This is a genomic window from Paenibacillus sp. cl123, from assembly GCF_900101595.1.
In the GTDB taxonomy this organism is placed as follows: domain Bacteria; phylum Bacillota; class Bacilli; order Paenibacillales; family NBRC-103111; genus Paenibacillus_G.
On the sequence record NZ_FMYY01000032.1, the window covers coordinates 1 to 57,671 of the forward strand.

Sequence of the window (57,671 nt, forward strand, 5' to 3'; positions counted from 1 at the left end):
TCCCTATCTGTCGCGGGCGCAGGAAATTTGAGAGGAGCTGTCCTTAGTACGAGAGGACCGGGATGGACGTACCGCTGGTGTACCAGTTGTCTCGCCAGAGGCACGGCTGGATAGCCAAGTACGGCAGGGATAAGCGCTGAAAGCATCTAAGCGTGAAGCCCCCCTCAAGATGAGATTTCCCAGTAAGTAAGACCCCTTGTAGACGACGAGGTAGATAGGTTCGGGGTGGAAGCGCGGCAACGTGTGGAGCTGACGAATACTAATCGGTCGAGGGCTTATCCTACAGGTTTACGGAGTAAACCACTTCGTAAGCATGGGCTATACCCCACAAAGTGAAGAGTAGGCTGACGAAGCGTATTCCTGGTACTTTGCGGGGGCCCCAAAAGCTAAAATGACAAATTCAGCAGAGCAATGTTTCGTATCCAGTTTTCAGGGAATACGATACCCTTGAGCCAACATCATGTTGATTCAAGGGTATTTGATTTATCGGGAGATAATTTCCCGATAAATCACGAGGAAGAGCGAAACCCTTCCCGCTTATTGGGCATAGCAGGAAGAATCTCGCTCGTTGATTTTCAGAAGGCCGGTTGCTTTATGTTTACGGAGCAGCAGCAAGATAGTGAAGCGGGGAAGCAAGAGCCAGATATGCAAAAATGCAGCGAATAGCAGCGTGTACAGCTCGATCCAAGGATAAAGGCAGGCAAGTATAAGCAGCCCCACACCGAGCAGTTGGTTATGCATGCGGCCTACCTTGGAGAGGGAGATATAGCCGGCGGGAGCGTAGCCGAACCATGGCATCCGAAAGGACCAGTGCCAGGAACGGGGGGTATAGCCTTCCTTGGTCTGGAGAAGCAGCCGCAGGAAGATCATATGCAGAATAGGAATTCCGAACAGGACAAGGCCGAATGGCAACGGATCGAGCAGCAGCAGGGCGCAGATCCAGGCCAATACGGTCAGCAGCCAATACGCATAATGATGCAGCGGCTTGTGATGGATCCGTCTTAACAGGCGGTAGTTGTAAATGGTTGAATTTTTGGATAAAGTTCGTTCAGCGGGGGGCATGGTCATGTCTCGTTCACCTAATGTTCATTAATTGGACTACACCTCTATATCGGCTGTCCACTCGGAAATATGAAGATATTGTGCACCGGATTAGCTTTCCCGACATAAAAATAGTTTAAAGATGTTTATTCTTTGAGAGAATCGGACATACTGATAGAAAAGAAGATTCGAGGTGACGCTGCATGGGCGAAGCGCTGCAGAATGAATGGACTCCTTCTTGTATGATTTGCGGACAGCAGAAAGAAAATGGCATCATGATCATATCCGAATTTATCTGCGAGGATTGTGAGAAGGAAATGGTGAGGACGGATGTCAGCGACAGCAAGTATCCTTTTTTTATACATCAGATGAAGAAAATCTTATATAAGAAAAATGCCTAGTCCAAAACTTCGACTTAAACTCCTCTTTATCCCCGGAAGGGATGGAAGAGGGGTTTTTAGTTTGGTACAATACTGCTAGCCGAACATAGCTATGATTCAAAATAAGAAATGAGGACATTGGGATGCGACCATGGTCGGAACGCGCGCCTTTATTCGAAGCGATCGCAGCCTATCAGAGTCAGACGGTAGGACGCTTCCATGTGCCTGGACATAAAGCACGGCCCGAGGCTTTCGGCCCGGGCGCTTCCTATTACCAGGGCCTGCTGCCGCTGGATGTTACGGAGCTACGCGGGCTGGATGATCTGCACCATCCCGAGGAGGCGATCCATGAAGCTCAGCAGCTCGCAGCAGACTGCTTCGGGGCGGAGGAGACCTTCTTCCTGGTCAATGGAAGCACGGTGGGCAATCAGGCGATGATCGCGGCCGTCTGCCGGCCGGGCGATTTGCTCCTCGTACAGCGAGATGCGCATAAATCCGTCATTCATGGCCTGATGCTGGCAGGGGCTCATGCGGTGTTTGTACATCCGCGGATAGATGAGAGGACCGGACTACGGGGAGGAATAGCCCTAGAAGACGTTGAGGAGGCGCTGAGGCTCTATCCGCAGGCCAAAGGTCTCCTGCTCACCTGTCCAAGCTATTACGGGATAGGACCGGATCTTGAGTCGATCGCGGAGCTGCTGCATGCCCGGCATAAATGTTTGCTGGTGGACGAAGCGCATGGGGCCCATTACGGCTTCCATCCTGAGCTTCCGGGCTCGGCTTTGTCTTGCGGAGCTGATGCTGTCGTGCAGTCGACGCATAAGATGCTGACGGCGCTCACGATGGGCTCGATGCTGCACGTACAAGGGCAGCGTGTCTCTCGTGAGATTTTACGCCGCATATTAGGGATGCTGCAAAGCTCCAGCCCCTCTTATCCGATTATGGCCAGCCTGGACCTCAGCCGCCGCTATTTGCAGGAGCAGGGGACTGGAGCGATAACGTCCGCGCTGGCGGTTCTTGAATCCTGGCGCTCCGGTATAGCACGTCGGCCCCGCTGGAGCCTCGCCCGGATTTCGGGTCCATACCGGAGCGATCCATTCAAGCAACTGCTCTACGATGCGGCAGGCAAGCTGAACGGTTATGAGCTGCAAGCCAAGCTCGAGGAATCCGGCTGTTATGCGGAGATGGCCGATGCCGGATATGTCGTGCTGGCTTTCAGTCTGGTCAGCCGGCTGGAGGAGGTTCATCATTTGCTGGAAGCGCTGGATCGGATAGCCCAACAAGAGCAGCCGGATGACGCGTCGCGGCCGAGTAGCGGTTATGCTGCGGAAGCAACCGGCATAAGACAGGGGGCTTCGTTTCGGGAACGGATATCCCAGCCGGTTCCTTTCTCTATCGCTTCTATTCACGGGCAGACGGCGTCGAGGCTCGTCCCGCTGGATTCCTGCGAGGGGCATATGGCGGCCGAGATGATCGTGCCCTACCCACCGGGAATACCGCTGCTGTACCCGGGAGAGAGGATCACCCCGCAGATCGCGGCAGACCTTCGGCTGCTGGCCGGGTCCGGGGCCAGATTTCAAGGACATAATGTAACGGAGCTGGGAACGATACCGGTCCGATCAAGTCAATTGGCAGAACAGGAGACATTCGAGTGAACAGAGGCATTTTTATTAGTGTGGAGGGCGGAGAGGGAGCTGGCAAAACGACTGCGATCTCTTCTATTATAACGGCATTGGCCGAGCTGGGGTATGAGGCGGTTTCCACCCGGGAACCCGGAGGAATTGCAATAGCGGAGCAGATCCGCGCGATAGTGCTGGACAACGCCAACACGGAGATGGATAGCCGCACGGAGGCGCTTCTGTATGCGGCCGCCCGCAGGCAGCATTTGAGCCAGAAGGTGATCCCTCTACTGGAGTCCGGGAGGTCGGTCGTATGCGATCGGTTCATCGACAGCAGTCTGGCTTATCAAGGGTATGCGCGGGGGCTCGGAATAGACGAGGTATTTGCCATCAATCGGTTTGCCATCGCGGATTGGATGCCGGATCTCACCTTGTTCCTGGATGTGAGCCCGGAGGTCGGGCTGGCTCGTATCCGCTCGGACGACAGCCGCGAGCTGAATCGTCTGGATCTGGAGAAGCTGCAGTTTCATCAGATGGTGCGGGAAGGCTACGAAGAGGTAATCCGCAGGTTTCCGGAGCGTGTGCAGCGTGTGAACGCGGAGCAGACGCCTGAGCAGGTAGCCGCTGAAATTAGGCGAATGATGAACCAGAAACTTCCGAAACGAATATGATATAAGGAAGTTCCGTAATTCTGCACAGGAATCTATTATTAATGAAGGAATTTTTCATACGCTTGTCAAATTATATAAGAGTAACCGGAATACGTATCCTTGACAGAGGGGGCTGGGTCTATGAAATTGGTAATTGCAGTCGTCCAGGATAAAGACAGCAACAGGCTGTCCAACGCATTGATTAAGGAAGGGTTTCGCGCGACGAAGCTTGCGAGTACAGGCGGATTCCTGCGCGCAGGCAATACGACGTTTATGATCGGCACGGAAAACGAGCGGGTCAGCGAAGCGCTCCAGGTAATCAAAGCGAATTGCAAGATTCGCGAGCAGATGGTGACGCCTGTGTCGCCGATGGGAGGCACGACGGATTCTTATATTCCGTTTCCCGTCGAGGTGCAAGTGGGGGGCGCAGCGGTGTTTGTGCTTCCGGTCGAACGGTTCGAACATTTTTAGAGAAGAGGTCGAGGCCGCGTGAAAATAAACCCGGGTTGGCGTCCAATCGGCAATGAATTGATACGCAGCGAGAATTCATCATCCCAACAGCTTCAACAAAAATCATTTCATGATATGATGCAGCATCAGGACCAGCGGGCCACCCGGGAACAGCTTCAGCGCATGCTTGACCAAATCGATCAGCAGGGGCAGCGGCTGGCCAAATCCATGACCGTGCGGGAGCTGCGACAATACAAGCTGATGATCAAGAGCTTTCTCGAAGAAACCGCCCGACGGGGCGTACAGCTCAGAGAAACGCGCGGCTGGGACCGCAGAGGCCGCTCCAAGCGCTATAAGCTGCTGGAAGAGCTGGACGCGGAACTCCTGGGGCTGGCCGATGGCTTGCTGGAGAGCGAGCAGGGGCGGATCGATCTGCTGCAGAAAATTGGCGAAATACGCGGAATGCTGATCAACCTGTTTTTCTAGAACGGGGTGGATGAAATCAGGGCCCCTCTGCACGAAGGACAGGCAACCCGGCAGCCGCTTGGGATAAAGGAAAGGAACTTGAAGCAATCATGTCTATCCAATCCGTAGTCGGACAAGAACGCGTCAAGCAAATGCTGCAAACGAGCATTCGTACGGATAAAGTATCGCATGCTTATATATTCTCGGGTCCAAGCGGGTCAGGCCGCCGGGCTATGGCCAAAGCCTTCGCGATGGCCTTGTACTGCAAGGTGCTGCCGGACGACGCATGCGGGGAATGCCTGGACTGCCGCAAGGTCGAGCATGGCAACCACCCGGACCTGTATTGGCTGGCGCCGGAGGGAGCCTCGATCAAAATCGAACAGATCCGGGAGCTGCAAAAGCAGTTCGCCTATCGTTCGACCGCTTCCGGCATGAAGATGTATGTGCTGGAGTCGGCTGACCGCATGACCGTTCAAGCCGCCAACAGCTTATTGAAGTTTCTTGAGGAACCGGCTTCTCAGGTCGTTGCCGTGCTTATCACCGACAATGGACAAGCCCTGCTGCCGACGATCCGCTCCAGGGCCCAGTGGGTGCCATTCCTGCCTATGGCGCGCGGAAGAATGAAGGACATGCTGCTTGCGGAGGGGCAGGCTCCTCTGCTTGTGCAGGCGGCGGTTCATCTGGCGGCAGGACCTGAGGCGGCCCGCGAGATGATTCAAGGAAATGGGTTTGCAGAAGTTCGAAATCTAGTGATACAATTAGCAAAGGAGAGCTTGTCTCGTCTGCCTTCCGCTCTGCTGCTCTCGCAGCAGAAGCTGATGAAGGGCGAGCACAGCGACAAGATCGGGCTTTGGCTGGATATGCTGATCCTATGGCTGAAGGATATGGTTCAGTTAGGCACGGGCCGCCGTGACGAGCTTGTATTCTCCGATCAAACCGATTGGATGGCCCGGGAGGCGCTCGGCCGTCCCCCCGAGCATTGGATTGCCTGCATGGAGCAGGCGATCGAGACGCAGAAGAAATTGCGCTTTAACGCCAATCCCCAGCTCGCGCTGGAACACATATTGATACAGCTTAAGGGGGTGTAGGATTGTTCTCCGTTGTAGGGGTCCGCTTCAAGAAAGCGGGCAAAGTGTATTATTTCGATCCCAGCGACCTGCCGGTCGATCAGGATAGCTCGGTTATTGTCGAGACGGCACGGGGGGTCGAATACGGTAAGGTTGTCATAGGACGCAGAACCGTGGGAGAGAGCGATGTAGTGCTGCCGCTGAAGAAGGTAATTCGGATAGCGGACCAACAGGATGCGCAACTGGTTGAGGATAACAAGCAGGCGGCGAAAAATGCCTTTGCCGTATGTCAAGAGAAGATTAAGGATCACCAGCTCCGGATGAAGCTGGTTGACGTTGAATATACATTTGACCGCAATAAAATTATTTTTTATTTTACGGCCGAAGGTAGGGTCGACTTTAGGGAGCTGGTGAAGGATCTGGCCAGTGTGTTCCGCACACGGATCGAGCTTCGTCAGATCGGTGTCAGGGACGAGGCGAAGATGCTCGGCGGCATCGGGCCATGCGGGCGGATATTGTGCTGCTCTTCCTTCCTGGGAGACTTCGAGCCGGTATCGATCAAGATGGCCAAGGATCAGAACCTATCGCTGAACCCGACCAAAATATCGGGACTTTGCGGCCGATTAATGTGCTGCTTGAAATATGAGCATGATAATTATGAAAGCGCTAAGGACGATCTTCCTCGTGTCGGCAGTGAAGTGGTCACCTCATTCGGCAACGGACGTCTGGTTTCACTCAATGTCGGGGAACGTATGGCTAAGGTGCAAATCTTTGATTTGAAAAAAGTGATGGATCTTCCGCTCGACGATGTGGTAGAGCATCATTAAGCAAGCGCCCGGAAGTAAGGGAACGGCTCCAGTGGAGTAGAGGTGATGGCTATCGTGGTGAAGCGGGATATATTCGTGCAAATCGATCAAATGGAAGAGCAGGTGGGCTCGTTCTACTCGGAGCTCGGACAGCTGAAGCAGCAGATCATCGAACTGCTGGAAGAGAATAAGAGGCTTAGCATAGAGAATAACCAGCTGCGCAAGCTGCTGAAGAAAGACGCCGCTCCGGCTGCTTCCGTTGTCTCCTCCACTCATCAAGAGCAGGCGGCGCCCAAGGAGACCGCGGGCGAAGGCTTGGACAACCTGGCACGGATTTATCATGAAGGCTTTCATATCTGCAATGTGAATTACGGACATCTGCGGATGGAGGGCGACTGTTTGTTCTGCATGTCATTTTTGAATAAATAAGAAAACGAGCCGTAGGGAGGAGCCACTTCTCTACGGTTTTTTTGGAAGCAAAGAGGAGTTGTCGAAAGTGAATGCCGTACCTATCCATGAACGTGAACGCCTGGACGATTTGCTGACCCAGGATTTGAAAATCATACAAAGCGACGATGTATTCAGCTTCTCGCTAGATGCGGTGCTGCTGGCGCGCTTCTGCTCGCTTCCGCAGCGCGGACGAATTATGGATCTGTGCACGGGCAACGGGGTTATCCCTTTGCTTATGACGACGCGGACGCGTGCGCATATTACAGCCGTGGAGATTCAGGAGAAGCTGGCCGATATGGCGCAGCGCAATGTGCGTCTGAACGGGCTGGAGGAGCAGATCGATATTCGTCACGGGGATCTGCGGCTCGCGGTAGAGGGGGTAGGGCATGGGCTGTTTGACGCGTTAACGGTCAATCCTCCTTATTTGCCGGTTCCCAATGGAGACCAGAACGTCAATGCACATTTCGCGGCAGCCCGTCACGAGCTGTTCTGTACGCTGGAGGATGTGATCCGGATCAGCAGCCGGCTCGTCCGCACCGGGGGCAAGGTGGCGATGGTGCACCGGCCAAGCCGCCTTGTCGAAATCTGCACCCTGATGCGGCAGTACAAGCTTGAGCCGAAGCGGGTCCGGTTCGTCCATCCCCGGGCAGATCAGGAAGCGAATATGATCTTAATAGAAGGAATGAGGGACGGCAAGCCTGAGCTGAGAACATTGCCGCCGCTTATTGTTTATAAAAATAAGACCGAATACACCGATGAACTGGCGGATGTGTACTTCGGCCGCCGGTTGACTCTGGACCATGACCCGGATACCTACTAAGCAAAGGAAACGATAAGCGTGAACATTCAAAAAAGTTATAGCTCTGAACAAAAATCGGGTAAGTTATATTTAGTTGGAACGCCCATCGGCAATCTGGAGGATATGACTTACCGGGCCGTGCGGATTTTGCGCGAGGTGCAGTGGATTGCGGCAGAGGATACGAGGCAGACGCGCAAGCTGCTGGCGCACTTTGAGATTCCGACCCGGCTTGTTTCTTACCATGAACACAATAAACATGCCAGCGGCCCCGAGCTGATCCGCATCCTGCAGAGCGGGGACGATATCGCCTTAGTCAGCGATGCCGGTTTGCCGGCCATCTGCGACCCTGGCGCCGATCTGGTCCGGCTGGCGATTGAGGCGGATATAGCGGTCATTCCGATTCCGGGGGCCAATGCCGCCTTATCCGCTCTCATCATCTCGGGTCTGCCGACAGACCGCTTCACGTTTGTTGGTTTCCCTCCGCGCGATGCAAAGCCTATGCAGCAGGAGATGTCCGGCTGGGGCAGGGAGAGCGGCACGATCATCGGCTATGAATCCCCGCATCGGATCGTCAAGACATTGACTCGGATGGCCGAGTATCTGGGCGAAGATTGCGAGCTGTGCCTGGTACGGGAGCTGACGAAGCGCTATGAGGAAGCGATACGCGGGACGATCCGGGAATGTCTGGACCATGTGCAGGAGCATCCTCCGCAAGGAGAATATTGCTTTATCCTGCGGGTGGAACATTCCGAGAAGGAGAAGCAGGCGGAAACCTGGTGGAGCGAGCTGACGCCGCAGGCTCATGTAGACAAGTATGAAGCGGACGGGCATGACCGCAAGGAAGCGTTGAAGCTTGCCGCCCAGGATCGGGGAATTCCGAAGCGGGAGCTGTACAACGAATTGCACCGGGAGAAGTGACCGGCTAGATCTCCAAAAAAAGTCCCTGAATCGGAAGTCCGACTCAGGGATTCAAGAGGAGATATGAAAAAGGTTAGAATTACCATAGTTAAAATTGCTATCTCTATTATAACCTATTTTTTTTATTTTGTCACAGGTATTGGCATTTCGGATAAACATTCGTGACAAACAATTTTTCCTTTAAAATAGGATACATTTTCAGCGTTGCTGCAGAAAATACAGGCCGGCTCATATTTTTTCAACATGATGCGTTCGCCGTCCACGTAAATTTCCAGCGCGTCCTTCTCGCCAATACCAAGCGTTCTGCGCAATTCAATGGGAATGACAACACGACCCAATTCGTCGACTTTTCTAACGATACCTGTGGATTTCATCATAAAAAAATTCCCCTCTCCCAGAAGTCCATCTAAACGATTCGTATAGTGGAATGTAGAATGTAAAATTATCGTCATGTTTCGACATATTTCTTTAAACCTATGATACCAACCATTCCCAAAATAGTCAACCTAAAATTATAGGGCTACATGACAGATTATAGCTGTATTTGCTAGATTAGGGAAGTGCAAAGATTGATGTAATGCGCTTGCTGCTTGATTGCAACGTCATTTGCATCATAGTGAAAAAATAATTGCTTAGTATTGCAAGCTGCTGGGTTGTCGAATCGATCAAACATTTTTGGAAGAATTACACAGGCATTATTCGACAATTATTCATAAAAACTCGGACTTTTTGTCGAAAACAATTGCGAAGGAGGCATGGCTATGACTTACCCCTTGCTGGAAGAAAAAGTGTTCAAAGATCCGGTCCATAAATATATCTACGTTCAGGACCGGACGATCTGGGATCTTATCAATACCCGTGAGTTTCAGCGGCTGCGCCGGATCAGACAGCTCGGCACTTGCTTCCTGACTTTTCATGGAGCCGAGCATAGCCGCTTCTCCCATTCCCTGGGCGTATACGAAGTGACGCGGAAGATCATCTCGCAATTCGAACGCAATCAGTATGATGACTGGCCCAAGGAAGAACGGCTGCTCTGCTTATGCGCGGCGCTGCTGCATGATGTCGGGCACGGTCCGTTCTCGCATTCCATCGAGAAAACGTTCGGCACGCATCATGAGGACTGGTCCTGCCGCATCGTGCTCGGCGACACCGAAGTGAACGAGGTGCTGCGCCGCGTATCGCCGACATTCCCTCAGGAGGTGGCTGGCGTTATCGCCAAGACTTATCGGCGCGAGATCGTTGTCAGCCTCGTCTCCAGCCAGCTTGATGCCGATCGGATGGACTATTTGCTGCGGGATGCGTATTTTACCGGCGTTAATTACGGAACCTTTGATCTCGAGCGCATTCTGCGGGTCATGCGGCCTTATCAAGGGCATATTGTCGTCAAGGACAGCGGGATGCATGCTGTCGAAGACTATCTTATGTCACGTTATCAGATGTATTGGCAGGTTTATTTCCATCCGGTCACACGAAGCGCCGAAGCGGTTTTGCATAAAATTTTTCAAAGAGCCAGACATTTGTACGATGAAGGCTTCAGCTTCCGCTCGCTGCTCGCCCCTCTGCCTGCATTGTTCGAGCGCAAGCTGACTTGCGATGATTACTATTTGCTGGACGAGGCGTTCATGCAGACGGCGCTGATGCAATGGACGATGGAAAGCGATCCGATCTTGTCGGATTTATGCTGTCGCTTCCTGCAGAGACGGCTGTTCAAGTACATAACGCTGGAAGTATTGGATGTAGGCTTGCTGGAACGGCTGCGCGAACGGATGACCGAGGCAGGGATCGATCCTGTGTATTACCTGGAAGTGGACTTTCCGTCCGATCAATCGTATGACGTTTACCGCCCGGGAGAACAGGATGAGAAGCTGCCCATTCTGCTGCTGGACGGAAGAGAGCAGCTGACGGAAATATCCCGCAAATCTGAAATTGTCAGATCGATAAGCGGCATCCAGATGGGAAAATACCACCTGTATTACCCGCGCGACTTGATGTTGAAACAGACGTTGGAGCTGGATGCCGAGCTGCGCAAGCTGCTGTCGCTGCCGTAAGTTTGTCTCAGGCTTCTTAAATAAAGTAAAATTTTTTTAAGATTAAAGGAGAATTTTTATGTTGATCGATACGCATGCGCATCTTAATGCCCCTCAATTCGATGAAGACCGACACGAAGTGATCGCCCGCGCGTGGGAAAGTGGAATTCGTCGAATCGTGAACGTAGGCTTCAACCGCGAGACGATTCCGACTTCGCTTGCTTTGGCGGAGCAGTACGAATACATCTATTCGACGGTAGGCTGGCATCCGACAGACGCCAAGGATATGACCGAAGAAGACCTGGCCTGGATTGAGTCGCTGTGCTCTCATGACAAGGTGGTGGCTATCGGCGAGATCGGGCTTGATTATTATTGGGATACGTCTCCCAAAGAGACGCAGGACCGGGTGTTCCGGGAACAAATCCGGCTGGCCCGGCGGGTAGGTCTCCCTATTGCGATCCACAACCGGGACGCTCATCACGATGTCGTGCAGACGCTGCGCCAGGAGCGGGCCTCTGAGGTCGGCGGAGTGATGCACTGCTATTCGGGGAGCTGGGAGACGGCGAAGCAATGCCTCGACATGAACTTCTATATATCGTTCGGCGGACCCGTCACATTTAAGAAAGCGAGGCAGCCCAAGGAGGTGCTGGAGAAGGTGCCGCTGGATCGGCTGCTGATCGAAACTGATGCTCCTTACCTGGCTCCTCACCCTTACCGGGGCAAGCGCAATGAGTCCTCTTACGTGCGTCTTGTGGCGGAGACGGCGGCCGAAATCAAGGGCATATCCATCGAACAATTGGCGGAAATTACGACCCGAAATGCGATGGAGCTTTTTCGAATATCCTAGCTCTGTCCGAGCCCGGAAAGCGTATCCAAAATTAAAGTTCCCAATAACGAATCAAGAAAATCGAAGAAAAAGACATGAAAAACTGCGTCCCCTTGAGAAATAGATAGGTTTTGTTCCGGTAAAAGCGCCAAAACTGGCAGAATCGAATCAAATTCGCTCTTTTTTTCTCGGTTTGTATACTTTACAACCAAAGCCTCGCCGTCGTACACTCAATAATAACTTCATACGATCACAACATTTCCAACATCGCTGAGTTTCCGCAAGGGAAACGGGGGAACCACATCACGGCAGATCGGCTTGGTCGATTCCGGGATGTTTTTTTAGGGGTGAATCCTTGGTGTGCATGATATTTAATGTGCGCGCTGGGGTAGGGCGACTCTCAAGTCCGAATCCGTCAGCTAACCTCGTAAGCGTCCAGAGAGAGGTAACGATTGTCGTGTGCTTACATTTTCATTTGGGCCAAATGAAAAAAGTCACGGGAAGGTTCCTCTTCTCCGCTGACTTTTTTGTGTTTTCCCGTAAATGAGATAAATGTCCAAGCACCTTCACAAATGCGCGAAGGGGGGGCGGGAGCAAGCAAGTGGCGGCTCTGATGTCAGCGGAACGAACGTTGGTAATGGCAGTCAAACAACTAACCATAGTCGCGTCAGACTCTAGTCATGCATAACACTCAAAATGGCGAGGCTTATAAGGAGGACCGAACAAGTGGGAGCTGTATCACCTGAGCAAACCCATGAAAGACGATCATCCAGCATGACCTTCGCATTGCGATGGAAGCATGGAAACTTGCGCATGATAACGATTGTGCTGCTTCTTTCATTCGCTATGATTTTCATGTTCTTACTGATGTTGCACGGTACGGCCGTCAAGCGCGTATCGCTCGTTGTGGACGGACAGGAACGCACGTTCCAGACCCGGGAGGGTGTCCTGCAGCGAATTCTGGATGAGCAAGGCATTGCGGTTAACGACCATGACAGACTGTCCCATGAGCTGGACGCCAAGGTCAAGTCAGGCGACCGCATCACGATTACCCATACGACCCCAGTCGAACTGACGGCGGATGGCGAGACGAAAACCGTATATACGGTTGGCAAGACGGTGGCAAGCGCTCTGCAGGAGTCGAACCTGACACTGGGCGAGCTGGATAAAGTTGTGCCTCCGCTGGATAGCGAGCTTGCTCCGGGCGGGGCGATCAAGGTTATTCGCGTGAAGAAGGAAGCGGGCGAACTGCAGGAGACCATTGCGTTCGAGACCGTTAAGAAAGAAGAGCCTCAGCTGCTGAAAGGCAAAGAGCAAGTGGTTCAGGAAGGCCAGGAAGGTCTTCTGGTGAAGAAAACGGAGAAGCTGTATGAGGACGGCGTGCTCGTATCCGAGCAGGTTGTCGAAGAAGCCGTACAAACGGAGAGCAAGCAGCGGATCGTCGCTGTAGGTACAAAAAGCCCGGTAGTCGCCCTGTCGGCCTCTTCCCCTAACGTGGAGGAAGTGACCAAAAACGGCGTCAACTTCGGCTATAAGCAAGTGATTAAGAATGTTACGCTGACAGCCTATACGGCTGGGCCCGAATCGACGGGCAAGGATGAAAGCCATCCGCAATACGGCGTAACGTCTTCGGGTGCGAAGGTAACGGAAGGTCGCACGATTGCAGTGGATCCTAAAGTCATCCCAATGGGCTGGTGGGTGTATATCGAAGGGATCGGCTTCCGCCGGGCCGAGGATACGGGCAGCGCCATAAAGGGCAACAAGATAGACGTCTTCTTCCAAAGTGACAGCTATGCCGACCGGTTTGGCACCAAACGCGGATATACGGTATATATCATAGGGCCCAAGAAGCCGTCTGCCGATTAGGAGCATGCAATTCGGGAAGACTGATGAATATAGATCAAGGACTTAAGAAGAGGCGCGATCCGCTCTCTTCTTTTTCCATGTTGGCGAACGAGCGAAGGAAGGAAGAACGAACGTGATCAAGGAAATCATCGTGGTAGAGGGCAAGGACGATACGGTTGCGATCAAGCGCGCAGTGGAAGCTGAGACCATAGAAACCGGTGGCTCAGCCATCAATGCGGATATTATACGCCGCATTCGTCTGGCTCAGGAGCGCCGAGGAGTCATTGTCTTCACGGACCCCGATCATGCAGGCGAGCGGATACGCAAAATGATTGCCCGACAAGTCCCGGGGGCGAAGCACGCATTTCTGACGCAAGCCGCGGCTACGAGCAAGGGGGACATCGGAGTCGAGAACGCGACTCCGGAAGCGATCCGCGAAGCGCTGGCGAATGTCCGGACGGACTGTCCGGAGAATGAATCCCTCATATCGATGGACGATCTGCTGGAGACCGGCCTGATCGTCCATCCGCAAGCGGCCGCAAGGCGGCTGGCGATGGGCAACCTGCTCGGGATCGGTTATTGCAACGGCAAGCAGTTTTACAACCGCTGCCGGGTGTTTCAAATCTCCCGTGAGGAATTCGAGTCGGCCCGGCGAGAGCTGGGATGGGATGCAGACAAGGAGGCGCAAGCATGAGCCGGGAGAAAATGCCCGTGACGGGCGTACAAGCGGCAGGCGATATCGCCTCGCCCAAGCGAACGAAAGAATTGATGCAGAAGTACGGATTCACGCTTAAGAAAAGCTTGGGTCAAAATTTTCTGATCGATCAGAATGTGCTGAACCGGATCGTCTCAGCCGCCGAGATGGGGTCCTCCAAAGGTGCGCTGGAAATCGGTCCCGGCATCGGCGCTTTAACCCAGCAGCTCGCCAAGATCGCCTCCAAGGTCGTAGCTGTCGAGATCGATCAGCGTCTGCTGCCTATGCTGGCAGAAACATTGGCTCCCTACCCCCATGCGGAGGTCGTGCACGCCGATGTGCTTAAGGTTGATCTGCAGGCGCTGTTCGCCGAACACTTCCAGGGAGTGGACAAGGTAAGCGTGGTTGCCAATCTTCCTTATTATGTGACGACGCCCATCCTGATGAAGCTGCTGGAGGAGCGTCTGCCGCTGGAAAACATCGTGGTCATGATTCAGAAGGAAGTCGCCGAGCGGATGGCGGCGAAGCCCGGAGGCAAGGAATACGGGTCGCTGAGCATCGCCGTGCAGTATTACTGTGAGCCTGAGCTGGTAGCGATCGTCCCGCAGACGGTGTTCATCCCTCAGCCGAATGTCGACTCTGCCGTGATCAAGCTGAAGGTCAGAGAGACGCCCGCTGTCGTCGTCGAGGACGAAGCCTTTTTCTTCGAGGTCGTGCAGGCGAGCTTCACACAGCGCCGCAAAACCATCTATAACAATCTGGCGGCCAAATATTTCACCAAGGAAACGAAGCAGGAGCTGGAGCGTCTGCTGCATGAAGCGGGTATCGAGCCGTCCCGTCGCGGCGAGACGCTGTCGATGGCCGAATATGCAACGTTATCCCGGACGCTGTCGGCTTACTTGGCTGCGGCCGCCCGGGCCGCCCGGGAATAGGCGAATCGCCCTGCACCAATTGCCCATAGCCGCCATACGATAGACGAGGAGGCGATGAAGCCTATGAAACAGGGAGACCTGGTCACTCGAAAATCGTACGGCGGCGACATTGTGTTCAAAATTACGGAACTCAGCAGACAGTCCGCCATACTTCGCGGTGTCGAGCTGCGGCTGCTGGCTGACGCCCCTCTGCCCGATCTGAACGTCATGCCGCAGCTCGATCCTTACCTGGATACGACTCTGACAAGACCGAAATGGATGGAAGCGATGCGGCGCAGTCATCTGGCCGCTGCGATAGCACCCGAGCACCAGACGTGGAGCGCTCCTGCAGGCCCGGCTGCGACAGGCCAAAATGCCGGTCCCCGGCCGGTCTTCTTCGATATGCCGGGCAAGGTGCTTCACCTCGACGGAGACCCGAACTATTTGCGCAAATGCATGAATCTATACGGCGAGCTGCGGGTACCGGCGGAGGGATACTTCGTCGCGGAGTCCAATATGGCGGAAGCCTTGCGCCGGCTGCTGCCTCAAGTGCGCCCCGATATCGTCGTCATCACCGGTCATGACGGACTGCTCAAGAACCGGGTCCAAGGCGATATCACGCAGCTGAGCAGCTACAAAAATTCCCATAACTTCGTTCATGCGGTCCAGATAGCCAGACAATTCGAGAAAAATCGGGATGCGTTGACCGTGATCGCCGGCGCTTGCCAATCTCACTTCGAAGCGCTGCTTCAAGCCGGAGCCAACTTCGCCAGCTCCCCGTCCCGCGTGTTGATTCATGCGCTGGACCCTCTGTGCATTGCAGCCAAGGTGGCTTACACCCCTATTAAGGAAACCGTGGATATTCTCGATGTGATCCAATTGACTCACAGCGGTCTGGAAGGAATGGGCGGTATCGAATCGCGCGGCAATTATCGCCGGGGCGTGCCCAAAATTCAATACGTGACGCCATCCTAAGCGAATGGCCCCTAGCATGACCCCACCTGGTGGGGTTTATTTCGTTTATACATTTGCCAATCGCCAGGTTGCGGTTAACCGACAAGGAACGACTTCAGCACGCATAAAATGTGGTAAAATATTTATTGACAATTAATCGGGGTCGTTGATATAATATTTTGCTTAAATTGACATACTACCTTTATTGCGATATACTTAACAGGAAAGAGGTGGTAGCAGTCAATGGCTAAAAATTCGCTGTTGGAGATCAAACGTTGTTTGGAACCTCATGTCGGACAAAAGATCATGTTGCGGGCGAACGGTGGTCGTCGGAAAACCGTTGAACGTTCGGGTGTCTTGGAGGAAACCTACCCTTCGGTATTTATTGTGAAGCTCGATCAAGAGCAGCAGTCGTTTAAACGCGTGTCTTACAGCTATGCAGACATTTTGACGGAGTCCGTAGAAGTTACCGTTTGTCAGGAAGACGGCGAATTGCGGATTGCGATACACCAATAGCTCCACCGTACATAAGAACGGTCAGCTGCCTAACAAGCGGCTGGCCGTTTTCGTATTGGCCGATTGTGCCGCGTTGCGGTAACGAAGATGCGATTGTCCTGACACAGACGCGAGAAGGCGATTTGCTTGCCCGTACTACCCAACTGACGCAGGGAGAAGCTCAAAGGTTGCACCGCCAAGTATGGGGGCAGCGGACAGGTGGCATACTAAGTGCACTTATCTAATTTTTCAACCTGTGAAAGGAGATTGAAACGCATGGGCCGCAGAAATCGAAGAGGCGTGATGTCCGAGCAGTTCAAGTATGAGCTTGCCAAGGATTTGGGGTTCTATGAGACGGTCGAACGGGAAGGCTGGGGAGGCATTAAAACCAAGGATGCGGGCAACATGGTGAAGCGGGCGATCCAGATCGCAGAACAGACGCTGGCGAACCAGACGGCAGCTTCGATGCCGAGAACGCAGCAGCCGGCGAACCGGATGTCAGCCCAAATGATGGAAACGCAGCCCTACAATGGCTCCGTCCCGAGGGCCATGTACCCGGCTCAAGGAGAGCTTCGTACGCCGCCGTCCTACCAACAGTCGTCTTATGCGCAGGTGAGGGAGCAAGCCGCGCCTATTGCGTCTCAGGAGGCGGGACGGCAGTCCGTGGGCGCCTTCGTTCCTCCAGGGTTTCCTTACTTCGCGGCTGGGCAGCAGACGGGTCAGCAAACGTCCGCTTATTTGCCTTAATCCGTTCCTTGCGTGCCGGCAAGTCGGGCAACCACCTTGCCAAGACGGTTTTTGCGTCAGGAGCAGCACGATCCGGGTCCGCATTGCCGAACTGCCTTCCGGGGGTTCGGCTTTTTTTTGTCCGGCTTTTGGTATAGTATAAAGCTACATGGCAATCGGGCCGACAAGTTACAAGACAGACAGGTGCAAAGAAGGTGTCGTTATGAAGGTATTCGAGAAAGCGCCGGCCAAAATTAATTTGTCGCTGGACGTGCTGTATAAACGCGAAGACGGGTTTCATGAAGTCGAGATGGTGATGACGATGGTGGATCTGGCCGACAGGATCGAGATGCAGGAGCTTCCCCGCGACACGATCATTATCTCCAGCCAAGCCGGTTATATCCCGCTGGATGAGAAGAACCTCGCCTTCCAGGCGGCCCGCTTGATTAAAGAGCGGTATGAGGTGAAGCAGGGCGTCTATATCCATCTGGATAAAAAGATTCCCGTCGCCGCCGGGCTGGCCGGTGGCAGCAGCGATGCCGCCGCAACGCTTCGCGGCTTGAACAAGCTGTGGAAGCTGGGCATCGGTGACGAAGAGCTGCAGCAGCTCGGCTCCGAGCTCGGCTCTGACGTGCCGTTCTGCGTGACGGGCGGAACCGCCGTGGCGCGCGGGCGCGGCGAGGTGCTGGAGCCGATCGAAGCGCCTCCGCAATGCTGGGTCGTGCTGGCCAAGCCGCCGATCAACGTTTCGACCGCGGAGATTTACGGCAAGCTGAGAGCGTCCGAGATTAAGCGCCATCCTTCCACTCGCCTTATCGTAGAGGCTATCCGGGAGAAACGGTTCGACGCCTTGTGCGGCGAGCTGGGCAACGTGCTGGAGGAGGTCACGCTGGACCTGTACCCGGAGGTGCGTCAGCTCAAGGAGGTCATGATACGTCTCGGAGCGGAAGGCGTGCTGATGTCAGGAAGCGGGCCGACAGTCTTCGGCCTGGTGTCCAAGGAGGCTAAGGTTGCGCGCATCTACAATGGACTGCGCGGATTTTGCAAGGATGTATACGCCGTCCGGCTGCTTACCTAGCTGCGCGTCCGGCTTTTTTAAGGGGCCGGGGGTTGGCGTTCCTCAGGTTCTGACATGAAAATATCATTAGTGATTTCCTTGTGTCACATAATCTTACATGTACATAACAAAAAATTTCGTGTTCCTTCTTGATCCTAACCGTATAAAAATGTTATATTCTCAATATAATATTCGGTTTTTCCTGACTTTGCGTCAGGTTGAAGGGGGATCACTCTTGAAAAAATTAAAAAGAAGCGCAAGATTGGTGGAAATGACCCAATACTTGCTGATCCGCCCCCATTCGTTAATTCCTTTGACGACGTTCGCAGACCGTTATAATTCGGCTAAATCTTCGATCAGCGAGGATCTGGCCATCATCAAGGAAGTTTTCGAGGAAGAAGGCCTCGGCGAACTGCAGACGCTCGCAGGAGCAGCCGGGGGCGTCCGTTACATACCGAAGGTAACGCCGGAGAATGCGCTGCTCTTCATCCATCAGCTGTGCCGCCAACTGGAGCAGCCGGAGCGCATCCTGCCTGGAGGCTACCTGTATATGTCCGATATCCTGGGCCAGCCGATGATTCTTAACGAGGTCGGCAAGCTGTTTGCTTCCGTCTTCGCCAAGAAGGATATCGATCTGGTCATGACGGTAGAAACGAAAGGGATTCCGCTTGCCTACGCCACCGCCACTTATCTGAACCTGCCCGTCGTTATCGTCAGGCGCGACAGCAAGGTGACGGAGGGCTCGGTCGTCAGCATCAATTATGTGTCCGGCTCGAACAAGCGGATTCAGACGATGTCGCTGGCGCGGCGCGCGCTGAAGGAGCAGTCGAAGGTGCTTATTATCGACGACTTCATGCGTGTCGGGGGGACCATTCAAGGCATGATGGATCTGCTGCAGGAGTTCAAAGCGACGGTCGAAGGCGTGGGGGTATTCGTAGAATCCGGGGAAGTGGACGAGCATCTGGTCGAGGATTACATCTCGCTGGCCAAGCTGTCCACGGTGGATCACAAGGCGCGGCAGATCAAGGTGGTGCCGGGCACTTATTTCCAGGAAATCGATAAGTATGGGAGTGAAGTCAAGGTATGACGATCAAGACGGTGTCTACGGATCAAGCGCCCGCAGCGATCGGGCCGTATTCCCAGGCTGTTCAATTCGGCAATCTGCTGTTCACCTCCGGTCAGATCCCGCTTGGCGCGGATGGGCAGCTGGTGGAGGGCGGAGTGGCGGAGCAGACGCATCAGGTTTTCCGCAATCTTCAGGCCGTGCTGCAGGAGGCGGGCTCTTCGCTGAATCAGGTGGTCAAGGCGACGGTGTATTTGAAGGATATGAACCAGTTCGCCAGTGTGAATGAAATTTACGCATCTTACTTCGGCGACCATAAGCCGGCTCGTTCAACCGTTGAAGTAGCCAGGCTTCCGAAGGATGTTCTTGTCGAAATAGATCTGATCGCTACGCTAAATGTCGAATAATTTGTATTTTATAAAGTATTTATAAAATTGCACAAAAAGTTCAATGTTTGAGCAGGAATTTGCCCTAAAATGTGGAATTACTACCTCAAGTCTTCTAGATGGAAAAAGGTGGTGAACCGAAGGTGCAAATTACAGACGTCAGACTTCGCCGAGTGAATTCCGAAGGTAGAATGAAAGCGATCGCTTCCATTACCATCGATAATGAATTCGTCGTACATGACATTCGCGTGATTGACGGAAATAACGGGATGTTTGTCGCGATGCCGAGCAAGCGGACTCCGGATGGAGAGTTCAGAGACATCGCACACCCGATTTCTTCTACGACGCGCGAGAAGATTCAAGCCGCCGTACTCACAGAATACGACCGTGCCGCTACGGAAGAAGAAGTGATCGAAGAAGGAGCTTAATCGACATTCTAAGGGAGCCTAGCAGGCTCTCTTTTCTTTTGCGGATGAGTAGGCTATATTGAATTTATGTAGAAAAGCGGCTGAAGGCTGCATAATATGGGATAGGATTCTTGAAAGAGTAGGGGATGAACCGAGTGAAAATTATAGGAATCGTACTGGCAGCCGGTCAAGGCAAACGAATGAAGTCGAAGCTGTACAAGGTGCTGCATCCGGTATGCGGCAAGCCGATGGTCGGACATGTCGTCTCCTCGCTGGCGAGCCTGAACACGTCGCGGACAGTCGTCGTCGTAGGTCACGGCGCGGAAGCCGTCCAAGCGTATCTCGGAGACAAGGCGGAATACGCTCTGCAGGAGCAGCAGCTCGGTACGGGACATGCGGTGCTGCAAGCCAAGGAGCTGGTCGGCGAGGAAGAAGCACTGACGCTCGTCGTATGCGGCGACACGCCGCTGATCTCCGCAGAAACGCTGCAGGGGATGATCGAGCTGCACCAGAAACGGGGAGCGGCGGCGACGATTCTGACCGGGATCGTCGATGAGCCGAAGGGCTACGGACGCATCATTCGCGACCAGGATGGGTTCGTCACGAAGATCGTCGAGGAGAAGGATTGTACCCCCGAGGAGCGTCAGGTAAAGGAGATCAATACCGGCACCTACTGCTTCGACAACCGGAAGCTGTTCGCAGCCTTGGCCCAGGTCAAAAATGACAATGCGCAAAATGAATATTATATAACCGATGTCATCGGAATTCTGAATGCCGGAGGAGAGCGGATCGACGGCTATGTGCTCGAAGACGCGGCGGAGTCGATCGGCGTCAACGACCGGGTCGCATTGTCAGAAGCCGAGCAGGCGATGCGCAGGCGCATCAATCGGCAGCATATGCTGGCCGGCGTCTCGATCGTCGATCCGGAGAACACCTACATCGAAGCCGACGTGCGCATCGGAGCGGATACGGTGCTCCGTCCGGGCACCGTACTGCGCGGCCGCACGACGATCGGCGAGGATGCGGTGATCGGACCGCAGGCGGATATTTTGGATTCGTCGATCGGCTCCGGCGTCGAGGTCAAATATTCGGTGCTGCAGGATGCCGTGGTGGGCGACGGCTCTTCGGTCGGGCCATTCGCTTATTTGCGCCCGGGCGCCGATCTGGGGCAAAATGTGAAGATCGGCGACTTCGTCGAGATCAAAAATGCGAAGCTTGGCGACGATACGAAGGTGTCCCATCTGAGCTATATCGGAGACGCGCAGATCGGCCGGAATGTAAACTTCGGCTGCGGCGCGATTACAGTGAATTACGACGGCTTCAACAAGCAGCTGACCGAGGTGGAGGACGATGCCTTCGTCGGCAGCAATGTGAATCTGATCGCGCCGGTTAAGGTAGGCAAGGGCGCTTATATCGTGGCAGGCTCGACCATTACGCATAATGTGGAGCCCGGCGATCTGGCCATCGCCCGGGAGCGGCAGGTCAACAAGCCGGGTTATGCCGACAAGCTGCGCAGCAAGTTTGCCGCGAAGAAGGCGGCATCCAAGCCGCAGGCGTAGACATTTCGAAATATTGTGCGGCAGGGTTTTAGACCTTCATCAATTGGGTAAAGTAAGTAGAAGCGTGAAGCTTGTCCCAATTGAAGGAGGTAGTGTTATGTCTGCTACATTGAAAGCTGAAGCTCGCCATATCGGTACGAAGGGAGAGCGCAAGCGTCTTCGTGCTGAGGGCAAAGTACCCGGTGTCGTGTACGGGAAGAAAGTATCGCAAACTCCCATCGTGCTCGACCAGAAGGAGCTCACCGCTTTATTGAAGGTGAATCCCCATGCGGTTATTGAGCTGGATGTGCCGGAGTACGGCAAGCAGCCGGTAATGATTAACGAAATTCAACGGGAAGGGCTCAGCCGTCAGCTGCTGCATGTCGATTTCCATCAAATTAATATGGATGAGCCGGTCAATACGACGGTACGGCTGGATTACATAGGCGAGCCGGCCGGCGTGCAGGCCGGAGGCATTTTGCAAATTCAGCGCCACGAGCTGGAGGTGCGCTGCCTGCCGACCCAAATCCCCGATTCGATTGAGGTGGACGTTTCGGCTCTGGACATCGGGGAGAATCTGCTCGTCTCCAGCTTGAAGCTGGCCGACAGCATCGAGATCAAGACGGATGAGCATGATGTGCTCGCCACCATCCTGACGCCGCAGAAGGCCGAGGATGTGGAAGCGGTCGAGGAGTCCGCCGATCAAGCCCAAGCCGAGGCGCCTGCCGCGGAGGAGGACAAGTCGGAGGAGCCGGTCAGCTAAAGCCGGCTTAACCCATGCTCGAAAACGAAAACGCACCGATAGGCGTCGGTGCGTTTTTTCATCATGCCTAGGATGAATGCGGCTTCACCGGCCGGGCTTCGTGAGGCTGTCTTTGCCTCGAAATCAGCCGCTAAGCTCGTCGATGCCTCTGCCGGCGAGTTGGCTTGGCGGTTTTTTTCGGGTATCATAAGAGGTGCACGCACCGCAGGCCAAGAAGAGTGCAGCGCCTGTTCGAGTGAGCGGGGAAGGGAGCAGGGGTTCGGTTGAAATGGTTCGTAGGCCTGGGAAATCCGGGTAAACAATATGAGCAAACCCGTCACAATATCGGGTTTATGGCCCTGGACCGGTTTGCCGCAAGGCATGGCATCAAGATTGCGCAGAGCAAGTGCAAAGCGCTGCTGGGCGAAGGGGTAGTCGGCGGTCAGAAGGTGTATCTGCTGAAGCCGCAGACGTATATGAACTTGTCCGGGGAATCGATCCGGGCTTTTATGGATTTCTACAAGGCGCCGATTGAGGATCTGATCGTCGTATATGATGATCTGGATACGGCTTATGGCCAGATTCGGCTCCGTTATCAGGGAAGCGCAGGCGGGCATAACGGCATCAAGTCAACCATTGCGCATTTGGGGACTCAGTCGTTCAACCGCATCCGGATAGGCATCTCACGGCCCGCCCCCGGACGGGATATCGCCGATTATGTGCTGCATGCGTTTTCCAAGGACGAGCTGGCGCATATGGATACGGTGCTGGACAAGACGAACGATGCGATGGAGCATCTGCTTGCGCTTCCCTTTGAGAAGACCATGGCGAAGTTTAACGTGTAGCCTGTTTCTCCCGGCCGGGCCGGGCTAATCTCTCTCTGTAATGGGCATACTGGATACCAAATGAGCTTTGCGTCAGCAGAGCGCCCAGGGAGGGATTGAAGGTATGGCTGTCACGTATACATGCCGGCATTGTCAAACATTTATCGGGGAAATCCGCGGGGGAGCGGCGAGCGAATTTCAGCTCGGCTTCCATTTCTTGACCCCTGAGGAACGGAGAGATATAATATCGTATAACCCTAATGGGGATATCACCGTCAAGGTGGTATGCGATTACTGCAAGGAAGCGCTGGAGGCCAATCCGGAGCTGTCGCTCCTCGCGAATCCTCTGCAATAGGGGCTTTTCGCATCTCGGCTATCCGGCTTTTCTTAGGTGGACCGCCTATAGCGATTGCGCTCTAGGCTTTTTTTAACGCACATGATGTCGGGGGCCCGCAAAATGCCCGAATGGGCATCGGTGCGACGGCTCCGCTTTTGGGGTTATTTTGGTGTGACGTGGTTGAGAGGGGTGTCCTGGTTGCAGGCGTTAATACAGGCATTCTCGGCCGATACGGATTTCCAGAGCGTTGTCTCCGGCATCCGGTCAGGCATGAGAGAACAATTGGTCGCCGGTCTGACCGGTTCTTCGCGGCAGGTGATGCTGGCATCGCTGTACGAGGAACTGCGCCAGCCGCTTTTTGTCGTGACGCATAATATGTTTGCCGCACAGAAGATGTTCGAGGATCTGGAGGAGCTGATGCCTCCCGGTCAAGTACTGCTGTTCCCGGCTCAGGAGCTGCTGGCGGCGGAGGCTGCCATCGCAAGTCCCGAGATGCTTGCGCAGCGCATCGACGCGCTGTCCCAGCTGGCGGCGGGCTTTCGCGGAATTGTCGTAGTTCCGTACGCAGGCATGCGGAGGCTGCTTCCCCAGCAGGAGGCGATAGCCGCGGCCCGGATGAGCATCGAGGTCGGGCAGACGCTGGAGCTTGAGAACTGGATCGGACGGCTTGTCGAATTCGGCTACGAGCGGGTCGAGCGCGTAGAGAACAAGGGAGAGATGAGCGTCCGCGGCGGAATTGTCGATTTGTTTCCGCTGACGAGCCCGCACCCGTTCCGCATCGAGCTCTTCGATGTGGAGATCGATTCGATCCGTTCCTTTGATCAGGCCGATCAGCGGTCCATGGACAAATATGAGCGGCTTGACATCACGCCGTGCCGTGAAATTATTACAGATCGAAACCGGTTACAATCGGCTGCCCAGCATGCTTATGAGCTGCTGCAGGATCAGCTGGGGAAAATGTCCGATCGCGCGGCGAAGGACAAACTGCTGGAGGGCATCGGCCACGAGATCGAGCTGATGCGGGAGGGGCAGCAGTTCCCCGGCATCTTCAAGTACATGGGCTTATTGTATCCCGACAAGCAGACGCTGCTCGACTATATGCCCAAAGACACGGTGCTGCTCGTCGACGAGCCTGCGAGGCTGCTGGAGACAGCCAAGCAGCTGGAGAAGGACGAGTCGGAGTGGATCACCAATTCGCTCGCGGACGGGAAAGCTTTGCCGCAGCTGACGTTGTCCAAATCCTTTGAGACGCTGCTGTACAAAAGACCTTATCCTACTCTCTTCGTTTCCTTGTTCGTACGCCAAGTGCCGAATACGACGCCGCAAAATATTGTCAATTTCATGAGCCGGGTGATGCAAAACTTTCATGGCCAGATGAATTTGCTCAAAAGCGAGATGGAGCGGTGGAGAAAATCCGGCGCCAAAGTGATCATGATGGCGGGCGGCCCCGAACGGGTCGAGCGGATGAAGCGGGTGCTGGCCGACTATCAGATCGACGAGCCGGCCATTGTGGACGGCAGCCTGCAGACGGGCTTCGAGCTGCCGGGGATACATCTGGTCGTCATCACGGAAGGCGAGATGTTTACCCAGAAGCAGCGCAAAGCCCGCAAGGTCGATAAGAAGATCGAGAATGCCGAGCGGATCAAGAGCTACCAGGAACTGAAGGTGGGCGATTACGTCGTCCACATCAACCATGGGATCGGTAAATTTGTCGGCATCGGCACGCTAGAGGTTGGCGGCATTCATAAAGATTATTTGCATATTATGTACGCCGGAGGCGACAAGCTCTCCGTCCCGATCGATCAGATCGACCATGTTCAGAAATATGTCGGCTCCGAAGAAGGCAAGGAGCCCAAGGTATACAAGCTCGGCGGTTCGGATTGGAACCGGGTCAAAACGAAGGCCCGCGCCGCGGTGCAGGATATTGCCGACGACCTGATCAAGCTGTATGCGGAGCGGCAGGCTACGACCGGCTACGGCTTCAGCCCGGACAGCGCGTATCAGCAGGAGTTCGAAGGCATGTTCCCCTATGACGAGACGACCGACCAGCTGCGCGCCATCGAGGAGATCAAGAAGGATATGGAACGGAACCGGCCGATGGACCGGCTGCTCTGCGGCGATGTCGGCTACGGCAAAACCGAGGTGGCTATCCGGGCAGCATTCAAGTCGGCGATCGACGGCAAGCAGGTAGCCGTGCTGGTCCCGACGACGATTCTGGCTCAGCAGCATTACGAGACGTTCCGCGAGCGCTTCTCCGGTTATCCGTTCAATATCCAGGTATTGAGCCGCTTCCGCTCGAAGAAAGAGCAGACCGATACGATGAAGGGGATCAAGGCGGGCACTGTCGATGTCGTCATCGGCACGCACCGTCTCCTCTCCAAGGACGTGCAGTTTAAAGATCTGGGCCTCCTAATCGTGGACGAGGAGCAGCGCTTCGGCGTCTCGCACAAGGAAAAGCTGAAGCGTCTCAAAACGAACGTCGACGTGCTGACCTTGACCGCTACGCCGATCCCGCGCACCCTGCATATGTCGATGCTGGGCGTTCGCGATCTGTCGGTCATCGAGACGCCGCCGGAGAACCGCTTCCCGGTGCAGACCTATGTCGTGGAATACAGCGCCTCGCTGGTTCGCGAAGCGATCGAACGGGAGCTTGCCCGCGAAGGCCAGGTATATTACCTGTTCAACCGGGTGCAGGGCATTACCCAGATGGCGGAGCAAATCTCGATGCTGGTCCCCGACGCCCGGGTCACCGTCGCGCACGGACAGATGTCCGAGCAGGAGCTGGAGAAAACGATTCTCGACTTCCTGGACGGGGAATTCGATGTGCTGGTCAGCACGAGCATTATCGAGACCGGCGTGGACATCCCGAACGTCAATACGCTTATCGTGCACGATGCCGATAAGATGGGCTTATCCCAGCTGTACCAGCTGCGCGGACGCGTCGGGCGCTCCAACCGGATCGCCTATGCTTACTTCACTTATCAGCGGGATAAAGTGCTGACCGAGGTGGCCGAGAAACGTCTGCAGGCGATCAAGGAGTTTACAGAACTCGGGTCAGGGTTTAAAATTGCCATGAGGGACTTGTCCATCCGCGGCGCGGGCAATCTGCTGGGCGCCGAGCAGCACGGCTTCATCGCTTCCGTCGGTTTTGACCTCTACTCGCAGATGCTGGCGGAGGAAGTGAACAAGCGGAAGAAGGAAATCGGCGGCGAAGTCGCGGAGGAGACGAAGGCCTGGTCGACGCAGCTGGATATTCAATTGGATGCTTATATTCCGGGCGATTATATTTACGACAGTGTGCAGAAGATCGAGATCTACAAGAAGGTGGCAGCCGTGCAGTCGCTGGAGGAAGCTGCGGAGCTGCATGACGAGTTGGTTGACCGGTTCGGCGATCTGCCGGACGCGGTGCATAATCTGCTTCTAGCTGCCAGGCTCAAGGTATACGGAGCGATGTATGGCATCGAGGCGATTGTGCAGAAGGGGCTGGATTATGAACTCCGGATTCATGCGGAGCACAGCAGCAACCTCGATACGGCCGCTTGGGGCAAGCTTGCTCAAGAGTTCGAGAATCGGGTAAGGCTTATGACGGGAACTGGGATGATCATCGAAACGAAGGGCAAGGGACTGACGCCAGAACAATCCATCGAATTGTTGGAGCGGTTTCTGGTACAATACAAGCGTGCGCTCAAATCGAAGGGAGAACTGCAAAATGCAGCAAAATAAAAAGAAATCTTACCGGGTGCTGGCCGCGGCTATGATGTCGCTCGTACTGGTCGCCGGCCTCGCCGCAGGTTGCGGCAAGAAGGAAGAGACGCCACCCGCGACTCCGGCGCCGGGGACGGAAGCTCCGGCAACGACGCCGGCCGCAACGGGCAATCCGGAGGATGTGCTGATCACGTATAAGGACGGCAGCGTCAAGCGCGCCGAGTTCGACAAATTCGTCGACATCAATATGCTGTTTTATCCGCAATACGCCCAGTTCAAAACTGACCCTGCCTTCCAGCAGGATATCATGAACCAGCTGCTGGCGTTTAAAATTCTCGGGGCCCGTGCGGACGCCGCTACGAAGGCCGATGCCGAGAAGCAGGCCAAGGAGCAGATGGAGCAGATCAAGATGTATCTGGGCATGCAGGAAGGCGGTCTGGAGAAGGCTCTGAAGGATAATAACGTCACGGAGCAGGAAATCCAGAATTTCATCGGCAGCAGCCTGACGGCGATCGTCGGAGCCGAGAAGCAGGTGACTGACGATGAAGTGAAAAAAGCTTATGACAGCAAGCTGGCTCAGGATGCGAACATCTACACGGTGGCGACGGTCCGTCATATTTTGGTCGGCACGACCGACGCGGCGACAGGAGCGGAGACGCGTTCGAAGGAAGACGCCCTGAAGCGGGCCAAGGAAGTGCAGGACAAGTTGAAGGCTGGCGGGGACTTCGACGCGCTGGCTAAGGAATATTCGGACGATCCGGGCTCCAAGGAAGCCGGCGGCAAGTATGAAAACGCCGAGGTGTCCCAGTGGGTGCCTGAATTCAAGAAGGCTGCCATCGAACTGCCGCTCAACCAAATCAGTGATCCGGTCGAAACGACGTACGGCTATCACGTGATGAAGGTCGAATCGCGCAGCACCAAGACATTCGACGAAACCAAGGAAGCGCTGCGCTCCGAAGCGGCCCAAGGCAAGATCTACGAGTTCCTGGAGAAGGAGCTGCCCGGCATGATTCAGACCAACAACATGCCGAAGGTGGAGGCTCCTGCCGCGGAAGCGCCGGCGGCGGAAGCTCCGAAGACGGAAGAAAAGAAGTAACAATTACCAGGGTGCCCCTAGCGGGCATCCTGTTTTGTTTTCTTAATTTTGGACATAATGAAAACAGCGGTGGCCATACATAAAGCGAGGCGGAGCGGCCGCCGAGAGGTGTCAGATGCATAACCCTCTGGGAATCGAAGAATACTATGGTCAGTCGAATTCCCTCCATGCGCATATAACAGGGTAATCCAGATTGGTTCACATTCTTCAAGGAAAGCGAGGCATCTAGAATTATGAAAGCAACTGGAATCGTTCGTCGCATCGACGATCTTGGCAGGGTTGTGATTCCGAAAGAGATTCGTCGTACCCTGCGTATCCGGGAAGGGGACCCACTGGAAATTTTCGTGGACCGTGACGGAGAGGTCATTCTCAAGAAATATTCGCCCATCGGAGAGCTTGGTGATTTTGCCAAAGAATATGCCGAGTCGCTCTTCGAAAGCACGAATCATCTTATTATGATTACGGACCGGGATACCATTATCGCTGTGGCCGGGGGATCGAAGAAAGATTACTTGGAGAAATCGATCGGCTCTCTGGTGGAAGCTTGCATGGAGAACCGCAAGGCTTCCATGGAAAGCACGGCAGGTTCCTATGAGATTTGCAAGGACGCTCCCGACACATACGGCTCCTATGTCATAGCTCCAATCGTAGCCGGAGGAGATCCGATCGGATCGGTGATTCTGGTGACCAAGGACGAGAATCTCAAGATGGGGCAGATGGAATTGAAGATGGCTGAGACGGCCGCGGGCTTTCTGGCCAAGCAAATGGAGCAGTAAGCAGCTCGATTATGCTGGACCGCTCCTGGTATATCAAGGTTCGACAGCAAGCCTCCTGACTGCTTCCCGCGAGGAAGAAGACAGAGGCTTTTTTGTCGCGTCCGGACCCGTGTTTTCAGCGAGTGACAGCCGCGCGCCGGCAGCCCGCGTCAGGCAGGCAAAGGAGGACTTTGGAAAATACCGGTGTCCTGCGGTATAATGTAAGGCGTATAGGTACGAACGGTGAGGTACGGGGGGCGCGCAGCGAACATGAAGGAAGGCGAGAATGGACTTGAGCCGCAAGAGAAGCTGCCGCAAGAGTATGGGGAGAAGCGGACCGGGCGGCGGCAGCTGGCCGACCGGGAATCCGTGCGGCCCCTGGCCGGTCGCGAGGAGGAGCGGGAGCGCAAGGAAAGCAAGCTGCCGGCTGAAGGCGCCGGACAACCCGGGGCCTCCGCTTTCCTGCACGGAGCCGCGCTGCTGGGCATCGCGGCCGTCGTCTCGAAGCTGCTCGGCACCCTGCAGAAAATCCCGCTGCAAAATCTGGCTGGCGACACGGTGTTCGGCGTGTACAACGCCGTGTATCCGCTGTATACGTTGATCTTGTTTCTGGCGACGGCCGGATTTCCGCTGGTCGTCTCGAAGTTTGTTTCCGAGTACGCGGTGGACGGGAGACTGGAGGAGGCGCGGCAGGTGCTGCGCGTCTCCGCGCTCGTGCTTATGGCGACGGGAGCCTTCGCCTTCGCCTGCTTGTTTCTGGGCGCAGGGCATATCGCAGTCTGGATGGGCGCCCCGTCGGCGGCGCCGGCCATACGCAGCGTATCCTTCGCCTTGCTCGTCGTCCCCTTCATGTCCGCGCTGCGCGGATATTTCCAAGGCTGCGGCCGGATGGCGCCGACCGCCTGGTCGCAGGTGGTGGAGCAGACGGTGCGGGTAGCGGTGATGCTGGCGCTGCTGTTGCTCCTGCTGAGGCTGGGAAGCTCCGAGGCGGCTATTGCGGCCGGAGCGACGTTTGGGTCCAGCGCGGGAGCCTTGGCCGGACTGGCGGTCATGCTGGCCTACTGGCGCAAGGACCGCTTGGAGAGACAGTCTCTGGCGCAGTCGCCCGGCTACAGGCCAGAAGCGGCCGGCGGCGGTTTGAGCCGATCCGAGGTCCCCGCCGGGGAGAAGCAGACCCGGCTCGGCGACTGGCAGCTGGCCAAGAAGCTGGCGGCTTACGCGCTGCCGGTCTGTCTCGGCTCGCTGGCGGTGCCGATCCTGGGGCTTGTCGACGCCTTTACGCTGCCTCGTCTGCTCGGCGCGGGCGGATTGGACGAGGGTGCGGCGTTATATCAGTACGGCCTGTACAATCACGGACAGCCTCTGGTCCAACTGGTCGCTATGGTGGCGGCCTCGATGACGGCCGCGCTCGTGCCGGCTATCGCGGAAGCGTCCCACCGGGGCGATCTGGAGGCCGTGCGCAGCCGGGCGGCTTATGCGCTGCGCGCGACGCTGCTGATCGGTCTGGCCGCCTCGTTCGGCCTGGCGCTGCTGGCCGAGCCGCTGAATATGATGTTTTTCCGCACGACGGAGGGAACGTACGCGATGCGGGTGCTGTCCTTCACCGCCATGCTGACGGTGGTGAATCTCGTAGCCGGCAGCGTGCTGCAGGGCCTCGGCGCGATGCGCGCGCCGGCCGTTTACCTGCTGGCTGCCGCGCTGGTCAAGCTGGCGGGCAACGCCGTGCTCGTGCCCCGCTACGGCATCGACGGCGCCGCCTGGGCCGCCGTCGGCGCCTTTGCATTGGCGGCTGCGCTCACGCTTGCGCATGCGCTGCGCGCCGCCCGCGTCCCGGCCCCGCGCGGCCGGGCGGTCATGGCCCCGCTGCTGGCTATCGGGGCCATGACCGCCGGCCTGCTGGCCGTGACGCCGCTGCTCGCGCAGCTGCCGCCGGCTCTCCCCCCGCGGGGGGAGGCCGCGGTTACCGCGCTTGGCGGCGTCGCCGCGGGCGCGCTCGTCTACGCGCTCGCGCTGCTCGTGCTGCGCGTCATCACGGAGCGCGACCTGCAGCTCGTGCCGCAGCTGCGGGGCAAGCCGACCGAGCTGCTGCGGCGGCTGAGGCTGCTGCGATAGCGAGGAGCCGGCGGACAAGCTTGCCGGACCGCTATTATTTTGGGGAAGAAGGAGCTGCCTATATGACCGCACAACCGCAAATCACCGTTCTCGGTCTCGGGACCGGGGACGAAAATCAATTGACGCTGGGGGCATGGCGCAAGCTGGAGGCTGCAGGCAACCGCGGAGGCTCGCTGTATCTGCGCACCCAGGAGCATCCGATGGTATCCATGCTGGATCATCACGGGATACGTTACGAGTCGTTCGACGCGGTCTACGAAGCGAACGACCGGTTCGACCGCGTATACGAGACGATCGCGGACGAACTGATGGCCAAGGCTAAGCTTCCGGAGGCCGGAGAGATTTTGTACGCCGTGCCCGGGCATCCGATGGTGGCCGAGCGCACCGTACAGCTGCTGCGGGAGCGATGCTCGTCCGAAGGCATCCTGCTGACGCTGCTGGGCGGAGAGAGCTTCCTGGATCAGGCTTTCCTGCGTCTGGGCTTCGATCCGATCGAAGGTTTCCAGCTGCTTGACGGGACTGCGCTGTCGCCTTACATGCTGAATCCGCAGCTGCACACGGTAATCGGCCAGGTGTACGACACTTTCACGGCTTCCGACGTCAAGCTTACGCTGATGGAGCTGTACCCCGACGATTATCCGGTTACCGTCGGTCATGCGCTCGGCGTCGCCGGCGAGGAACGGGTGCGCGAGGTGCCTTTGTATGAGCTGGACCGGGTGGAGGGCTACGGCAACCTGTCGCTGGTCTGGGTTCCCCGGACCGAAAGCGAGATTGTGCGCAAGCGGACCTTCGCGCGGCTGCATGAAATTGTCGAAATTCTCCGCAGCCCGGAAGGCTGTCCGTGGGACCGGGAGCAAACTCACCAGTCTCTCCGCCGCAATCTGATTGAAGAGGCGTATGAGGTGCTCGAGACGATCGACGAGGACGATCCGGATCACCTGCGCGAGGAGCTGGGCGATCTGCTGCTGCAGGTGATGCTGCATGCCCAGATCGAAGCGGACGAAGGCTCATTCACTGTGTTCGATGTCATAGCCGAGCTCAATGATAAGCTGGTCCGCCGCCATCCGCATGTATTCGGAACGCAGTCGGCTGAGGATGCCGAGGAGGCGCTCGGCAACTGGCAGCAGATCAAGGAAGAAGAGAAGCGCAGCAAGGGCATAGAACCTGAGGCTCAGTCGGTGCTTGCGGGCGTGCCCCGCGAGCTGCCCGGTCTGCTGAAAGCCTACAAGCTGCAGAAGAAGGCTGCCGCCGTCGGCTTCGATTGGAAGACGCTGGACGAGGTGCTGCCGGTGGTGGAGTCCGAGCTGGAGGAAGTGAGGGACGCCATCCGTCGTCTCGGACGAGCCGAGCAGCAGGAGGAGCTGGGCGACCTGCTCTTCGCCGTCGTCAATTTGGCCCGTTTCCTCAAAATCGAGCCCGAGGAAGCGATGGCCGACGCCAACCGCAAATTTTCCCGGCGCTTCGGTTACATCGAAACGAGGCTGCGCGAGCAGGGGAAGAAATGGGAGCATACCGGGCTGCAGGAGATGGAAGAACTGTGGCAGGAGGCAAAAAAAGTTCAGAAAAGCGCGGGCCTCTAGCAGGATTTTCCTGAGGGGCAAAGAATATGTTAGTTCAGTGTCATTATGGAGGAGGAACCTATACCAATGAACAAAACAGATCTGATCAACAGCATCGCTGAAAAAAGCGGATTGACTAAACGGGACGTAGAGTCCGTATTAAATGGATTTCTTGGCGAAGTGACCGACGCGCTTGCAAGCGGGGACAAAGTACAGCTGATCGGTTTCGGCACGTTTGAAACCCGTACGCGTTCCGGCCGCACGGGCCGCAACCCGCAAACGGGCGAAGAAATCTCCATCCCCGAATCGAAGGTGCCGGCGTTCAAAGCGGGCAATAAGCTCAAAGACGCGGTGAAGTAGATGCGCCTCGACAAATTCTTGAAGCTGTCCCGGCTGATTAAGCGGCGGACCGTCGCCAAGGATGTTTCCGAGCAGGGCAGAGTCTGGATCAACGGGCGTGAAGCAAAGCCGAGCAGCGCGGTTAAGGTGGGCGATGAGCTTGCCGTTCAATTCGGGCAGAAGCTGGTGACCGTGCGGGTAGAGCTTTTATCCGAGTCGACCCGCAAGGAAGATGCGGCCAAAATGTTCACGCTGCTGAAGGAAGAGAAGATCGTGCAGGAGACCGAATCCCCTTTCTGAAGCAGCCGGTCGATCCGAAACAGCAGGAAAGCATGCCGTGTGCGCCGATTCCGTAACGCCTTGCGCAATCAGGCGTCCGTCCGGGCTTCAGCAGCCGGGCAGGCTCGCCGGAATCCGCAGGCGATCGAAAACGGCGGCTCACCGGCTGCCGCAGCACGAGGCATCGTCTTCGCTATCACTCCAGAAGAGGGCAGTATGGTCGCATTTGCAGCGGGCCATACTGCCCTTATTCATATTGCTTCCCGGTTTGTCCATCCGGTTCTAAACCTCGTCCTTCCCCCATACGTTGAATAGTAAACAAGCTTGGACTGCAAGGCGGAAGCCGGCGCAGTCAAGCGTTCAGGAGGGGGACGAACCCATGGTGGAACAACCGGGCAAGCTGAAGCGCCAGGAGATCAAGATGCTGAACCGCAAGCTGCTGGAGGTTTCCGGCGTATTGAATGTGGAGAGTTTCGACAGCGAGGAATTTTTGCTTGAGACCGATGCCGGATATTTGATGATCAAGGGACAGAATCTGCACATCAAGAATCTCAGCCTAGACCAGGGCCTGGTGGCGATTGAAGGATTCGTGAATGAGCTGGCATATCTGGACGGCAGCGGCCAGGGGAAATCCAAGGGCTTATGGGGCAAGCTGTTTAAGTGACGCTCCATATCCAATTCGTGACGCTCGGCATGATGTGTGCCGGAGGGCTGTCATTAGGCGGATTATTTGACGTATACCGGGTGCTTGCTGGCCAGCTGAGAGCGCCCGGTTGGGTGAAGTCCATCCTGGATCTTGTTTATTGGTTCACCGGAACTTTGTTAGTGTTCGCCTTGCTTTACGAGAGCAATTGGGGTGAAGTTCGTCCCTTCATTTTTTTGGGACTGGGCATCGGAATTATTTTTTACTTTTTGCTGTTTAGCAGGCCGACGATCTGGGTAATCAGATTTATCATCCGTGTCGTTATCCAAACAGCCCGTTTGCTCAAGCGGCTCGTCATCCTGCTGGTCATCAGGCCGATTGTGGGACTGTACCGGGTCTTCATGATCATTTTGGGATTTTTGCTGGCGACCGCTATGTTCCTGTATAGAATTGTGTTACAATTATGCCATCCTGTGTGGAAACTGCTATTATGGCTGCTTAGACCGCTGGTCAAGCGGCTGCGCTTTCCTGTCCCCGGATGGATGAAGAAAACCGGTCAAAGCGTCGCGAACTTCGTTCGCCGGTTCTTTGGATCGTTCTAGGAGGATTCGCTCAAACATGCAGGCAATCTCTAAAGCAGCCGATCCGCAACCCCATAATAAAGGCTCGATTCGTCGGCGCCGTCTGGTGATGCTGGTCCTTACTTGCTTTTTGAGTTGGGCCGGTGTCACTCTCTGGAACCAGGTCGACAAGATCAACGATCGGAAGGAAAAGGTAAGCTCGCTGGAGCGGAAGCTGGCTGAAGCCCAGCAAGTGCAAGACAAAGCCAAGCGCGAGATCGCAAGACTGGATGATCCCGAGTATATCGAGCAGATCATCCGCAAGGAGCTTCAGTATGTGAAGCCGGGAGAAACGCTTTTTTATTCTCCGCAGTCCGCGAAGAATTAAGGCTGCTCGATCCGTCAGGACAATGGTTGACCGTATAAGGGGCGTGCGTTATAATCGGCGTAGCTTCGTATATTATCGGCTGAGCGGGCTTAATGCCCCAAGGAAGCTCTGGTTTGGTGAAAGTGCTCCGATCCGGAGCTTTTCATACAAGTTTGTCTAACTATTTAAGGGAGGATCAGTTTACTTTATGGCAATTGAAGTGGGCAGCAAGCTGCAAGGAAAGGTGACAGGCATTACTCACTTTGGGGCGTTCGTCGAGCTTTCCGAGGGAGTTACAGGACTCGTTCATATCTCGGAGATTGCAGACAACTATGTGAAGGATGTCAACGATCATCTCAAGCTAGGCGATATCGTCACCGTGAAAGTGATTAATGTCGACAAAGACGGCAAAATCGGGTTATCGATCAAACAATCCGTTGATCGTCCGGTAGATGCCGCTCCGGCAAGGCCCGCTCGTTTTGACAGGCAAGGTGACCGTCCCCCTGGCGGAGGATTTGGCGGTCGCGGTGACCGGCCCGGCGGCGGATTCGGAGGCGGCCGTGGAGACCGTGGTGGCCGTGGCGGTAAACCTCCCGCAGGCAAACCAACGTTCGAAGACAAGATGGCGCGTTTCCTGAAAGACAGCGAGGACCGGATCTCATCCCTCAAGAAGAACACCGAGGGCAAACGAGGCGGTCGCGGCGCGCGCAGGGATTAATAATCGCATCCATATTGATGATAACAAAGTCGTTTGAGCTCCAGGGCTCGGGCGGCTTTTTTTAATAGTAAACCCCAGGCCGATGCGGGCATTTGCTTGACAAGCTCAGGCTATCTGCTATATAATCATGCTTGTTGTGGCGGCGTAGCTCAGCTGGCTAGAGCGTACGGTTCATACCCGTAAGGTCGGGGGTTCGATCCCCTCCGCCGCTATAAGTCAAGACCCCGTGTTCAGCTTAGGCTGGCTGCGGGGTCTTTATATGTTTGCAGCCAAGACAAGTCATCGCCCGCATCCAGGCGCAAGCTACGACAAGCGATCGCTCCGCCTCCCATTTTCCCCGGCCCGGCACTAGTTTTGTCGGAACTTCTTAGCCAAGGCGCAGAATCGACAGGTATCCCGGTAAAGATCGCTTTTCTGAATCGAACAAGCCGCGAACATAAGGTGACAAGCTCAACAAGACAATATTCGGTAAGCGCTTTCATTCTAATTCACAACTTGGATTACCGTATTTTCGCGCGGCTCCCCATTTTGTCGGAAAAAACTTAAGGACGGCCAACTCATTCTGACAAACTTTCCGAAACGCGCCACGTATACTAAGAACCACTAATAGTGTATGGGTGGTGTCAAGAAATTATGCAAAAAAAGCTATTCAATCGCGTAAAGTTGGCCGGTTCGGACACGATGAGCAAAGTAGGCAGCTCTGTGAAAAGCATGTTCGTAGAAAACAGGTTGGTGCAAACCGTCGTAGCCAAGAAATGGTCCATTCTGCTGCTGTTCATGGCTTTCTTGCTCGGACGGGCCATGATCCTGGATGAGCTTGCGCCGTTTGGAGTCGCTTTTTTCGCTGTTATGTATTTCTTGCGGCGGGAGCTGCTGCTATGGACAGCTATTTTCGTGGCGGCCGGCAGCTTGTTCTCCCTGGAGCCGATGCATACCGGTTATCTGGTGGTGGAGATGCTGGTGTTCCTCCTTCTGCAAAAAGGGGTGGAGCGATTCCAGCGCTCCGATATCTCGTATGCGCCTGCGATGGTATTCGCCACAGTGTTTTTCGTTCAGCTGTTCTCGCATCTCGTCTCTACCCAGCTTAACTGGTATACGCTGATGATGACCGGCGTGGAGGCCGTGCTTAGTCTGATTCTGACCCATATCTTCCTGCAGGCTGTGCCGGTGTTCACCTTGACCCGCAAAAATTACAGCCTCAAAAATGAAGAGGTCATCTGTCTGATCATTTTGCTCGCTTCGGTCATGACCGGCACTGTCGGCTGGACGGCCGGTTCCTTGACGCTGGAGCATGTGCTGTCCCGGTATCTGATTTTGCTGTTTGCGCTGGTAGGGGGAGCGCCGCTCGGGGCCTCGGTCGGTGTCGTAACGGGGCTGATTCTGAGCCTGGCGAACTCCAGCGCGATCTATCAGATGAGCCTGCTGGCCTTCGCCGGGATGCTGGCCGGGTTGCTTAAGGAAGGAAACCGGATGGCGGTGGCATTCGGGATGCTGCTTGGCTCGTCCATTCTTTCCGTGTATTTGGGCAACCAGACCGATATTATGAGCTCAACCTGGGAATCGGTCGCCGCGGTCGCGTTATTCCTCCTTACCCCGAGCGCGGTGATTCAAACTTTGGCCAAATATGTGCCGGGCACCCAGGAAAATCTGAAATCGCAGCATGATTATGCACGGCGGGTCCGGGATGTGACGGCTCAGCGGGTCGAGCAGTTCTCGGAGGTATTCCGCCAGCTGTCCCGGAGCTTTAAGCAGATTACCGTCGATACCGAGCCGCTGCGCAAAGACGAGGAGATCGGGCATTTTATGAATGCCGTCGCCGAGAAATCATGCGCCACCTGCTGGAAGAGAACGCAGTGCTGGGATGAGCGCTTCTATCAGACGTATAAATATATGACCGATATGATGACCGAGGTAGAGCTGCGGGAGACGATGACGCGCAAGGATATCCAGCCGGAGTGGAAAAGGCTGTGCGTCAAGCCCGATCAGGTCCTGGAGATCATGCAGCAGCAGTATCATGTGTACAAAAACGATCAGCATTGGAAAAAGCAAATTCTCGACAGCCGGCAGCTGGTAGCCGATCAATTATCCGGCGTATCCCAGGTGATGGAGGACCTGGCCAAGGAGATCAAGCGGGAAGGGCAGGAGCTCTTCATGCAGGAGGAGCAAATCCGCAGCGCGCTGGAGGAGCTGGGACTGTCCATCCACAGCATCGATATTGTCAGCCTGGATGAGGGCAATGTGGAGATCGAGATCATCCATCAATATACGCGGGGCTTCGATGAATGCCGCAAAATTATCGCTCCGCTGCTCTCGGAGATACTGGGTGAGCATATCGCCGTGAAAAACGAGCTGGCCGTTGAGCGCAAGGAAGGCTACAGCACCGTCCTGTTCGGCTCCGCCAAGGAATATGAGGTGGATACGGGCATCGCCGGCGCGGCCAAAGGAGGAGATTTGCTGTCGGGAGACAGCTTCAGCACGGTGGAGCTCGGCAACGGCAAGTTCGCCGTAGCGCTCAGCGACGGCATGGGCAACGGGGAACGCGCCCGGGCGGAGAGCAGTGCGGCTTTGTCCATCCTGCAGCAGCTGCTGCAGTCGGGCATGGATGAGAAGCTGGCGATCAAGTCCGTCAATTCGGTGCTCATGCTGCGCTCGTCCGACGAAGTATTCGCTACGGTAGATGTCGCATTGATCGATCTGTATACTGCCAGCACAACCTTCATGAAGATCGGCTCGACGCCGAGCTTTATCAAGCGGGGCAATGAAGTGTTTCCGGTAACGGCGAACAACCTGCCTGTCGGGATTCTTCATGACATAGACGTAGATCTGGTCACCGTGCCGCTGAAGCATGGCGATCTTCTGATCATGATGACGGATGGCATCTATGACGCGCCGGGTCATGCGGTGAACAAGGAGCTATGGATGAAGCGCATGATTACCGAGATCGATGCCGAGCATCCGCAAGATTTTGCCGATGTGCTGCTGGAGAGAGTGGTGCGCTACCATCATGGGGATATTTATGATGATATGACGGTCCTTGTGGCAAAAATTGACAAGTTTCAGCCGGAATGGGCTACCTTCCGCATGCCGGGCGTCGACCGGATCGAGCGCCCGCGGACGGTGAGCTGAGCTTGCTATAGAGCTGCTCGGCGACGAGCGGCCTTATAACGGAAGAAAAGCGGGATATCCTCAGGGGTAATTCCGCTTTTTGTCATTGTAGAGAATTTTATCCCTATAATGATCAGAATCTCTACCTGTGGCAAATTCAAAAGGCCCCTTATACTAAAAACAGGTGAGACACACACCACACTAATCTTTAGTAGGGGGTACACGGAATGAAGAAAGGTGCAATGAAATTTACGGCGGTCGCCGTCTTGTTGTCTACAGCTCTTGCCGGTTGCGGTGGCGGCAGCGGCGCCACGAATGCGGGGGAAGCGCCCAAGACGGAATCTCCCAAAAACGAGGCCCCAAAAGCCGAAGCTCCCAAAGCGGAAAACTTCGCGATCACGCTCCGTCACATCAATGTTCGGGATACGGCCAAGAATACGCTCGCTCTGCTGGAGAAAGTCGTCGCCAAGACGAAAACCGATGTTCCCGGTCTGGACGTTAAGCTCGACGGCGTGGAAGACACGGTTAACCGCGACGTGAAGCTGAAGGCGGAGATGGCTGCAGGCAAGCCGCCGCAAATTTTCAACCTCTTCGGCGGCGCCGACACGGCCAACTATGCCAAAGCCGGACATCTGCTCCCCCTCAACGATATATTGAAAGAGCTTGGCCTGGAAGACAAGTTTATGGATCTGCGCGAATTTACGGTTGACGGCAAAATTTACGGTCTGCCGGAATCCGGTTACGTGGAGGGCTTCTTCTATAACACCAAGCTGTTCGCAGATGCAGGCATTACGGCAGCTCCGAAAACATGGGAGGAGTTCCTCAAGGCTTGTGAGGCGCTGAAGGCGAAGGGCATCGTGCCGATCGCGCTCGGCGGCGGAGCGGGCGACGGCTGGGCCATCAACATGCTGGGCAATGCTTTGTTCGTAGCATACGCAGGTCCCGAGTCGCAAGAGGGCTTCAGCAAAGGTTCGGCCAAATGGACGGATACGGGCGTAGTCGAAGGCTTCAAGAAGCTGAAGGAATTGAAGGACAAAGGCTACATCGACGCCAACGTGCTCGGCTTGAAATATTCCGAAGGCCAAGCGAAATTCTACACCGGCCAAGCGGGTATGCTGTTCGACGGGACATGGGCGGCTAACGCGATCCTTGACAAGGAGAAATCGAAGGTTCATGAAAACGTAGGCTTCTTCACCGTACCGGCCGTAGGCGGCAAGGGCGACGGCTTTGTCAACGGCGGCTGGTCCAACGGCTATGGCTTCTCCGCTCACCTGAACGATAACGAGAAGAAGGCTGTCAAAGCATTTATCAAAAATTTCTACACGCTGGATAATCAAGCGGAAGCGCTGGGCAGAGACAGACGTATTCCTTCCATGAAAGGCGTACCTACTCCGGCAGATTCCCACGCCCTGATGAAGTCGATCGGCGAAGCTCAGGCGAAAGCCAAGGGCGCCTTCCCTGCCTTCGACGCGCTGGTACAGCCGAAGGTGAAAGTAACGCTCGAGCAATCGGCGCAAGAGCTGCTGGGCGGACAAATTACGCCTGAGAAGCTCGCCGAGAAGATGCAGAAGGTGCAAGAAGAAGCTAACGCAGGCAAATAAGCGTTGCGACCATGGGGCGCCGCCTTCACGCGGCGCCCTGATTTTCGCTCTGGAGGTATGGCACAAGTCGTTCACCGCGCTTGGCTCTCAAGCCGGATAGCAGTCCCTCCCTCCATCCCGGCAACGTCCGGACAGATCGATAAGTGAGATTGCATGCTGGGAGGTTTTGTGATGAATAAGGTGTTAAGAAACCCATACGCGTATCTGGTGTTTGTCGTGCCGGCGCTCGTTTTATATTTGACCTTCTACGTGGTGCCTTTATTCCAGTCGCTGCGTTATTCCTTTACAAGCTGGAACGGGATCAATGAGCCGGTGTTCAACGGGCTTGAAAATTTTCAAAAAGCATTCGACGATCCGAAGTTCTGGATCGGATTTTGGAACAACTTGTACTTTGTCTGCTTCTCGTTGTTTATTCAGGTGCCGATCATCATCTTTGTCGGTATTGTCGTCAGTTATGTAAGACGCATGCTTGACTTCTATAAAGTATCCGTGTTTATGCCCAGCATTCTTTCGACGGCTTCGGTCGGCGTAATCTGGCAATTTATTTATAAGCCTGACGCAGGCTTGCTTAACCAGCTTCTCAAAGCAGTCGGGTTGTCCGAATGGGCCAAGCCCTGGCTGGGCGACCCCAATACGGCGATGACCTCGCTCCTCGTAGCCAACGCCTGGCAATGGACGGGTTTCTATGTGGTGCTTATTTTGGCCGCCATCTTCGCCATCCCGTCCGAAGTACTCGAAGCGGCGGAAATCGATGGAGCCGTCGGCTTTAAGAAAGCATGGATGATTACGGTTCCGCTCATTCGGCCGGTGATCATCGTCATTATGCTGTTGTCGATAACAGGGGCGATGAAGGCTCTGGATATCGTATTGATTATGACAAACGGAGGCCCCTTCGGCAAATCGGAAGTCATGGGGACTTATATGTATAAACAGGCTTATTCGTTCGGCGACTTCGGCTATGCGAATGCCATCTCGATCATTATCTTCCTATTTACCGCCGTGATTACCTTGATTTTCAACCTGCTGACTCGCGATAAAAAAGAAGGGGGGAACTAGCTATGAATAAAGCGCTGGGTAAAGCATTTCCGCATCTGGTTCTGATACCGTATGTGCTGATCGTCATCTTCCCCCTCTACTTTATTCTGATCTCTTCGCTGAAGCCGAACGACCAGATTATTACAAATCCATGGGGGTTGCCGGATGGCTTCGTGCTGACGCATTATACGAGCGCGTTATCCTCCAACAATGTCGGCATTTATTTCTTCAACAGCCTGTATATTTCCACCGTTTCTACGCTCGGTTCGGTTATTTTGGCTACATGCATCGCCTTCGCCGTCACCCGGATGAGATTCCCGGGGCTCAGCAAGATCGTTTACGGCCTGCTGCTCATTTCTCTGCTGATCCCGCCGGCGTCCCTGCTTATTCCGCTGTACATCATGGTCAATGATCTCGGCATCTACAATACGCCGCTGGCGCTGATCATTCCTTATATGTCCTTCGGCATTCCCCTGACGGTGTTTATCGTAGCTGCGTTTCTGAAGTCGGTGCCGGCCGAGCTGGAGGAAGCGGGCATCATGGACGGACTAAGCGTATTCGGCTTGCTGTTCCGCATTTTCATTCCGATCAGTTTGCCTACGCTGGTGACCGTATTCATCATCAACTTCCTCGGGCATTGGAATGAATATATTTTGGCGAATCTGTTCCTCTCTACGCAGACGCTTCGAACATTGCCGGTAGCGGTCGTATCGTTTGCCGACAAATTCAATATGAACTACGGCGCGCTCTGCGCCTCGATCATGATCAGCGTGCTGCCGGTTATTATCATCTTTACTTTCCTGCAGCGCCAGATTATCGAAGGGGTAACGGCCGGCAGCGTGAAAGGCTGAGCTGTGCTCTGCGGTAAGCGGGGGCGGTCGCTCTCGTCTCCGCCGCTGTCTGTAGCTGTGCGGATGTCCACAGCTCCCGCCAGCCGTTCTGCCGCGTCATCCGCAGCTATGTAACCGCCCGGTTTTGTTCGGGCGGTTTATTCGGCTTCCCGGAAGTTTAGAATTCTCCCAATTGGCAAAAATGAGAATAGTATAAAGATTGGGAGGGACGGGTATGAAGCAGATAATACTGATTACCGACGGCTGCTCAAATGTAGGGATGAGTCCGGTCATCGCCGCCGCGCACGCTCAGTCCGAAGGGATTGTCGTACACGTGATCGGCATAACCGACGACGGGGAGCTTGGGGTGCTGGGCGCGGAGGAGATTCAGGAGATTGCGGCCGCAGGCGGAGGCATCAGCCGGATCGTAAAGCCCGCTCAGCTCTCGCAGACGGTGCAGATGCTGACGCGCAAGACGGTGGCGCAGACGGTGCGGCAGGCTGTCGGGCAGGAGCTTCGCAGCATCCTGGGGCATGACCGGATCGAAGCGCTGCCTCCGCAGGAGCGCTCCGAGGTGGTGAGGGTGATCGACGACTGGGCGGAGAAAGCCGAGCTGCGGGTAGCGCTGCTGATCGACGCCAGCGCCAGCATGAAACCCAAGCTTCAGGCCGTGAAGGAGTCGATTCATGATCTGCAGCTCAGTCTGCAGGCCCGTACGGGCGAAAGTTTGCTGTCGGTGTTTCATTTCCCGGGAAACATCAGCGGCGATCTCGAAGTGGAGATGGACTTCGGCTGGACGGACAATCTTGCAAATCTGAACCGGTTGTTCTATAAATTAAACATGAAGGGAACGACTCCGACCGGCCCTGCGCTGATGAAAGTAGTTCAATTTGTCGCCGGAGATGCCGATGATACAAGAGAAGCCAGTAAGCTGCCTGCCGCGTCCGCGCAGGCGGGCAGGGGAAGAACGCGCGAGGAAGGGATATGGAGTGACTACATCGTTTGATCTCTCATTTGCTTCAGGGACGGTTCTGACGGGTAAATGGAACAAAAACTCTTATCTGATCGAGAGGCTGCTGGGAGAAGGCGCCAATGGCAAAGTATATCTTGTCAGGCAAGGCAGGAGGCAGTATGCGCTCAAGCTCGGATTCGATTCCCTGGAGCATCAATCGGAGGTCAATGCGCTAAAGGTGCTGTCGGGCACGTCCACATCCTTTCAGCATGTATGGGTGGAAACGGATGATCTGGAGTGGAACGGCATGATCTACCCGTTCAGCGTGATGAGATATATCAAGGGTCAATCCTTGACCGACTTTCTGCGGGACAAGGGATTCGACTGGACTTATCTGATCGGTCTCAACCTGCTCCGCAAGCTTGCAGAGCTGCATGCCAGCGGATATGCCTTCTGCGATCTGAAGGCGGAGAATATGCGGGTGACCGAATACGGAGAGGTCGAGCTGATCGATTTTGGCGGGGTAACGGCCAAGGGAAGAAGCGTCAAGCAGTTTACCGAGGTGTTCGACCGCGGCTATTGGGGGGCGGGCACACGGGTTGCGAGCGACAGCTATGATCTATTCTCCTTCGCTGCACTGCTGCTCAGCGTGACCGATAAGGAACGCAGGTTCACGCAGGCGGTAAGCATGCTGCCGCAGAACCGCAATGCGGACGTGCTGCTGGACATGCTGGCAACCAACCGGCAGCTGAGCGCCGTGGAGCCGGTGCTGCGCAAGGCGCTGACCGGCCGGTATGAGACATCGAAGCAGGCGGTTGCCGACTGGCGGGCGCGCAGCTTGAAGTCCGGCCGCCCGATGCGCAGGAAAGCCGCCGGCAGCTCCTGGATTACGGTGTGCTTCGCGGCCTCGCTTGTGCTGTTTGCCGCCGCGCTGTATTATTCGTTCGCCTAGAAGTCCGGTGAATAAATGGCCGGTGAGCCGATGGGGGGGAAGCAGCGAGTGGACACCCTGATCGGCCGCAGGCCGCGAGTGATTCACTGGACTTCTGGCGGCGGATTCTCAGGGGCCGTCTAGAGGCGGCAACGAGGGAATGGGGGAAGGAAACCGGGTATGGACGAGGCATGGGCATTACGCAGGAAGGTAGAGCGGTTCATCCGGGAGGAATCGCTGCTGGAACAAGGAGACGGAGTAGTCGTCGCGGTATCGGGGGGGCCCGATTCCGTCGCCCTGCTGCATCTCCTTTTCGCGTTGTCCGAGGCTTGGGGCTGGACCTTGACGGCGGCGCATGTCGATCATGGCTACAGAGGAGCGGAGTCGGCGGAGGAAGCGGACTTCGTCAGGCGTCTGGCAGCGGAGCTCGGGATCGGCTTTCGGATGACGAGGCTGGATATGCCAGGCTACTTGGCGAGCAGCGGCGGCAATTCGCAAGCGGAGGCGAGAGCCCTGCGCTATGAGTTTCTGCACGAAACCGCAAGAGAGCTGGGCGCCCGAAAGCTGGCGCTTGCTCATCACGCCGATGACCAGGCCGAAACGGTGCTGATGCGGATGATGAGAGGAACCGGCCTCTCGGGACTCCGAGGCATCCCGCTAAGAAGGACGGAGCGCGAAACGGAACTTGTCCGTCCTCTGCTCCGTATATATAAGGCGGAGCTCATTAGGTATTGCCAGGCGTTGTCGCTGGATTACCGCACAGACAGCAGCAACCTGGAGACGAAGTATTTCCGCAATCAGATCAGGCTTGAGGTGCTGCCCTATCTGGCGCGCTACCAGGAAGGATTGTCCGAGTCGCTGAACCGGCTGGCGGAGACGGCGAGGGCCGAGGACGATCTGCTCCACACGTTAACCCTGCAGCAATTTGACGAGAACGTGACTGTCGGCAACGGGATTTTCTCCTGGTCCGCCGAATGGTTTGCCGGGCTGCACTTCGCTTTACAAAGGCGGTTGATTAAACTAATATTAAGTTATCTTGCTCCAGATACGGATCACGCCGACTATCAGCGAATCGAGCAAATCCGCAGCGCCGCCGTCCGTCCACAGGCGGCAAACTTTCGTTTGCCGCTCGATTCCTCGTTGACGCTCAGCCGGGAATATGATCGGGTCATGCTTCATACTATGATGTTACCACCCGTCCCGTATGCCTATGAGATCGCCGAAGGACAGACGGAGCTTGCGATAGCCGAGACGGGAGCTCTTCTGCACCTGGGCTGGTTCAAGGGTGAGAACGCTCCGACCGCCGGAGCGGAGAGCGTCTGGCGCGCCGTATTCGATGCAGTGGACATGTCGTTTCCTTTGCGTGTGCGCAGCCGTCTGCCTGGGGACCGCATGTCGGTCTACGGACTAAACGGCTCCAAAAAAGTAAAGGATATATTCATTGATGCGAAGGTGCCCGTACGGCTTAGGGAGCGTATCCCGATCGTGGAGGACGCGCAAGGCCGGATTCTCTGGCTGCCAGGCGTAAGACGCTCCTCGCTGGCCATGGTCCGGGAGGAAAGCGAGCATAAGCTGGTGCTCGAGCTGCAACCCGATTTTAACTTACAGTAGGAGGACTACTCTTGCAAAACGACGTTCAAGAAGTTCTGTACAGCGAGCAGCAAATTCAAGACAAGGTGAAGGAAATGGGCGAGACGATCAGCCGCGATTTCGAGGGTCGCAACCCGCTCGTCATCTGTGTGCTGAAAGGCGCGTTTATCTTTATGTCGGATCTGGTTAAGAATATTACGATCCCGCTGGAGCTTGATTTTATGGCGGTATCCAGCTATGGACATTCGACCAAGTCATCCGGTGTGGTTAAAATTATCAAGGACCTGGACATTCCCGTAGAGGGCCGGCACATCCTCATCGTCGAGGATATAATTGACAGCGGCCTTACGTTAAGCTATTTGATCGATGTGCTGGAGAGAAGGAACGCTCTGTCGATTACCGTCGCCGCTCTTTTCGATAAGCCTGCGCGTAGAACGGCTGATTTGGATGCAGACTATAAGGGCTTCGTCATACCTGACGCATTCGTCGTCGGATATGGGCTGGACTACGCGGAGAAATACCGCAACCTGCCTTATGTCGGCATTTTGAAACCCGAGATTTACACCACTTAGCATTTCTTGAGAAGCCGAGACTTGCTGTGGTACAATATACAAAGTTGCCGTTTGTCGAGAGGAGGTAGGGGATGAATCGCATTATACGTAACACTGGCTTTTATCTGCTGATCTTTTTGGTCACTGTCGGAATCGTCCATTTCATAAGCACCCAGAACGATCAGAAGTCAGACATTAGCTATGGCGAGCTACGGGTGGCCTTACAAAACAAGAATGTAGATTCCATTATCGTCAAGTATGACGCCCAAACGTATCTGGTCAGGGGGACACTCAAGAACGCAGAGACGCCGGAGAAGAAAAATTTCGAAGCTCGTGCGCCGTATGAGCAGGGTGATACGAATATCTTCCGGTTAATTGAACAAAGCGACATTCCCGCCAGCAAGATTGTCGTCGAGAAGATGGAAGGGGATAATATTTGGATCAGCTTTTTCACATCCATTATTCCTTTCGTCATCATCTTCATTTTGTTCTTCTTCCTGATGAATCAAGCCCAAGGCGGCGGCGGGAAGGTTATGAATTTCGGCAAGAGCCGGGCGAGGCTTTATAATGAAGAGAAGAAAAGGGTCACCTTCGAGGATGTCGCAGGAGCGGACGAGGAGAAGCAAGAGCTTGTCGAGGTCGTCGAGTTCTTGAAGGATCCGCGCAAGTTCGCTGCAGTTGGAGCGCGTATCCCCAAAGGCGTGCTTCTGGTAGGCCCTCCGGGTACAGGTAAAACCTTGCTTGCCCGTGCGGTTGCCGGCGAAGCGGGAGTTCCGTTCTTCAGCATAAGCGGTTCCGACTTTGTGGAGATGTTCGTCGGTGTCGGCGCATCCCGTGTGCGCGACCTGTTCGAGAATGCGAAGAAAAATGCCCCTTGTATCATATTCATAGATGAGATTGACGCAGTAGGCCGTCAACGCGGCGCCGGACTCGGCGGCGGTCATGACGAGAGGGAGCAAACCCTTAACCAGTTGCTCGTAGAGATGGACGGTTTCGGCGCCAACGAAGGCATCATTATCGTCGCTGCGACGAACCGCGCAGATATTCTCGACCCTGCCTTGCTTCGTCCGGGCCGCTTTGACCGTCAGATTACCGTTGATCGTCCCGATGTGAAGGGCCGCGAAGCGGTACTGAAAGTCCATGCGCGCAACAAGCCTCTGGCCAAGGACGTGAAGCTGGATCAGCTGGCGCGTTATACGACGGGCTTCTCCGGGGCCGACTTGGAGAACCTGCTCAATGAATCCGCGCTGATTGCGGCCCGCCGCAACCGCAAGGATATATCGATGGATGAGATCGACGAAGCGTTCGACCGCGTCATCGTCGGTACGCAGAAGAAAAACCGCGTCATCAGCGAGCGCGAGAAGCGGATGGTGGCCTTTCACGAGGCTGGACATACCATTGTCGGTCTTCATGCCGAGCATGCGGACGTCGTGCATAAGGTCACGATCATCCCGCGAGGCCGCGCAGGCGGTTACGTGATGATGCTCCCCAAAGAGGGAGAAGACAAAATGATGCAGACGAAAAACGAGCTGCTCGACAAGGTTACAGGGCTGCTCGCGGGCCGCGTATCCGAGGAGCTGTTTATCGGCGAGATCGGTACGGGAGCTTACAGCGACTTCCAGCGCGCGACCGGCATTGTACGCCGGATGATTACCGAATTCGGTATGAGCGACAAGCTCGGTCCGATGCAGTTCGGAACGACGCAAGGCCAGGTCTTCCTGGGCCGCGATATCGGGCATGAGCAGAACTACAGCGATGCGATCGCCTATGAGATTGACCAGGAGATGCAAACGATCATCCGCAGCTGCTACGAACGGGCTAAGGAGATTTTGACGAAATACAGTGATCAGGTGCGCCTGATCGCCGAGACGCTGATCGAGAAGGAGACCCTTGAGAAAGAACAGATCAAGGAGCTGATCGACAGCGGCAAGCTCGGACCTAAGCCGGACGCGGCAGCGGATTCGTCCGAAGAGCTGAAGGTAAACATTCAAAGCCAGGAAGCATCTGCGGATGCCAACAAGCTGGGGTTTGACAAAAAAGATTCGGAAGATGAATCCGATTCATAAGAAGCTCCGAAGCCGGTGCCGAGAGGCGCCGGCTTTCCTGTATGTAACGGAGTAAAAGAAGGGGTTGCGCGAGAAACTAAACATGAGCCGCTGGCCGATGGAACAGGCGGTTCGTAATTGGGGATATTCGGCTGCATATAAGGGGATTTAAGCATTGACACAACGGGGAAGCACGTGTAAATTAGGTGTAAATCTTTATTATCTTTGTGAACATTTTCACCATCTATTGGATTAGTGGTTTCATCATAAGGAACTGTAAAGGAAGGTGCAGCATGGAAGCACTGGCTCTGGAACGCAAGGCTGAACAGCAGCGCGAGCTCAAAGAACGTATTCTCCAGTTGAAGAAGGAACGTAACGCCATTATTCTTGCTCATTATTATCAGCGTGACGAAATTCAGGAGGTTGCCGATTTTCGCGGGGATTCCTTTTTGCTCGCCCAGAAAGCGGCTTCCACCGATGCGGATGTGATTGTGTTTTGCGGTGTTCATTTCATGGGTGAAAGCGCGAAAATATTGGCTCCGAACAAGACGGTGCTTATCCCCGACGAACGCGCCGGTTGTCCGATGGCCGATATGGTCAATGTCGACGGTTTGCGCGCCCTGAAACAGAAGCATCCGAACGCCAAGGTTGTCGCCTATATCAATACTTCGGCTGAGGTTAAGTCGGAGACGGATATTTGCTGTACGTCGGCCAATGCCATCAAGGTCATTGAGTCCGTAGACTCTGACGAAATCATCTGGGTCCCGGACAAAAATCTGGGCGACTATGTCTCCAAGTTTACCGACAAGAAAATGATTATCTGGGAAGGGTATTGCAACACGCATGACATGCTTACCGTCAAGGATGTTGAGGAGATGAAGGCTCAGTATCCGAACGCCCAATTCGTGGTTCATCCCGAATGCCGGCCGGAGGTCGTCAAGCTGGGCGATTTCGTAGGCAGCACGACGGCGATTATCAAATACTGCAAGGAGTCGGACTGTCAGGAGTTTATTGTCGGAACCGAGGATGGAACCGGCTACCAGCTGCGGCTGGACAGCCCACATAAAACATTTCATTTCGCGACGAAATATCTCGTTTGTCCGAATATGAAGGTCAACAACTTAAAGAAAGTGGTCAAATGTCTCGAGACGAACAGTCCGCAAATTTACGTACCTCAAGACGTGGCCGACAAGGCCCGTGCATCCTTGGAGCGCATGCTGCAGGTCAAGTAGCATGCGCTACTTCTCTTGTTTGGGAAGGTGAGAACATTGATTCCCCGTTATATGGTTAATTTCGATCTGGAGCACGTTCCAACGGTACATACGGATGTGATCGTCATCGGCGCGGGTATTGCCGGGTTGTTCACGGCGCTCAGAAGCGCCGAGAAGCATAAGGTGCTGATGGTAACCAAGAAGTCGCTGCTCGACAGCAATACCCGCTATGCGCAAGGCGGCATCGCTGCGGTTATATCGGATGAAGACTCTCCGGCTTATCACAGACAAGATACATTAATCGCAGGCGCGGGTTTATGCTCCTCCACCGCTGTTGACGTATTGGTTCATGAAGGCCCGGCAGGCGTGCAGGAGCTGGTCCGCATGGGCACGGCCTTCGATATGGAAGACGGGCGATACGCGCTCACCAAGGAAGGCGCTCACAGCCAGCGCCGCATCCTGCATGCGCAAGGGGACGCGACCGGGGCCGAGATTGTCCGCGCTCTGTCCGAGAAGACGAAGCAGGATCCGAACATTGAGATTTGGGATGATCATTTTGTCATCGATCTGATTACCCATGAAGGCGAATGCTTCGGAGCTCTCGTGCAGAAGCCGAACGGCGTCAAAGTATTCGTAAAGGCGAAAGCGACTTTGCTATGTACCGGCGGCGCGGGACAATTATTCCGTTATACAACGAATCCCGATATTGCGACCGGCGACGGCATCGCGATCGCTTACAGGGCCGGAGCGCATATCCGCGATGTGGAATTTATTCAGTTCCACCCAACGGCTCTTTGTTACCCGGGCGCGCCCCGCTTTTTGATCTCGGAAGCGGTGCGGGGAGAAGGCGCTGTGCTGCGCAATATTAACGGCGAGCGTTTCATGGAGCGGTATCATCCGCAGCTGGAGCTTGCGCCTCGCGATATTGTGGCCCGGGCTATCGTCAGCGAGATGGAAAATACGAAATCGACTTTTGTCTATATCGATTTTACGCACGAATCCGAGGAAAGCGTGAAACAGCGGTTCCCGACGATCTATGAAACCTGCTTGCACTACGGGCTGGATTTGTCATCCGACTGGATACCTGTAGCTCCTGCGGCTCACTATATGATGGGCGGCGTGGAAACCGACCTCCATGGCGAAACTCAGGTGAAACGGCTGTTTGCCTGCGGAGAGGTTTCCTCCACGGGCGTCCATGGAGCCAATCGGCTAGCGAGCAATTCGCTATCCGAAGCTATCGTTTTCGGGCGCAGAATCGTCGAGCGGATTGGCGACCTGCCCCCGGTCGGAAGCACGCCTCCTGTCCGGGAGATTAAGCGTTCCCAAGAACATGCGATCCAGCCGGTGGTGGAGAAGAAGCTGAAGCTGCAGAAGCTGATGCTTCGTTATGCGGGACTTGTGCGCAGCGGCAAGGGGCTGGCCAAGGGCTATGAGGAGTTGAAGCGCCATCTGGCTATCTTCGACAGCTCGCTCGGCAAGCGGGAGGAATATGAATTTGCCAATCTGCTGATCTGCGCTTTGCTGACGACCGAGGCTGCCTTGATTAGAGAGGAAAGCCGCGGGGGACACTACCGGGAGGATTTCCCGGAACGCGATGATCTGGTCTGGCGCAAGCATACGGTCTTCAGCCGAGAAGGCGGGACGACGGAAGGACGGATTGACGATGTTTGAACTTAATCGCACGGAGCTGGAGCGCAGCATCCGGGCCTGGCTGGAAGAAGATATCGGCATGGGCGATGTGACCACGATGACCACCATTCCCGCAGAATCGCAGTCGGTCGGCATCATCCATGTGAAGGATACGGGGATAGTCGCCGGTATTGCCGTTGCTGAAGCCGTATTCGCTGTGGTGGACCCGAAGCTCCGTTTCGAAGCGAAGGCGGCGGATGGACAAGCCGTACAGGTAGGGACCGTGCTCGCAGAGGTGCATGGCAGCACGCGCAGCATTTTGCTGGGGGAGCGGTTGGCTCTGAATTTGCTGCAGCGGATGTCGGGCATCGCTACGCGGACCCGTCAGTTTGTCGAACGGCTGGAGGGGCTGCCGACGCGCCTGGTCGATACGCGCAAGACGACGCCCGGCCACCGGATGCTGGAGAAATACGCCGTGCGCGTCGGCGGCGGGCATAATCACCGGTACGGGCTGTACGACGCGGTGATGATCAAGGACAATCATATCAAAGGCGCAGGCGGCGTAGCTCAAGCGATCCGCAGCGCGCGGGCTCATATCCCCCATACGATGAAGATCGAGATTGAAGTGGAGAACTTCGAACAGCTGGACGAAGCGCTCTCCGCTTCTCCCGATATTATTATGCTGGACAACATGAAGCCTGAGCTGATGAGGCAGGCGGTGCAGCGAATGAAAAGCGAAGCGCCGCATATTCTGATAGAAGCGTCGGGGACGGTCAATCTGGACACGGTCCGGACGATCGCGGAGACGGGGGTCGACGTTATCTCGGTCGGCCGCTTGACCTATTCCGTGCAGGCGCTGGATATCAGCCTCGACCTCAATGAACGCAAGGCTCCGGGGGAGGCCCCGGACGCATGATTCTGGTCGTAGATGTAGGCAATACGAACATCGTGCTTGGCTTGTACAGGGAGAAGCAGCTGCTGCACCATTGGCGGCTGAGCACGAGCCGGGCTACCACGGCCGATGAATATGGGATCATGATGTACAATTTGTTCCAGCATGCGGGGATCGGGCTTGATCAGGTGAAGGGGGTTATTATCTCCTCGGTCGTGCCTCCGCTGATGTTTGTACTGGAGCAGCTATGTGTTAAATATATAAAGAAAACGCCTATGGTCGTAGGGCCGGGTATTAAAACGGGCCTCAACATCCGGTATGAGAACCCGAAGGAAGTCGGGGCAGACCGGATCGTCAATGCCGTAGCGGCAATTGAGCTGTACGGGGCGCCTTGTATAGTGGTCGACTTTGGCACGGCCACTACGTTGGACTATATTGACGAGAAGGCGCAGTATATCGGAGGCGCCGTTGCGCCGGGCATCGGCATTTCGACCGAAGCCTTGTATCAGCATGCGGCCAAGCTGCCGCGCATCGAGCTGGTCAAGCCGCGGAGCGTGGTAGGCCGGACGACGGTTTCCTCCATGCAGGCCGGCATTATTTATGGATTTGCCGGGCAGGTGGACGGGATCATCGACCGCATCCGGCAAGAATACAAGACGAACCCGACCGTTGTAGCGACAGGCGGACTAGCCGAGCTGATCGCCGGGGAATCCCGGACCATTCAGCTCGTGAATCCATTGCTGACTCTGCAAGGATTGCAGATGATCTACGAACGGAATATGTGAAACGAGCGATCGTTCAGGGATAAAGGAGCGGACTATGCAGGATTATTTAATACGGGCGACTGCCCTGGGCGGCAAGGTGCGCGCATTTGCCGTTAGAACGAAGCATATTGTGGAAGAACTGAGAGTCAGGCACCAGACGACCCCGACGGCTACCGCCGCGCTTGGCCGGACGGCCACAGCCGCGCTGATGATGGGGGCTATGCTGAAGGGCGAGGAGAAGCTGACGGTTCAGGTCAAGGGCGGAGGCCCGATCGGGCAGGTAGTGGCCGATGCCAACGCCAAGGGAGAAGTGCGCGGCTATGTCGAGAATCCTTCCGTAGACCTGCCGCTCAACGGGCTGGGCAAGCTGGATGTAGCGGGAGCTGTGGGCAGGGACGGATTTTTGTATGTGACCAAGGATCTGGGCCTTAAGGAGCCTTACCGGGGCAGTATTCCGATTATATCGGGAGAACTCGGCGAAGATTTCACCTACTACTTCGCCCAGTCGGAGCAGACGCCTTCGGCAGTAGCGCTCGGCGTGCTGGTGGATGTGGACTATACGGTCAAGACGGCAGGCGGATTTATTATCCAGCTGCTGCCCGGATTAAGCGACGATGAGATTGCGGGGCTGGAGAAGCAGCTGTCCGGACTGCCGCCTATTACGAGACTGCTGGAGCAGGGAGAGAGCCTGGAGTCGATCCTGCAGGGGCTGCTGCCGGATGTGCAGGTGCTGGAGCGCCAGGAGGACGTCCGCTTTCAGTGCAAGTGCTCGCGGGAGCGGGTGGAACAGACCTTGATCAGCTTGGGCCGCTCCGAGCTGGAGCAGCTGCTGGCCGAGGATGGTCAGGCTGAGGTTTCCTGTCATTTCTGCAATGAAACGTACAAGTTCGCAGGAGAAGACCTGACGGCATTGATCGAGTCACTGTAATAGCCACAATAATACGGATAGCAGCTTCAAGCGGCCTTAGACCGGAACTCTAGCGAGTGATATATGAGGGGATAGGACATGAGAAACGTTAAGGTACTATGGGGCATGATCTCGATTCTGCTGGTCGCCCTCGGCGTCCTCTCCTCCGTATTTATGACCCGCCTCTATCAGCAGAATGAAGCTGATGTCCATTCGAACCCGGAACCGCCGAGCAAGGCCGAGCAAGAGCGAGCGATTGCCAGCATCGGAGAACACGTCATTACGCGGCAAGATTTGCAGCAACAATTGCTTCAGAAATACGGCAAAGAAGTGCTCGACCAGATGATCGACCGCGAGGTCGTGCGCAGGGAAGCGGGAGCGATAGGTGTCAGTGCAGACGAGCCGGAGATTAAGCGGGAATTGGAACGGATGCAGCAGGGCTATGAAAGTGAGAGCCAGTTCTATCAAGCGATGGAAGAGCAGCTCGGGTTATCGCGCGAAGCGCTAAACGAGGATGTTCGTTATAAGCTGTTGATGGAAAAAGTAGCGATTCAAGGGATACAAGTTGCAGATGTTGCCGTAGACGAGTATATCCAGCATCATCCGGAGGAGTTCCAAGCCACGGTGCAGCTGCGCCTCGAGCAGATCGTAACCGCCAGCAAGGAGCAGGCCAACCGGGCAAGCGCGGATCTGGCCAAGGGTATGGACTTTGCCAAGGTCGCGAAAGAAAGATCGCTGGACGATGCGACCCGTAATAGCGGGGGCGACCTCGGCTGGCTGGAGGAGGACGATCCGTTTGTCCATCCCCAGATTCTGAAGGCCGGCAAGCAGCTCCAGCCCGGGCAGGTATCTAAGCCTATCGAGGTTGACGGCAGCTATGTCATCGTGAGACTGAGGGAGCGCAAGGTTCAGTCCAAGGGTTCGCCCGAGTCGATTCGGGAGCAGGTGCGCAGGGAATTGGCGCTGCGGGAAGCTCCGCCCATGAAGGAGACGATGGCGAAGCTGCGCGTGAAGTGGAACGTGCAGATTCGGGAGACGGATCTTGTAGCATCGGGCTGATTTTGCATATTGACAACCTTCCCAGGGGTTGATAATATTAACAGTATAATACCCAGCAAATTAGTCGGATATTTTGGCGCTCTTGAGGAGGAGAACACGAATGGCAAGATTAGTCCAAAGCATTACGGAATTGATTGGGGATACGCCCCTCGTTAAGCTTAACCGCGTTGTGCCCGAAGGCAGCGCTGAGATTTATGTAAAGCTGGAATATCAGAATCCGGGTGCAAGCGTGAAGGACCGGATCGCGATCAGCATGATCGAGGTGGCTGAGCAAGAGGGCCGCATCAAGCCGGGAGACACGATTGTAGAGCCGACCAGCGGAAACACCGGTATCGGTCTGGCCTTGGTCGCAGCGGCCAAGGGCTACAAAGCGATCCTCGTCATGCCTGAGACGATGTCCATCGAGCGGCGCAACCTGCTGCGCGCTTACGGTGCGCAACTCGTGTTGACGCCTGGGGCCGAAGGCATGAAGGGCGCTATCAAGCGCGCTGAGGAGATCGTAGCTGAGAACCCTGGCTACTTCATCCCCCAACAGTTCAAAAATCAGGCTAACGTCAAGGTTCACCGTGAAACGACGGGTCCGGAAATCGTCGAAGCCATCAAATCCCATGACGGCAAGCTTGATGCGTTTATCGCCGGCATCGGAACGGGCGGTACGATCACAGGCGCCGGCGGCGTGTTAAAGGAAAATTTCCCTGACATCAAGATTTATGCGGTTGAGCCGGCGGCATCTCCCGTTCTTTCGGGCGGCAAGCCGGGTCCGCACAAAATTCAAGGCATCGGCGCTGGTTTTGTACCGGACATTTTGAATACGAGCTTGTATGACGCGGTTATTCCCGTTGAGAATGACGACGCCTTCGAAACCTCGCGCCGCGTTGCCAAGGAGGAAGGTATTCTTGGCGGCATTTCTTCCGGTGCCGCGATCTTCGCCGCGTTGAAGGTAGCCAAGGAGCTGGGAGCCGGCAAGCGGGTTGTAGCGGTTGTGCCAAGCAACGGCGAACGTTACCTGTCGACGCCTTTGTATCAGTTCGAAGATTAATAGCATTCCGGAGAGCCCGCTCAGTCCGAGCGGGCTTTTTGGACTTGTCTCTTTTTTTCATGGCTGTTTTCAAGTATACTAATCCCAATACTTGAATCCGAACGGAAGAAAAGGCGGAGTGGCCGATGCTGTTAACAACCTATGACATGTGGACGGGCTGGGCGGGAGATTTCACGGTGCTTCCTTACGTCCGCAGCTTTCCGCTGGGAGAAGGCCCCATCCTCTCCTGGATGCCTGCCTGGGAGGCATCCGTTCCCGGAGCTTTTGTGCTCGAGAGCGGCAAGGGAGGGCGCTATACCTTCCTCGGCCTGAGACCCGTCTCTGAAATTCGCGGCACCGGTCTGTCGGCTCTGGTGACAGAACAGGGGCAAGAGCCGCGGAGTCTGGAGGGTAAGCCGCTTGAGCTGGTCAAAGCGTGGATGGCCCCGTATCGCGCGCCCCGAATCGAACATGCCCCCAAGTGGCTCGGCGGCTGCCTGGGTTTCTGGAGCTACGATACGATCCGCACGATCGAGCGTTTGCCGGAGCAGGCGGCGGCGGATTTGCCTATCCCGGATTATGCTTTCGTTCGCGTGAACGAATTATGGATTGTCGATCATCAGGAGAACAAGCTGTACTGCGCTTATCATACGCATATTGCTCCGGAGGCCGGAGCGGAAGCGGGGGAAGCGGCGCTCAAGCTGCACTACGCGGCTGCTGAAGCGGCTGTCGATGAGATGAGGGCACTGTGGAGCCGCTTTGAATCGGCTTGGCGTGAGCCTGAGCTTAACCAGGATGCGGAGGAGAAGCGCCGGAGCGTAGAGGAGGATGTGCGGGAGATCGATCTGGACGCGATGCAGGGGGTACAGGCCGACTTTCCGCGGGAAGCCTATATCGCAGCGGTGAGAAGCATTCGCGATTATATAGCGGCGGGCGATGTATTCCAGGTGAACCTGTCCGTTCGCCAGCACAAGGCTTTGAACGCCAGCCCCGAAGAGATCTATGAATGGCTGCGCCGGGTTAATCCTTCGCCTTATATGGGCCTGCTGCGCTTTGGAGACTTTCAGCTCGTATCGGGATCGCCGGAGCTGCTCGTCCAGCTGGAGCAAGGGGTTGTCCGCACCCGTCCGATAGCGGGCACCCGCCCTCGCGGCGCGAATGCGGATGAGGACCGCAGGCTGGCCGACGAGCTTATCCACCATGAGAAGGAGCGGGCCGAGCATATTATGCTGGTCGATCTGGAGCGCAACGACGTGGGGCGTATCTCGGAGTATGGCAGCGTGCGGGTAAAGGACTTTATGGTCATCGAATACTATTCGCATGTGATGCATATCGTCTCCGAAGTTGTGGGCAAGCTGGCGGCGGGACGCGATGCCTTTGACGTGATTGCCGCCACATTCCCGGGAGGCACGATAACCGGGGCGCCGAAGATTCGCACGATGGAGATCATTGAAGAGCTGGAGCCGGTCCGGCGCGGTCCTTATACCGGCTCCATGGGCTGGCTCGATTACAACGGCGATATGGAGTTTAACATCATTATCCGGACACTGGTTGTCTGCGAAGGCGTCGGTTATGTACAGGCCGGCGCGGGGATTGTGATCGATTCGATCCCGGAGAAGGAATACACCGAATCGATGAACAAGGCCAAAGCGATGTGGAAAGCTATCCAATACAGCGAGCGGCAGCCGATAAGCCGCAGGAGGTAAGAGAACGATGATTCTGGTGATTGATAATTACGATTCGTTTACGTATAACCTGGTGCAGTACCTCGGCGAGCTCGGTCAAGAGATCGTCGTCCGCCGCAATGACGAAATCGACCTCGCAGGCATCGAGGAGCTGGCCCCGGATCATATTCTGATCTCGCCCGGGCCGTGTACGCCCAATGAAGCGGGTATCAGTCTGTCGCTTATCGACCGGTTCAAAGGCGAAATCCCGATTCTC

Annotated in this window: 56 protein-coding genes, 1 tRNA gene, 1 rRNA gene, 1 pseudogene and 1 riboswitch (1 of these 60 running past the window's edge); of the genes and pseudogenes, 57 read left to right on the top strand and 2 right to left on the bottom strand. The window is 55.5% G+C overall.

Annotation, left to right across the window (positions count from 1 at the left end; translation table 11 throughout):
* Window positions 1–283: ribosomal RNA gene (locus BLR08_RS28275) — 23S ribosomal RNA — on the top strand; the annotation flags it as partial.
* A gap of 254 nt (window positions 284–537) precedes the next feature.
* On the opposite strand, the gene BLR08_RS28280 is transcribed toward BLR08_RS28275, so the two are convergent.
* Window positions 538–1,068 (bottom strand): hypothetical protein, encoded by a 531-nt coding sequence (locus BLR08_RS28280; RefSeq protein WP_083537553.1) that lies wholly within the window; start codon window positions 1,066–1,068, stop codon window positions 538–540.
* Between the two features lie 176 nt (window positions 1,069–1,244).
* Between BLR08_RS28280 and BLR08_RS28285 the strand changes: the two genes are divergently transcribed.
* The 10 genes from BLR08_RS28285 (at window position 1,245) to rsmI (ending at window position 8,645) form a co-directional block, all read left to right on the top strand.
* Window positions 1,245–1,442 carry a sigma factor G inhibitor Gin gene (locus BLR08_RS28285; protein WP_072337925.1) on the top strand — a complete coding sequence of 66 codons (198 nt, stop codon included), beginning with the start codon at window positions 1,245–1,247 and terminating at the stop codon, window positions 1,440–1,442.
* Between the two features lie 122 nt (window positions 1,443–1,564).
* On the top strand, window positions 1,565–3,076 hold the full coding sequence (locus BLR08_RS28290) for an aminotransferase class I/II-fold pyridoxal phosphate-dependent enzyme (RefSeq protein WP_072337926.1): 1,512 nt from the start codon (window positions 1,565–1,567) through the stop codon (window positions 3,074–3,076).
* Window positions 3,073–3,711 (top strand): dTMP kinase, encoded by a 639-nt coding sequence (gene tmk / locus BLR08_RS28295; protein ID WP_072337927.1) that lies wholly within the window; start codon window positions 3,073–3,075, stop codon window positions 3,709–3,711. Before BLR08_RS28290 ends, tmk begins: the two co-directional genes overlap by 4 nt.
* Before the next feature lie 120 nt (window positions 3,712–3,831).
* Window positions 3,832–4,161 carry a cyclic-di-AMP receptor gene (locus BLR08_RS28300; RefSeq protein ID WP_072337928.1) on the top strand — a complete coding sequence of 110 codons (330 nt, stop codon included), beginning with the start codon at window positions 3,832–3,834 and terminating at the stop codon, window positions 4,159–4,161.
* Window positions 4,162–4,179: 18 nt separating this feature from the next.
* Window positions 4,180–4,626: a YaaR family protein gene (locus BLR08_RS28305; RefSeq protein WP_072337929.1), complete on the top strand. Its 447-nt coding sequence runs from the start codon at window positions 4,180–4,182 to the stop codon at window positions 4,624–4,626.
* 89 nt (window positions 4,627–4,715) lie between these two features.
* Window positions 4,716–5,693 (top strand): DNA polymerase III subunit delta', encoded by a 978-nt coding sequence (holB, locus tag BLR08_RS28310; RefSeq protein WP_072337930.1) that lies wholly within the window; start codon window positions 4,716–4,718, stop codon window positions 5,691–5,693.
* A gap of 2 nt (window positions 5,694–5,695) precedes the next feature.
* On the top strand, window positions 5,696–6,499 hold the full coding sequence (locus BLR08_RS28315) for a PSP1 domain-containing protein (protein WP_072337931.1): 804 nt from the start codon (window positions 5,696–5,698) through the stop codon (window positions 6,497–6,499).
* Window positions 6,500–6,553: 54 nt separating this feature from the next.
* Entirely contained in the window at window positions 6,554–6,907 is a 354-nt protein-coding gene (yabA, locus tag BLR08_RS28320; protein WP_072337986.1) for a DNA replication initiation control protein YabA, read from the top strand.
* Window positions 6,908–6,974: 67 nt separating this feature from the next.
* Window positions 6,975–7,748, top strand: a complete 774-nt coding sequence (locus tag BLR08_RS28325; RefSeq protein ID WP_083537555.1) for a tRNA1(Val) (adenine(37)-N6)-methyltransferase — start codon at window positions 6,975–6,977, stop codon at window positions 7,746–7,748.
* 12 nt (window positions 7,749–7,760) lie between these two features.
* Window positions 7,761–8,645, top strand: coding sequence for a 16S rRNA (cytidine(1402)-2'-O)-methyltransferase (gene rsmI / locus BLR08_RS28330; protein ID WP_090586582.1), 885 nt, complete (start codon window positions 7,761–7,763; stop codon window positions 8,643–8,645).
* Between the two features lie 122 nt (window positions 8,646–8,767).
* On the opposite strand, the gene BLR08_RS28335 is transcribed toward rsmI, so the two are convergent.
* Entirely contained in the window at window positions 8,768–9,022 is a 255-nt protein-coding gene (locus BLR08_RS28335) for an AbrB/MazE/SpoVT family DNA-binding domain-containing protein (protein ID WP_072337934.1), read from the bottom strand.
* A gap of 384 nt (window positions 9,023–9,406) precedes the next feature.
* Between BLR08_RS28335 and BLR08_RS28340 the strand changes: the two genes are divergently transcribed.
* From BLR08_RS28340 to pabA, 46 genes and pseudogenes are all read left to right on the top strand, one after another.
* Window positions 9,407–10,693, top strand: coding sequence for an HD domain-containing protein (locus tag BLR08_RS28340; protein WP_072337935.1), 1,287 nt, complete (start codon window positions 9,407–9,409; stop codon window positions 10,691–10,693).
* A gap of 58 nt (window positions 10,694–10,751) precedes the next feature.
* The gene (locus BLR08_RS28345) at window positions 10,752–11,519 is read left to right on the top strand and encodes a TatD family hydrolase (RefSeq protein WP_072337936.1); all 768 of its coding nucleotides are present in this window, start codon (window positions 10,752–10,754) and stop codon (window positions 11,517–11,519) included.
* A gap of 237 nt (window positions 11,520–11,756) precedes the next feature.
* A riboswitch (cyclic di-AMP (ydaO/yuaA leader) is annotated at window positions 11,757–11,948 on the top strand.
* Between the two features lie 276 nt (window positions 11,949–12,224).
* Window positions 12,225–13,364 carry a 3D domain-containing protein gene (locus BLR08_RS28355; RefSeq protein WP_072337938.1) on the top strand — a complete coding sequence of 380 codons (1,140 nt, stop codon included), beginning with the start codon at window positions 12,225–12,227 and terminating at the stop codon, window positions 13,362–13,364.
* Between the two features lie 112 nt (window positions 13,365–13,476).
* A complete protein-coding gene (gene rnmV, locus BLR08_RS28360; RefSeq protein ID WP_072337939.1) occupies window positions 13,477–14,037 on the top strand; it encodes a ribonuclease M5 in 561 nt (186 codons plus the stop codon).
* Entirely contained in the window at window positions 14,034–14,969 is a 936-nt protein-coding gene (gene rsmA, locus BLR08_RS28365) for a 16S rRNA (adenine(1518)-N(6)/adenine(1519)-N(6))-dimethyltransferase RsmA (protein ID WP_256257834.1), read from the top strand. The genes rnmV and rsmA overlap by 4 nt, the downstream gene beginning before the upstream one ends.
* Window positions 14,970–15,032: 63 nt before the next feature.
* Window positions 15,033–15,923 carry a sporulation peptidase YabG gene (gene yabG, locus BLR08_RS28370; RefSeq protein ID WP_072337940.1) on the top strand — a complete coding sequence of 297 codons (891 nt, stop codon included), beginning with the start codon at window positions 15,033–15,035 and terminating at the stop codon, window positions 15,921–15,923.
* Between the two features lie 222 nt (window positions 15,924–16,145).
* Entirely contained in the window at window positions 16,146–16,418 is a 273-nt protein-coding gene (gene veg / locus BLR08_RS28375) for a biofilm formation stimulator Veg (RefSeq protein ID WP_072337941.1), read from the top strand.
* A 255-nt stretch (window positions 16,419–16,673) separates the two neighbouring features.
* A pseudogene (locus tag BLR08_RS32210) lies at window positions 16,674–16,850 on the top strand (small, acid-soluble spore protein, alpha/beta type); the annotation flags it as partial.
* Between the two features lie 496 nt (window positions 16,851–17,346).
* On the top strand, window positions 17,347–18,201 hold the full coding sequence (ispE, locus tag BLR08_RS28385) for a 4-(cytidine 5'-diphospho)-2-C-methyl-D-erythritol kinase (protein WP_072337942.1): 855 nt from the start codon (window positions 17,347–17,349) through the stop codon (window positions 18,199–18,201).
* A gap of 214 nt (window positions 18,202–18,415) precedes the next feature.
* On the top strand, window positions 18,416–19,267 hold the full coding sequence (gene purR / locus BLR08_RS28390; protein WP_072337943.1) for a pur operon repressor: 852 nt from the start codon (window positions 18,416–18,418) through the stop codon (window positions 19,265–19,267).
* A complete protein-coding gene (locus BLR08_RS28395; protein ID WP_072337944.1) occupies window positions 19,264–19,650 on the top strand; it encodes a RidA family protein in 387 nt (128 codons plus the stop codon). The genes purR and BLR08_RS28395 overlap by 4 nt, the downstream gene beginning before the upstream one ends.
* Window positions 19,651–19,772: 122 nt before the next feature.
* On the top strand, window positions 19,773–20,057 hold the full coding sequence (gene spoVG, locus BLR08_RS28400) for a septation regulator SpoVG (RefSeq protein WP_072337945.1): 285 nt from the start codon (window positions 19,773–19,775) through the stop codon (window positions 20,055–20,057).
* Between the two features lie 134 nt (window positions 20,058–20,191).
* Window positions 20,192–21,595, top strand: coding sequence for a bifunctional UDP-N-acetylglucosamine diphosphorylase/glucosamine-1-phosphate N-acetyltransferase GlmU (gene glmU, locus BLR08_RS28405; protein WP_072337946.1), 1,404 nt, complete (start codon window positions 20,192–20,194; stop codon window positions 21,593–21,595).
* 97 nt (window positions 21,596–21,692) lie between these two features.
* A complete protein-coding gene (locus tag BLR08_RS28410; protein WP_072337947.1) occupies window positions 21,693–22,337 on the top strand; it encodes a 50S ribosomal protein L25 in 645 nt (214 codons plus the stop codon).
* 263 nt (window positions 22,338–22,600) lie between these two features.
* On the top strand, window positions 22,601–23,161 hold the full coding sequence (gene pth / locus BLR08_RS28415) for an aminoacyl-tRNA hydrolase (RefSeq protein ID WP_072337948.1): 561 nt from the start codon (window positions 22,601–22,603) through the stop codon (window positions 23,159–23,161).
* Window positions 23,162–23,264: 103 nt separating this feature from the next.
* Window positions 23,265–23,495, top strand: coding sequence for an anti-sigma-F factor Fin (locus BLR08_RS28420; RefSeq protein ID WP_072337949.1), 231 nt, complete (start codon window positions 23,265–23,267; stop codon window positions 23,493–23,495).
* Window positions 23,496–23,675: 180 nt separating this feature from the next.
* Window positions 23,676–27,200 carry a transcription-repair coupling factor gene (gene mfd / locus BLR08_RS28425; protein WP_072337950.1) on the top strand — a complete coding sequence of 1,175 codons (3,525 nt, stop codon included), beginning with the start codon at window positions 23,676–23,678 and terminating at the stop codon, window positions 27,198–27,200.
* On the top strand, window positions 27,187–28,278 hold the full coding sequence (locus tag BLR08_RS28430; protein WP_072337951.1) for a peptidylprolyl isomerase: 1,092 nt from the start codon (window positions 27,187–27,189) through the stop codon (window positions 28,276–28,278). Before mfd ends, BLR08_RS28430 begins: the two co-directional genes overlap by 14 nt.
* Before the next feature lie 233 nt (window positions 28,279–28,511).
* A complete protein-coding gene (gene spoVT, locus BLR08_RS28435) occupies window positions 28,512–29,054 on the top strand; it encodes a stage V sporulation protein T (RefSeq protein ID WP_072337952.1) in 543 nt (180 codons plus the stop codon).
* 249 nt (window positions 29,055–29,303) lie between these two features.
* On the top strand, window positions 29,304–31,145 hold the full coding sequence (locus BLR08_RS28440) for a putative polysaccharide biosynthesis protein (protein WP_090586586.1): 1,842 nt from the start codon (window positions 29,304–29,306) through the stop codon (window positions 31,143–31,145).
* Window positions 31,146–31,207: 62 nt separating this feature from the next.
* On the top strand, window positions 31,208–32,725 hold the full coding sequence (mazG, locus tag BLR08_RS28445; RefSeq protein ID WP_072337989.1) for a bifunctional methyltransferase/pyrophosphohydrolase YabN: 1,518 nt from the start codon (window positions 31,208–31,210) through the stop codon (window positions 32,723–32,725).
* Between the two features lie 66 nt (window positions 32,726–32,791).
* Window positions 32,792–33,064 carry an HU family DNA-binding protein gene (locus BLR08_RS28450; RefSeq protein WP_072337953.1) on the top strand — a complete coding sequence of 91 codons (273 nt, stop codon included), beginning with the start codon at window positions 32,792–32,794 and terminating at the stop codon, window positions 33,062–33,064.
* Complete coding sequence (locus BLR08_RS28455; RefSeq protein ID WP_072337954.1) at window positions 33,065–33,343, top strand: RNA-binding S4 domain-containing protein; 279 nt, start codon at window positions 33,065–33,067, stop codon at window positions 33,341–33,343.
* 358 nt (window positions 33,344–33,701) lie between these two features.
* Window positions 33,702–33,986 carry a sporulation protein YabP gene (gene yabP, locus BLR08_RS28460; protein WP_072337955.1) on the top strand — a complete coding sequence of 95 codons (285 nt, stop codon included), beginning with the start codon at window positions 33,702–33,704 and terminating at the stop codon, window positions 33,984–33,986.
* Window positions 33,983–34,567, top strand: a complete 585-nt coding sequence (gene yabQ / locus BLR08_RS28465; RefSeq protein WP_072337956.1) for a spore cortex biosynthesis protein YabQ — start codon at window positions 33,983–33,985, stop codon at window positions 34,565–34,567. Before yabP ends, yabQ begins: the two co-directional genes overlap by 4 nt.
* A gap of 16 nt (window positions 34,568–34,583) precedes the next feature.
* On the top strand, window positions 34,584–34,913 hold the full coding sequence (locus tag BLR08_RS28470) for an FtsB family cell division protein (RefSeq protein ID WP_072337957.1): 330 nt from the start codon (window positions 34,584–34,586) through the stop codon (window positions 34,911–34,913).
* Window positions 34,914–35,100: 187 nt separating this feature from the next.
* Window positions 35,101–35,610 carry a S1 domain-containing RNA-binding protein gene (locus BLR08_RS28475; RefSeq protein ID WP_072337958.1) on the top strand — a complete coding sequence of 170 codons (510 nt, stop codon included), beginning with the start codon at window positions 35,101–35,103 and terminating at the stop codon, window positions 35,608–35,610.
* Between the two features lie 138 nt (window positions 35,611–35,748).
* Window positions 35,749–35,822: transfer RNA gene (locus BLR08_RS28480), tRNA-Met, on the top strand.
* Between the two features lie 469 nt (window positions 35,823–36,291).
* Entirely contained in the window at window positions 36,292–38,736 is a 2,445-nt protein-coding gene (gene spoIIE, locus BLR08_RS28485) for a stage II sporulation protein E (protein ID WP_256257836.1), read from the top strand.
* A gap of 206 nt (window positions 38,737–38,942) precedes the next feature.
* The gene (locus BLR08_RS28490; protein WP_072337960.1) at window positions 38,943–40,316 is read left to right on the top strand and encodes an ABC transporter substrate-binding protein; all 1,374 of its coding nucleotides are present in this window, start codon (window positions 38,943–38,945) and stop codon (window positions 40,314–40,316) included.
* A 171-nt stretch (window positions 40,317–40,487) separates the two neighbouring features.
* Complete coding sequence (locus tag BLR08_RS28495) at window positions 40,488–41,372, top strand: carbohydrate ABC transporter permease (protein ID WP_072337961.1); 885 nt, start codon at window positions 40,488–40,490, stop codon at window positions 41,370–41,372.
* Window positions 41,373–41,374: 2 nt separating this feature from the next.
* Window positions 41,375–42,202 carry a carbohydrate ABC transporter permease gene (locus tag BLR08_RS28500; RefSeq protein WP_072337962.1) on the top strand — a complete coding sequence of 276 codons (828 nt, stop codon included), beginning with the start codon at window positions 41,375–41,377 and terminating at the stop codon, window positions 42,200–42,202.
* A 214-nt stretch (window positions 42,203–42,416) separates the two neighbouring features.
* The gene (locus BLR08_RS28505) at window positions 42,417–43,187 is read left to right on the top strand and encodes a vWA domain-containing protein (RefSeq protein WP_072337963.1); all 771 of its coding nucleotides are present in this window, start codon (window positions 42,417–42,419) and stop codon (window positions 43,185–43,187) included.
* Window positions 43,171–44,085: a protein kinase domain-containing protein gene (locus BLR08_RS28510; protein WP_072337964.1), complete on the top strand. Its 915-nt coding sequence runs from the start codon at window positions 43,171–43,173 to the stop codon at window positions 44,083–44,085. The genes BLR08_RS28505 and BLR08_RS28510 overlap by 17 nt, the downstream gene beginning before the upstream one ends.
* A 159-nt stretch (window positions 44,086–44,244) precedes the next feature.
* Window positions 44,245–45,675 carry a tRNA lysidine(34) synthetase TilS gene (gene tilS / locus BLR08_RS28515; RefSeq protein WP_072337965.1) on the top strand — a complete coding sequence of 477 codons (1,431 nt, stop codon included), beginning with the start codon at window positions 44,245–44,247 and terminating at the stop codon, window positions 45,673–45,675.
* An 11-nt stretch (window positions 45,676–45,686) separates the two neighbouring features.
* Complete coding sequence (gene hpt / locus BLR08_RS28520; protein ID WP_072337966.1) at window positions 45,687–46,226, top strand: hypoxanthine phosphoribosyltransferase; 540 nt, start codon at window positions 45,687–45,689, stop codon at window positions 46,224–46,226.
* A 71-nt stretch (window positions 46,227–46,297) separates the two neighbouring features.
* Entirely contained in the window at window positions 46,298–48,271 is a 1,974-nt protein-coding gene (ftsH, locus tag BLR08_RS28525) for an ATP-dependent zinc metalloprotease FtsH (RefSeq protein WP_072337967.1), read from the top strand.
* 272 nt (window positions 48,272–48,543) lie between these two features.
* Entirely contained in the window at window positions 48,544–49,482 is a 939-nt protein-coding gene (nadA, locus tag BLR08_RS28530; protein WP_072337968.1) for a quinolinate synthase NadA, read from the top strand.
* A gap of 36 nt (window positions 49,483–49,518) precedes the next feature.
* Window positions 49,519–51,132 (top strand): L-aspartate oxidase, encoded by a 1,614-nt coding sequence (gene nadB, locus BLR08_RS28535; protein WP_072337969.1) that lies wholly within the window; start codon window positions 49,519–49,521, stop codon window positions 51,130–51,132.
* Complete coding sequence (gene nadC / locus BLR08_RS28540; RefSeq protein ID WP_072337970.1) at window positions 51,125–52,006, top strand: carboxylating nicotinate-nucleotide diphosphorylase; 882 nt, start codon at window positions 51,125–51,127, stop codon at window positions 52,004–52,006. The genes nadB and nadC overlap by 8 nt, the downstream gene beginning before the upstream one ends.
* Entirely contained in the window at window positions 52,003–52,767 is a 765-nt protein-coding gene (locus BLR08_RS28545; RefSeq protein ID WP_072337971.1) for a type III pantothenate kinase, read from the top strand. Before nadC ends, BLR08_RS28545 begins: the two co-directional genes overlap by 4 nt.
* 34 nt (window positions 52,768–52,801) lie before the next feature.
* Entirely contained in the window at window positions 52,802–53,674 is an 873-nt protein-coding gene (gene hslO, locus BLR08_RS28550) for an Hsp33 family molecular chaperone HslO (RefSeq protein WP_072337972.1), read from the top strand.
* Between the two features lie 78 nt (window positions 53,675–53,752).
* On the top strand, window positions 53,753–54,712 hold the full coding sequence (locus BLR08_RS28555; RefSeq protein WP_072337973.1) for a peptidylprolyl isomerase: 960 nt from the start codon (window positions 53,753–53,755) through the stop codon (window positions 54,710–54,712).
* A gap of 100 nt (window positions 54,713–54,812) precedes the next feature.
* Window positions 54,813–55,751 carry a cysteine synthase A gene (gene cysK, locus BLR08_RS28560; RefSeq protein WP_072337974.1) on the top strand — a complete coding sequence of 313 codons (939 nt, stop codon included), beginning with the start codon at window positions 54,813–54,815 and terminating at the stop codon, window positions 55,749–55,751.
* A 125-nt stretch (window positions 55,752–55,876) separates the two neighbouring features.
* The gene (locus tag BLR08_RS28565; RefSeq protein ID WP_072337975.1) at window positions 55,877–57,436 is read left to right on the top strand and encodes an anthranilate synthase component I family protein; all 1,560 of its coding nucleotides are present in this window, start codon (window positions 55,877–55,879) and stop codon (window positions 57,434–57,436) included.
* Between the two features lie 7 nt (window positions 57,437–57,443).
* Window positions 57,444–57,671, top strand: partial view of an aminodeoxychorismate/anthranilate synthase component II gene (gene pabA, locus BLR08_RS28570; RefSeq protein ID WP_072337976.1) — the 5' portion only. The gene runs 354 nt beyond the window's last position; the window shows 228 of its 582 coding nt (coding positions 1–228); it begins with the start codon at window positions 57,444–57,446; its stop codon lies beyond the right edge, outside the window.

Excerpts from the sequence above, each read along its gene's own strand:
- BLR08_RS28475 (WP_072337958.1), top strand. The coding sequence starts at position 35,101 with ATGGCAATTGAAGTGGGCAGCAAGCTGCAAGGAAAGGTGACAGGCATT.
- BLR08_RS28495 (WP_072337961.1), top strand. The coding sequence starts at position 40,488 with ATGAATAAGGTGTTAAGAAACCCATACGCGTATCTGGTGTTTGTCGTG.
- BLR08_RS28565 (WP_072337975.1), top strand. The coding sequence starts at position 55,877 with ATGCTGTTAACAACCTATGACATGTGGACGGGCTGGGCGGGAGATTTC.
- BLR08_RS28455 (WP_072337954.1), top strand. The coding sequence starts at position 33,065 with ATGCGCCTCGACAAATTCTTGAAGCTGTCCCGGCTGATTAAGCGGCGG.
- BLR08_RS28450 (WP_072337953.1), top strand. The coding sequence starts at position 32,792 with ATGAACAAAACAGATCTGATCAACAGCATCGCTGAAAAAAGCGGATTG.
- hslO (WP_072337972.1), top strand. The coding sequence starts at position 52,802 with ATGCAGGATTATTTAATACGGGCGACTGCCCTGGGCGGCAAGGTGCGC.
- BLR08_RS28300 (WP_072337928.1), top strand. The coding sequence starts at position 3,832 with ATGAAATTGGTAATTGCAGTCGTCCAGGATAAAGACAGCAACAGGCTG.
- BLR08_RS28430 (WP_072337951.1), top strand. The coding sequence starts at position 27,187 with ATGCAGCAAAATAAAAAGAAATCTTACCGGGTGCTGGCCGCGGCTATG.
- BLR08_RS28280 (WP_083537553.1), bottom strand. The coding sequence starts at position 1,068 with ATGACCATGCCCCCCGCTGAACGAACTTTATCCAAAAATTCAACCATT.
- spoVT (WP_072337952.1), top strand. The coding sequence starts at position 28,512 with ATGAAAGCAACTGGAATCGTTCGTCGCATCGACGATCTTGGCAGGGTT.
- holB (WP_072337930.1), top strand. The coding sequence starts at position 4,716 with ATGTCTATCCAATCCGTAGTCGGACAAGAACGCGTCAAGCAAATGCTG.
- ftsH (WP_072337967.1), top strand. The coding sequence starts at position 46,298 with ATGAATCGCATTATACGTAACACTGGCTTTTATCTGCTGATCTTTTTG.
- BLR08_RS28490 (WP_072337960.1), top strand. The coding sequence starts at position 38,943 with ATGAAGAAAGGTGCAATGAAATTTACGGCGGTCGCCGTCTTGTTGTCT.
- BLR08_RS28555 (WP_072337973.1), top strand. The coding sequence starts at position 53,753 with ATGAGAAACGTTAAGGTACTATGGGGCATGATCTCGATTCTGCTGGTC.
- veg (WP_072337941.1), top strand. The coding sequence starts at position 16,146 with ATGGCTAAAAATTCGCTGTTGGAGATCAAACGTTGTTTGGAACCTCAT.
- BLR08_RS28505 (WP_072337963.1), top strand. The coding sequence starts at position 42,417 with ATGAAGCAGATAATACTGATTACCGACGGCTGCTCAAATGTAGGGATG.
- ispE (WP_072337942.1), top strand. The coding sequence starts at position 17,347 with ATGAAGGTATTCGAGAAAGCGCCGGCCAAAATTAATTTGTCGCTGGAC.
- BLR08_RS28335 (WP_072337934.1), bottom strand. The coding sequence starts at position 9,022 with ATGATGAAATCCACAGGTATCGTTAGAAAAGTCGACGAATTGGGTCGT.
- BLR08_RS28345 (WP_072337936.1), top strand. The coding sequence starts at position 10,752 with ATGTTGATCGATACGCATGCGCATCTTAATGCCCCTCAATTCGATGAA.
- rsmA (WP_256257834.1), top strand. The coding sequence starts at position 14,034 with ATGAGCCGGGAGAAAATGCCCGTGACGGGCGTACAAGCGGCAGGCGAT.
- yabP (WP_072337955.1), top strand. The coding sequence starts at position 33,702 with ATGGTGGAACAACCGGGCAAGCTGAAGCGCCAGGAGATCAAGATGCTG.
- BLR08_RS28500 (WP_072337962.1), top strand. The coding sequence starts at position 41,375 with ATGAATAAAGCGCTGGGTAAAGCATTTCCGCATCTGGTTCTGATACCG.
- BLR08_RS28395 (WP_072337944.1), top strand. The coding sequence starts at position 19,264 with ATGACGATCAAGACGGTGTCTACGGATCAAGCGCCCGCAGCGATCGGG.
- BLR08_RS28410 (WP_072337947.1), top strand. The coding sequence starts at position 21,693 with ATGTCTGCTACATTGAAAGCTGAAGCTCGCCATATCGGTACGAAGGGA.
- BLR08_RS28470 (WP_072337957.1), top strand. The coding sequence starts at position 34,584 with ATGCAGGCAATCTCTAAAGCAGCCGATCCGCAACCCCATAATAAAGGC.
- yabG (WP_072337940.1), top strand. The coding sequence starts at position 15,033 with ATGAAACAGGGAGACCTGGTCACTCGAAAATCGTACGGCGGCGACATT.
- tilS (WP_072337965.1), top strand. The coding sequence starts at position 44,245 with ATGGACGAGGCATGGGCATTACGCAGGAAGGTAGAGCGGTTCATCCGG.
- BLR08_RS28340 (WP_072337935.1), top strand. The coding sequence starts at position 9,407 with ATGACTTACCCCTTGCTGGAAGAAAAAGTGTTCAAAGATCCGGTCCAT.
- BLR08_RS28440 (WP_090586586.1), top strand. The coding sequence starts at position 29,304 with ATGAAGGAAGGCGAGAATGGACTTGAGCCGCAAGAGAAGCTGCCGCAA.
- nadC (WP_072337970.1), top strand. The coding sequence starts at position 51,125 with ATGTTTGAACTTAATCGCACGGAGCTGGAGCGCAGCATCCGGGCCTGG.
- cysK (WP_072337974.1), top strand. The coding sequence starts at position 54,813 with ATGGCAAGATTAGTCCAAAGCATTACGGAATTGATTGGGGATACGCCC.
- nadA (WP_072337968.1), top strand. The coding sequence starts at position 48,544 with ATGGAAGCACTGGCTCTGGAACGCAAGGCTGAACAGCAGCGCGAGCTC.
- BLR08_RS28285 (WP_072337925.1), top strand. The coding sequence starts at position 1,245 with ATGGGCGAAGCGCTGCAGAATGAATGGACTCCTTCTTGTATGATTTGC.
- mazG (WP_072337989.1), top strand. The coding sequence starts at position 31,208 with ATGACCGCACAACCGCAAATCACCGTTCTCGGTCTCGGGACCGGGGAC.
- BLR08_RS28290 (WP_072337926.1), top strand. The coding sequence starts at position 1,565 with ATGCGACCATGGTCGGAACGCGCGCCTTTATTCGAAGCGATCGCAGCC.
- spoIIE (WP_256257836.1), top strand. The coding sequence starts at position 36,292 with ATGAGCAAAGTAGGCAGCTCTGTGAAAAGCATGTTCGTAGAAAACAGG.
- BLR08_RS28545 (WP_072337971.1), top strand. The coding sequence starts at position 52,003 with ATGATTCTGGTCGTAGATGTAGGCAATACGAACATCGTGCTTGGCTTG.
- BLR08_RS28420 (WP_072337949.1), top strand. The coding sequence starts at position 23,265 with ATGGCTGTCACGTATACATGCCGGCATTGTCAAACATTTATCGGGGAA.